The 48959-nt window shown below is 70.0% G+C and carries 32 protein-coding genes (1 of these 32 only partly in view); 23 read left to right on the top strand and 9 right to left on the bottom strand.

The window, feature by feature from the left end; all coding sequences use genetic code 11:
• Nucleotides 1–159: 159 nt before the first annotated feature.
• The 3 genes from WC326_12695 to WC326_12685 form a co-directional block, all read right to left on the bottom strand.
• The gene (locus tag WC326_12695) at nucleotides 160–2484 is read right to left on the bottom strand and encodes an acetate--CoA ligase family protein (protein ID MFA7331920.1); all 2325 of its coding nucleotides are present in this window, start codon (nucleotides 2482–2484) and stop codon (nucleotides 160–162) included.
• A gap of 87 nt (nucleotides 2485–2571) precedes the next feature.
• Nucleotides 2572–4044, bottom strand: a complete 1473-nt coding sequence (locus tag WC326_12690) for a hypothetical protein (GenBank protein ID MFA7331919.1) — start codon at nucleotides 4042–4044, stop codon at nucleotides 2572–2574.
• Entirely contained in the window at nucleotides 4041–4862 is an 822-nt protein-coding gene (locus tag WC326_12685; protein ID MFA7331918.1) for a hypothetical protein, read from the bottom strand. The genes WC326_12690 and WC326_12685 overlap by 4 nt, the downstream gene beginning before the upstream one ends.
• Before the next feature lie 10 nt (nucleotides 4863–4872).
• Between WC326_12685 and WC326_12680 the strand changes: the two genes are divergently transcribed.
• Both WC326_12680 and WC326_12675 read left to right on the top strand, forming a co-directional pair.
• On the top strand, nucleotides 4873–5712 hold the full coding sequence (locus WC326_12680; protein MFA7331917.1) for a DUF4835 family protein: 840 nt from the start codon (nucleotides 4873–4875) through the stop codon (nucleotides 5710–5712).
• Nucleotides 5713–5944: 232 nt separating this feature from the next.
• Nucleotides 5945–6376 carry a hypothetical protein gene (locus WC326_12675; GenBank protein MFA7331916.1) on the top strand — a complete coding sequence of 144 codons (432 nt, stop codon included), beginning with the start codon at nucleotides 5945–5947 and terminating at the stop codon, nucleotides 6374–6376.
• 73 nt (nucleotides 6377–6449) lie between these two features.
• On the opposite strand, the gene WC326_12670 is transcribed toward WC326_12675, so the two are convergent.
• The 3 genes from WC326_12670 to WC326_12660 form a co-directional block, all read right to left on the bottom strand.
• Nucleotides 6450–6986 (bottom strand): hypothetical protein, encoded by a 537-nt coding sequence (locus WC326_12670; protein ID MFA7331915.1) that lies wholly within the window; start codon nucleotides 6984–6986, stop codon nucleotides 6450–6452.
• A complete protein-coding gene (locus WC326_12665) occupies nucleotides 6983–7930 on the bottom strand; it encodes a hypothetical protein (GenBank protein ID MFA7331914.1) in 948 nt (315 codons plus the stop codon). Before WC326_12665 ends, WC326_12670 begins: the two co-directional genes overlap by 4 nt.
• A gap of 130 nt (nucleotides 7931–8060) precedes the next feature.
• Nucleotides 8061–9305 carry an MFS transporter gene (locus tag WC326_12660; GenBank protein MFA7331913.1) on the bottom strand — a complete coding sequence of 415 codons (1245 nt, stop codon included), beginning with the start codon at nucleotides 9303–9305 and terminating at the stop codon, nucleotides 8061–8063.
• Between the two features lie 271 nt (nucleotides 9306–9576).
• Here WC326_12660 and WC326_12655 point away from each other — a divergent pair, with 271 nt between their 5' ends.
• The 10 genes from WC326_12655 (at nucleotide 9577) to WC326_12610 (ending at nucleotide 28007) form a co-directional block, all read left to right on the top strand.
• Complete coding sequence (locus WC326_12655; protein MFA7331912.1) at nucleotides 9577–11880, top strand: CotH kinase family protein; 2304 nt, start codon at nucleotides 9577–9579, stop codon at nucleotides 11878–11880.
• A gap of 84 nt (nucleotides 11881–11964) precedes the next feature.
• Nucleotides 11965–12339 (top strand): CrcB family protein, encoded by a 375-nt coding sequence (locus WC326_12650; protein MFA7331911.1) that lies wholly within the window; start codon nucleotides 11965–11967, stop codon nucleotides 12337–12339.
• 229 nt (nucleotides 12340–12568) lie between these two features.
• A complete protein-coding gene (locus WC326_12645) occupies nucleotides 12569–12895 on the top strand; it encodes a DUF190 domain-containing protein (GenBank protein MFA7331910.1) in 327 nt (108 codons plus the stop codon).
• A 209-nt stretch (nucleotides 12896–13104) separates the two neighbouring features.
• On the top strand, nucleotides 13105–17976 hold the full coding sequence (locus WC326_12640) for a C25 family cysteine peptidase (protein ID MFA7331909.1): 4872 nt from the start codon (nucleotides 13105–13107) through the stop codon (nucleotides 17974–17976).
• A gap of 26 nt (nucleotides 17977–18002) precedes the next feature.
• Nucleotides 18003–22433 carry a C25 family cysteine peptidase gene (locus tag WC326_12635; GenBank protein ID MFA7331908.1) on the top strand — a complete coding sequence of 1477 codons (4431 nt, stop codon included), beginning with the start codon at nucleotides 18003–18005 and terminating at the stop codon, nucleotides 22431–22433.
• Nucleotides 22434–22569: 136 nt separating this feature from the next.
• Nucleotides 22570–23289 (top strand): thiamine pyrophosphokinase, encoded by a 720-nt coding sequence (locus WC326_12630; protein MFA7331907.1) that lies wholly within the window; start codon nucleotides 22570–22572, stop codon nucleotides 23287–23289.
• Nucleotides 23286–24731, top strand: coding sequence for a sodium:solute symporter family protein (locus WC326_12625; GenBank protein MFA7331906.1), 1446 nt, complete (start codon nucleotides 23286–23288; stop codon nucleotides 24729–24731). Before WC326_12630 ends, WC326_12625 begins: the two co-directional genes overlap by 4 nt.
• On the top strand, nucleotides 24728–25105 hold the full coding sequence (locus WC326_12620; protein ID MFA7331905.1) for a hypothetical protein: 378 nt from the start codon (nucleotides 24728–24730) through the stop codon (nucleotides 25103–25105). Before WC326_12625 ends, WC326_12620 begins: the two co-directional genes overlap by 4 nt.
• A gap of 129 nt (nucleotides 25106–25234) precedes the next feature.
• Complete coding sequence (locus WC326_12615) at nucleotides 25235–27151, top strand: hypothetical protein (protein MFA7331904.1); 1917 nt, start codon at nucleotides 25235–25237, stop codon at nucleotides 27149–27151.
• Between the two features lie 88 nt (nucleotides 27152–27239).
• Complete coding sequence (locus WC326_12610) at nucleotides 27240–28007, top strand: hypothetical protein (GenBank protein ID MFA7331903.1); 768 nt, start codon at nucleotides 27240–27242, stop codon at nucleotides 28005–28007.
• 81 nt (nucleotides 28008–28088) lie between these two features.
• Here the strand turns inward: WC326_12610 and WC326_12605 are convergent, their stop codons facing one another.
• Nucleotides 28089–29015 (bottom strand): T9SS type A sorting domain-containing protein, encoded by a 927-nt coding sequence (locus WC326_12605; protein MFA7331902.1) that lies wholly within the window; start codon nucleotides 29013–29015, stop codon nucleotides 28089–28091.
• 506 nt (nucleotides 29016–29521) lie between these two features.
• Here WC326_12605 and WC326_12600 point away from each other — a divergent pair.
• The 6 genes from WC326_12600 to msrA all read left to right on the top strand — a co-directional run bounded on the left by WC326_12600 (nucleotide 29522) and on the right by msrA (nucleotide 37544).
• On the top strand, nucleotides 29522–30349 hold the full coding sequence (locus tag WC326_12600) for an ABC transporter permease (GenBank protein ID MFA7331901.1): 828 nt from the start codon (nucleotides 29522–29524) through the stop codon (nucleotides 30347–30349).
• Between the two features lie 62 nt (nucleotides 30350–30411).
• The gene (locus WC326_12595) at nucleotides 30412–31143 is read left to right on the top strand and encodes an ATP-binding cassette domain-containing protein (protein MFA7331900.1); all 732 of its coding nucleotides are present in this window, start codon (nucleotides 30412–30414) and stop codon (nucleotides 31141–31143) included.
• Between the two features lie 29 nt (nucleotides 31144–31172).
• A complete protein-coding gene (locus WC326_12590; GenBank protein MFA7331899.1) occupies nucleotides 31173–31952 on the top strand; it encodes an MlaD family protein in 780 nt (259 codons plus the stop codon).
• Nucleotides 31953–32091: 139 nt separating this feature from the next.
• Nucleotides 32092–36393 carry a choice-of-anchor D domain-containing protein gene (locus tag WC326_12585; GenBank protein MFA7331898.1) on the top strand — a complete coding sequence of 1434 codons (4302 nt, stop codon included), beginning with the start codon at nucleotides 32092–32094 and terminating at the stop codon, nucleotides 36391–36393.
• A gap of 207 nt (nucleotides 36394–36600) precedes the next feature.
• Nucleotides 36601–36930, top strand: a complete 330-nt coding sequence (locus WC326_12580; protein MFA7331897.1) for a hypothetical protein — start codon at nucleotides 36601–36603, stop codon at nucleotides 36928–36930.
• Nucleotides 36927–37544: a peptide-methionine (S)-S-oxide reductase MsrA gene (gene msrA, locus WC326_12575; protein MFA7331896.1), complete on the top strand. Its 618-nt coding sequence runs from the start codon at nucleotides 36927–36929 to the stop codon at nucleotides 37542–37544. The genes WC326_12580 and msrA overlap by 4 nt, the downstream gene beginning before the upstream one ends.
• Before the next feature lie 125 nt (nucleotides 37545–37669).
• Here the strand turns inward: msrA and WC326_12570 are convergent, their stop codons facing one another.
• Together WC326_12570 and WC326_12565 are read right to left on the bottom strand one after the other, a co-directional pair.
• On the bottom strand, nucleotides 37670–39148 hold the full coding sequence (locus WC326_12570) for a hypothetical protein (GenBank protein ID MFA7331895.1): 1479 nt from the start codon (nucleotides 39146–39148) through the stop codon (nucleotides 37670–37672).
• A 41-nt stretch (nucleotides 39149–39189) separates the two neighbouring features.
• The gene (locus WC326_12565; GenBank protein MFA7331894.1) at nucleotides 39190–40809 is read right to left on the bottom strand and encodes an endonuclease; all 1620 of its coding nucleotides are present in this window, start codon (nucleotides 40807–40809) and stop codon (nucleotides 39190–39192) included.
• Nucleotides 40810–40826: 17 nt separating this feature from the next.
• Here WC326_12565 and WC326_12560 point away from each other — a divergent pair, with 17 nt between their 5' ends.
• The 5 genes from WC326_12560 to WC326_12540 form a co-directional block, all read left to right on the top strand.
• On the top strand, nucleotides 40827–43097 hold the full coding sequence (locus WC326_12560) for a patatin-like phospholipase family protein (protein ID MFA7331893.1): 2271 nt from the start codon (nucleotides 40827–40829) through the stop codon (nucleotides 43095–43097).
• A 55-nt stretch (nucleotides 43098–43152) separates the two neighbouring features.
• Nucleotides 43153–45186 (top strand): ABC transporter substrate-binding protein, encoded by a 2034-nt coding sequence (locus WC326_12555; protein ID MFA7331892.1) that lies wholly within the window; start codon nucleotides 43153–43155, stop codon nucleotides 45184–45186.
• A 106-nt stretch (nucleotides 45187–45292) separates the two neighbouring features.
• Nucleotides 45293–46840 carry a serine protease gene (locus tag WC326_12550; GenBank protein MFA7331891.1) on the top strand — a complete coding sequence of 516 codons (1548 nt, stop codon included), beginning with the start codon at nucleotides 45293–45295 and terminating at the stop codon, nucleotides 46838–46840.
• A gap of 200 nt (nucleotides 46841–47040) precedes the next feature.
• Nucleotides 47041–47727: a PTS sugar transporter subunit IIA gene (locus WC326_12545; protein ID MFA7331890.1), complete on the top strand. Its 687-nt coding sequence runs from the start codon at nucleotides 47041–47043 to the stop codon at nucleotides 47725–47727.
• A gap of 53 nt (nucleotides 47728–47780) precedes the next feature.
• On the top strand, nucleotides 47781–48959 hold the 5' portion of the coding sequence (locus WC326_12540) for a proton-conducting transporter membrane subunit (protein ID MFA7331889.1). The gene runs 834 nt beyond the window's last position; 1179 of the gene's 2013 nt are visible here — the first part of the coding sequence; its start codon is at nucleotides 47781–47783; the stop codon falls past the right edge of the window.

Genomic DNA, 48959 nt, shown 5'->3' with positions numbered 1-48959 from the left:
CCAGGTCGGTGCCAGGTCGGTGCCAGGCCGGTGCCAGGCCGGTGCCAGGCTGGTGCCAGGCCGGTGCCAGGTGTCAACGATCTTTCATGTGCACATGAACGCCGTGAGGCCAAGCAGACTCTCCGCTTGGCCTCACGACGGGTGGGGGTTGGTTGACGCTCAGCGCGAACAGAGGTGCCGGCGCAGGTAGCGCGTGGCCTCGTCGGCGTAGCGGAAGACCGGGATGCCGGCGCTCTCCAACTGGCGGACCAGGGGATCGTAGAGCACGCCGGAGTCCACGGCGCAGACGAAGGGTGTCGAACTGGCGGCCCGCAGGGCGGCCAGCCGCGCGCAGATCGCTGTGGGGGCGCTCAGATCCTCGCGGTGTCCGGGACCGGCGGGCAGGGTCTGCATGGCCGCGGTGAGCGGCACGATGGAAACAATGGCCGCGTCCACACCGGAATCCTCCAGCAGCGCTTGCACGCAGGTGGCCCAGACGGCGTCCGTGGCCATGGGCGTCAGGTCCAGCGGATTCTTCACGTCCACCAGGCTGTCCAGCCGCCCTTCCACAAAGGCCCGCTGCAGTTTCTCCCGCGTGTACTCGCTCAGCTTCGCCAGTTCCAGCCGACCCTCGGAGGCCCGGGCCAGATTGTCCGCGATGCCCACGCACTCGAAGCCCGCATTGGAGACCACCGCCACCTGGGGCGCGTGCCCGGCGGGGCCGCGCTCCGGACCCAGGGCCCGGGCCAGCCGCACGCGGTTCTCGAAGTCCTCGAAGGTCTCCGCCAGCTCCACTCCGGCCTCCGGCAGCACCTGGCGGCAGGTCTCGTAGTCGCCGGCGATGGAGGCCGTGTGGCCCGCGCTGGCGCTCTGGCCCTCCGCCGAACGGCCCGCCTTGTAGAGGATCACCCGCCGGCCGGCGCCCGTCAGCGCCCGGGCCAGCCGGGCGGTCTTCAGCCCGTCCAGGTCGGCGAAGCCCTCCACGTAACACGCCACCGTGTCCACCGAGGTGTCGCCCAGCAGGGCCTCCAGGTAGTCGCCCAGGCTCAGGTCCATCTGGTTGCCGTAGGAGACGGCGTAGACCGGATCCAGGTCCGCCAGCCGCGACATGCGGCAGATCATGAAGGCGCCCGACTGGCTGAGCAGGGCCACGCGCCCGGGGGCGTCCTGGCCTTCCCGGGCGGGCCGGGGCAGTTTGTAGTCGGGAATGAACAGCGTGTTGACGCCGGCGTCGCGGTCGTAGACGCCCAGGCAGTTGCTGCCGTTGATCACCGGGCCGCCGCCGGGCAGGGCGCGGGCACGCTCCAGCACCGCGTCGATCCGCGCCTGGATGGCCTCGCCGCCCGCCTTTTCCGCGATGCCGCCCGGGATGACGATGATTGATTCCGCGCAGTCCGCGGCGCAGATGGCCTCCAGCTCCGCCGGGACCTGCTCGGCGCTCACCGCCAGCACCAGCATGTCCACCTTCTCGGGCAGGTCGGCGGGGCGCGCGTAGCAGCGCACGCCGGCGATCTCCTCCGTGTCGGGTTTGAGGATGTGGATGCGCTCCACGGGGAAGTCCGCGTCCAGCAGGTTCTGCAGAATGATCCGTCCTACGTTCATCTTCTGGGAGACGCCCACCAGCGCCACCGAGCCCGGATGCAGCAGGCGGCTGACCTTGCCCACAGGCCGGGAGCGCGGCGCGCCCCGGCGTGGCCCGATACGCATCAGGCCGTCCAGGGGCAGCAGGCGGCCGTCCGTGGCCACCACCAGCGGATTGATCTCCAGCTCCTCCAGGTGCGCGGGGGCCGTCTCGTCCAGCGGGGAGAAGAGGTTGACCAACCGGGCGAAACCCGCCACCAGTTCCTCCAGCTGCTCGGGCTCCACCACCCGGGCCCGCCCGCGGGCCTTGCCGGTCAGGCGCTCCACCACCAGGGTCTGTTCCAGCATGTGGCGGATGCCCGCGCGGTCCAGCAGCAGCGCACTGCGGATGGCGTGTCCGCGGCCGGGCTCCAGCCGCGCGGAGAGGAACTCGGCGTCCGTGCCGCCGATGCCCACGGTGAGCACGCTGCCGAACTCCCTTGAGTGGCGCGCCCCCAGCAGGAGCTCGCGGCCGAGCTCGCCGGGGAAGGCCACGCACTCCACCAGCAGCAGGCCCTCCACTTCGGGATCCTGCGTGCCGTCGCGGCCGTGTTCGCCCTCGTAGCGGCCCCAGGCCCCGGGCACCGCGCCCAGCATCTCCTGGGCGGCCAGGCGCACGGTCGCGGCGTCCTTCTCCACGATGCGCACGCCGCCCACGTCGCTCTTGTGGAGGATCCGGCGCGAGAGAACCTTGAGCACCACCCGGCTGCCCGGCAGCCCCGCCAGCCAGCTCTCGTCCAGCTCGCCCTCCGTCGGCCAGACACGCCAGGCCGGCGTCTCCAGGCCGGCCAGCGCCAGCAGCTCATAGACTTCCGATTCCAGCAGCACCTGCTGGCCGCGCTCCAACGCGGACGTGATGAGGCGGGCGATTGCCTGACGGTCCATGCTTCCTCCGGTTGACCTGTCAGCATGATAACAAAGCGGACAGGGCGGCCGGCGCGGACCGGCCCGGCGACGCCGCCACCCCGCGGCTCAGGAACCGGGCGCGCAGACCCAGCGGACCTGCAGGAGCGGCGCGGGCCCCACGGCGCCGGACTCGTCCTCCACCTCTTTCAGCAGCCAGCCGACGCTGAGCAGGTGGGCGCCCCGGCGTCCCCACCAACCCGCCGCGCAGAGCTGGCGCGACCCCGTGAGCGCGCCGTAGCGCAGCAGGCCGGGCCCTGCGGTCAGGGGCACCAGCCGGGCGGGACCCGAACCGACGGCGGCCAGCACCTGCAGCTGGAGGCCGTGGGAATAGCGCGGACGGCGCCAGCCGCGCGCCAGGCCCAGCTGCCACCAGCGCACCACCCCGGCAGCGCCGCGGGCCTGCTGCCAACTCAGTTCCCAATCCAGGGGCCGCGCCTTGAGCGGTCGCAGGCGCAGGCGCCACTCCTCCCGCCCGGCGCCGCTGGGACGATCCTCCGCCAGACTGTGACGCACGCTCCACGCCAGTCCACTGCCCGCCGGCCCGGGCAGCCGGTCCAGTTCGAGGCTACCCCAGCAGGCGGAGCGCTCCGGTCCGCGGGCCTGGGCATCCAGCCAGCGCAGGGAGAGCGTGCCGGCCAGCTGGCGACCGCCGCGCCGCGCCTGCAGGGCCAGGCCGCCGCCCCACTCCCGCCAGCCCGCGGGTAGCGCGGGGCGCGCGAAGACGCTGGAGCCGCGCCAGCCGCGCCAGACGTCCGCCTGAAGCGTGCTACGACCTTTCAGCCAGACAGCCTGGCACTGCAGCAGCCGATTCTCGCCGGCTTCCCAGGCCAGGGCCAGCTGCCGCTCAGGGCGGCGCCGGATGGCCTGCAGTCCGAGCAGGGATCCGCCCCCGCTGACGGCCGAGCGCCGGCCGGCCAGTCCGTGCAGATCCCAACCCGCCGGTCCCTCCCACGTGCCCCAGCCCAGGACCAAGCGGTCGCGCCAGGCGCCCCAGCGGCGCCGGTTGTCCTCCGCGTGCTCCAGATCCAGCAGGAAACCCGCGCCGTCCGCCCGCAGGTCGCGGCGGTTTGAGGCCAGCAGCAGGCCGCCGCGCAGCGCTCCCCGGCACTGCTCCAGGCTGAGACCGCGCTCGCCCGGGCTCTGGGTGGAGAGGGCGCCCGGCCCCAGCCCCAGGCCGCCGCGCACCCGGCCGGGCAGACCGCCCCGCCCGCGGCCCAGGGCGGCGTGCAGATCTCCCGTCGGCTGCTGGTCGCCCAGGATCACGCGCCAGCCGCGCGGCCCCGCCCAGACCAGCCCGCCCGCCGCGTGCGGCAGCAGGCCCGGCTCGCCATCCCGCCGCCGGCCCGCGCCCTGCAGGCTCCAGGGTCCTCCCGCCAGCTGCAGGCGGCCGCGCCACTCGCCCTGACCTGGGCTGAGGGTCCGGGCGCCCAGTTCGCTCCGGACTTGCCAGACGCTGTCCGCCGGCGCATCCGCCCGGGCCGGGCCGGCCAGCGCCCCCAGCAGCAGCAGCGCGGGCAGGCTGCGCCACAGGCCGTTCATGGCTCCTCCCGCTGCCAGGTCAGGCCCCAGGCGGGCGTGGGCGGCAGCACGGGATGGCTCCACCACGAGGCGCTTAGACTGAGAGTCCGCCAGCGCAGCCGGCCGGCCAGCTCCCAGCCCCGACCGGTGCGCCACGTGGCGGCCAGGCCCTGGCCGGGGGTCTCCCAGACCAGCCCCAGCTGCTCGCTGCGCTCCGTCCCCTCTTGTTCCCAGGCCCAGGCCAGGGCCCAGGTGCGTGTGAGCCGCCAGCCCGCCGCCAGGCTGCGCGCGCTCACCCGGCACTCCGGGATCGGCTCCGAACCGGGCAGCGGCAGGGCCAGGCAGCCGCCCAGCCGCAGGGGACCTTGGCGCCAGTCCGCCAGAGCGCGCAGCCAGCCCGCCCGGGCCGACCAGTCGCCCGCGGCGACCCGGCGCAGTTCCAACCCCGCCCCGACCTGCAACGGCCGCGTGCCGGGCGGCTGCCAGTCCAGCAGGAACTGGCCCTCTTGCCACTCGCCCGCCGTCAACAGGTGCCCGCCGGCCTGCCAGCTGCCCCACTCCGTCGGCAGCACGCCGGCCAGGGCGACGCTGGACAACTCGCGCAGACCGTAGAGTCGCCGCGACCCCAGCCAGAAGCCGGCCCGGCGCGCAGCCAGCCCGCCCTCGAAGAGGACCGCCGGCCCGGGCAGGCTGTCCAGGCTCCAGGCCGCGTGCAGCCAGGGATCCCGCGCCCGGCTGGAGCGCAGGGCCGCGCCGGGGGCGGCGGGAGCGAGACCGGCCAGGCCGGCCAGCAGAATCAGCGGCCACGGCCGGCATTTGATACACTGTGCGCGGTTCACGGAGGTCCTCGTGCGTTTCTGGCTTGCCCTGCTGCTCTGGCTGCCTTCCGCGTTGGCGTTGACGGTGGTGCCGGAGCTCAACCTCAACCTCATCCAGCTCACGCCCGACCAGCGGGCCGAGCTCTTCGATCTGGAAACCCGCCTGACCGACTACCTGAACAGCGTGGACTGGGACCCGGAGGAGACCACCCTGACTCTGCGCATCCCGCTGGCCATCCAGGTCCGCAACGCCATGGAGGGCGGCTCGGCCACGGAGTACATGGGCCTGTTCGCCGGCGGCAACAAGGGCGACTTCAGCATCGACGAGGGCCTCTGGCGCTTCCGGATTCCCGAAGGCCGTTTCGAGCACGACGAAGACAACTTCGACTCCTTCCTCAGCATGCTCGACTTCCACGTCCTGCTGGTGATCGGGTACGAATACGACAAACTGGCCGAGTTCGGCGGCACGCCCATGTTCGAGCGCGCCCGGCGCCTGGGCAGCCAGGCCATGTTCAGCGAGCAGCAGGACGGCTGGGACGAGCGCAACGAGCGCCTCGAACGCCTGCTGGACATGCGCAACAAGGATTTCCGCACCCTGCGCTGGGTCACCCACACGGCCTGGTGGTTCCGTTCCAAGCAGAACAGCCCTTATGACGCCTGGAAGGCCGTGCGTCTGGCGCTGGAACTGGCGGAGCGCATCGACAACCCCACCCAGCTGGCCCCCTGGTTCAAGGCCAATTCCCGCTCCCTGGTCGAGATCCTGGTCCAGGGCCGGGACGTGGACGGCCTCCAGCGCCTGAGCCGGCTGGACAGCCTGGATCCCCAGCGCAGCGAGGCCTACCGGGACGCCCTGCTCGAACTTTCCAAGTAGTCGCCGGTCAACGCCCGTGGGCGGATCCGGGATGCGGTGGGCGGCGGGAATCGGCGGTGAGTTGCGGACGCCGTCCAGCGGAGCAGCGGGTCCACGGTGGCGGAGGCGGCCCCGGGGGGCGGCTATCCTGCAGCGAGGACGGAATCCCGAATTGCTGGCGGGGAGCGAAACAAGAGTTGCCTGACCCGCCCGGGAGCAGTAGACTCGGGTCAACCAAGTCGATAAGTGGTCCATGAAGCGTCTGTTTTCCCTCAGCCTGATTCTGCTCATGCCCCTGCTCGCGCTGGCGGCCTCCCTGCTGCAATTCAGCGGGGACGTGCTGGACGAGCAGACGGTGGAACTACGCTGGCGCGTGGACAGCGTGCAGGGCGTGGCCTCCTTCGAGGTGGAGCGCTCCACCGACGACGAGCACTACCAATTGCTGGGGGAGCGCGTGCTGGTGAACGGCGCGCTGGAGTATTCGCTGCTGGACCATCCGGGGCTGAATTCGGCGGGCGGCTCGCGGGACCGCTTCACGGACATCGAGCAGGTCTATTACTACCGGCTCTATTACGTCCTGCCCTCCGGCGGACGACTGGCCGCCCAGTCCTCGCCCCTGGCCGTGAGTTTCCAGTTCTCCACGGTGGAAGCCACCTGGGGCAGCATCAAGGCCATGTTCCGCTAGCGGGCTTCGCAGCAGACAAGACAGAGCCGGCGTCAGCCGGCTTTTTCGTGGGGGGTCGGGAAGGGGCGGATGCTCAGTCGGGCGGGGTTTCCAGCAGGACGGCCAGCCGGGCGCTGCGCCAGAGGCCCAGTTGTTCGCGGACCTTGCCCAGCAGGTCGGCGCGGGCCTGCAGGCGCTGCTGCTCCAGCAGCTGGACGGCCTCCAGTAGTCGCTCCTGCTCGAGGTTCAGGTCGCTGTGCTCGCGCGTGAGGGGCTCCAGCTTCTCCAACAAGGCGGCCCGCTCGGCGCCCTGTCGGGCCTCCTGGCGCCGCCACTGCTCCCAGAGCGGAAAGAAGCGCTGGCCCGCGGCCTCGTCCAGTTCCAGCTCGCGGCTGAGCACGGCAGGCCAATCCGTTCGACTCTCCGCGGCGCCCATCACCTGCTGCAGGCGCTCACCACGCTGGCTCAGCCCGATCACCGCGATGGCCACGGCCAGACCCAGGAAGAGCAGCTGCAGCGCGCGCAGGCGGCCGGGCGAGGGCGTCAGCTGCTGCCGGCGCCGCTCGAAACGCTCGTACCAGAGGGACGCGGCCCGCCGCCGGGCCTCCTCCTGGGGCGCCTCGGCATTCATGGCCGGTAGTGCCAGACCAGGGCCAGCCGGTTGAGGGAGCCCAGCTCGCCGTAGGAACTCCAGGACCAGCCCAGTTCGAAGCCGTGGGGCAGGCTGCCGCCCAGGCCGGCGGAGAAGCCGCGCGAGCCCTCGCCGGAGACGCCGCCCAGCCGGTCGTCGCCGCGTTCCACCTGATAGCCCAGCCCCAGCCGCCAGCGCCGGGCCACGCGGAATTCACCGCCCAGTTTGACGAAGGGATCGCGATCGCGGATGCCCTGCCAGGCCACGCTCCAGGTGAAGGGCAGGTGGGCCAGGGTCCAGGCGGCGCCCGCCTCCAGGGAGCGGGGCAGGTGGTCCTGGCTCTCGCCCAGGGAGGAGAGCACCACGCCCACGTTGCGCGCGCTGGCCCCCAGTGCGAGTTGGCCGCGCTGCCAGCCGATCCCGGCGTTGCCCAGCAGCGCGCTGGCGGAGGCGTCCTCCACCGACGTGCCGGCATAGCCCGCCTGCAGCCCCGCCTCCAGCCGGCCGCCCCACAGATCGGGCAGGCGGCGGGCCACACCGGCCAGCAGCAGCGTCGCGCCGGCGTCGAAGGAGCCCGTGGACTGGCCCTGCTCGTCCAGACCTTCCAGGTCGCCGTAGTCCAGATGCAGCAGCGACAGGCCCAGGCGCCAGTCCGGCACGCGGTCCGTGCCCCAGCTGGTGCCCAGCACCTGAAGATCCTGCAGGTGGTCCACGTAGAGCAGTCCCAGGGCCTCGCCCTCCAGACCGGCCAGGGCGGCGGGGTTCTGGTGGAAGCCCTCCAGCCCGCGGCCGTCGGCCAGCGCGCTCTCGCCCCGGGCCGCGGCCCGCGAGTCCGGCTCGAAGAGCAGCAGCGGGAAACCGGTGGCGGCACGGGCGTCCAGGGCCGCGCCCAGGGCGCCGGCCAGCAGCCAGGGAATCCAGGATCGGCGGGTGGACGGAAGCATGCGGCATTCCTCTTGGCGCTTGGGTGATGGAAGCGGCGAGACCGGCCGGGCCATTCTATCAACGGCCCCTGCAACATACAACGGGATTCCGTGCGGAACTCCCGCGGCGGCCAGGCTTCCGCAGGCGCGCTCAGGCTTCGCGGAATTCGCGGATGGACCAGCCCGCCAGTCCGCAGGCCGAGGCCAGCAGCGCGATGGCGCCGAAGATAACGGGGATCGGCACCCACTCCGCTGCCAGTCCGGTGAGGGCCACGGAGAGCGCGCTGAAGCCCGTCACGGCCACGCTGATCATGCTGAAGACGCGGCCGTGGAAATCCCGGGGCACCAGCCGCTGCACCAGCGTGGGCCGCGGGATGATGATCAGCGGAATCACCAGCGAGTGGATGGCGATGGTCCACCAGGCGCCCCAGAAGCTGGTCACCCAGAGCAGGGGCAGGAAGGTGATCCCGTCCAGCACGATGCCCCAGAGCAGCAGCCGGCTGTCCCGCAGGTGCCGGCCCAGCCAATGGAGCAGCAGGCTGCCGGCCAGCATGCCCGCGGCGAAGGCCGTCATCAGGTAGGCGTAGGTGCCCGAGTCGCCGCCCAGCACCTGGCGCACGAAGAGCGGCGTGCCCACGATGGCCGGGCCCATGATGAACAGGTTGTCCACCGCCGTGACCCAGAGCAGGGCGCGGATCCGGCGGTCCCCGTGGGCCAGGACCAGTCCGGCGCGGACCTCGGCCAGCGCGCGGGACGCCTCGTGGCGAAGGGAGCCGGCCGGCGGGCGCGGCGGTGCCTCCGGCGCGGCAAGTCGGGGGCCGGGGCGCATGCGCCAGATCAGCGCGAAGGAGGCCAGGTAGCTGAGCCCGTCGGCGCTGAACAGCTGCAGCTCGCCGGTGAGCGGGATGAGCAGCCCGGCCAGCAGGGGTCCGGCCAGCATGGCCAGCTGCCAGCCGCTCTGGATCAGCGTGTTGGCCTGGCGCAGCTCCGTGGCCGGCACCAGCTCCGGGATCAGCGCGTCGCGGGTGGGATTGAAGTGGGCCGTGAACACGGCCATCAGGAAGGTGATCAGCCCGAGCAGCGGGGCGCTCAGCAGACCGGCGGAGGCCAGCAGCGGAATGGCCAGCACCAGCACGGCCCGGGCCAGGTCGCAGCCCAGCAGCACGCGCCGCCGGTCCAGCCGGTCCGCCAGCGCGCCGGCCAGCAGCCCGAAGAGCAGCACGGGCAGGTAGCCGCTCATGGCCACCAGGCCCGTCAGGCCCGCCGAGTCGGTCAGGTCCAGCACCAGCCAAAGCAGGGCGATCTGGAACAGCGCGTCGCCGGCCTGGGAGATCACCTCCCCCAGCCAGAGGCGGGTCAGGTCCGGATGGCGGCGCAGCAGGGTGGTGAATCGCATGCCGCAAGGTAGGGAGTGAACCCGGACGACGGCCCGATCCGCCCCGCCGGACCTTATCTTGTGGCTAGCAGCCTGTCGGACTTGGTCGCTTGGCGGTCTTCATCGCCCCTATCGGCCCGGATTTTCCGCAAGTTTCTTGCGCAGACCACCAGTATGCTCAGCGAAACTTCCGAAGAACCGGTCTCGATATGGGCGTGAATCCCATCCAAGGCCCAAGCCCGACAGACTGCAAGGCGCCGCCTCGTGACGCCATCCAAACAAGGACCTCCCCATGCCCCTCTTTCTGCTGATCCTGCTGGGCCTGCTGCACGGCGGCGCCCGCGCCCAGGACGACTCCTGGATGCTCTACGACGACAGCCAGGTGGCGCGCTACGAGGTCAGCGTCGATCCCGTCGCCCTGCAGTGGATCTACGACAACGTGGACAGCGACTCCCTGCACCTGGCCCAGCTCCACCTGCAGAATCTCTACCTGGACGAACAGGTGGCGGACGTGGGCCTGCGCCTGCGCGGCAACACCAGCCGCAACGCGCAGAAGAAGTCCTTCAAGATCTCGTTCAACGACTTCGTCCCCGGCCGCGAGGTGCACGGCGTGGACAAGCTCAACCTGAACGGCGAGCACAACGACCCCTGCATCACGCGCAGCAAGCTCTGCTTCGATCTGTTCGGCCGCATCGGCCACGTGGCCTCGCGCGCCTCCCACGGCGAGCTCTGGATCAACGGCGACTACTTCGGGCTCTACGTCTCCGTGGAGCACGTGGACGACGAATTCCTCAAGAAGAACTTCCCCCATCCAGACGGCAACCTCTGGAAGTGTCTCTACCCGGCGGACCTGGCCTGGCGCGGCGACAGCCCCGAGGACTACAAGCACGAGCAGGACGGCCGGCGCGTCTACGAGCTGACCAGCAACGAGGAGGAGGACGACTACTCGGCGCTCTTCCGGTTGATCCGCATCCTGCACGACACCTCGGGCAACGCGCTGGAGGATTCCCTGCACCAATACCTGGACGTGGCCGGCGTGCTGGAGTACTTCGCCGTCAACGTGCTGACCGGCGGCTGGGACGATTACTGGTACTTGAGCAACAACTACTACTTGTATCACGACCCGGTGGACGACCGGATGACCCTGATCCCCTACGACTACGACAACACCTTCGGCGTGGACTGGTTCGGCGTGGACTGGTCCCAGCGCAACCCCTACACCTTCGGGAACAGCAACCGGCCCCTGGCGGACCGCCTGCTCTCCCGGCCGCGCTGGCGCAACCTCTACACCCACATGCTGGAGCACCACCTGACCCACTCCCTGCAGCCCGCCGCCTGGCAGCCCCGGCTGGACGAGTTGCTGACGCAGCTGACGCCTGCGGCGGCGACGGATTCCTTCCGCACGCTGGACTACGGCTTCACCATGAACGATTTCAGCCAGGGTTTCGGCGTGGACTACGAGAACGCCCACGTCAAGCGCGGCCTGCGCGAGTTCCTGGACCGGCGCGCGGCCAGCCTGCCCGGGCAGCTGGCCTGGCAGTCGGCGGGTCCGGTGGTGTATCACCTGGACGCGCAGCCGCCGCTGCCCGGCGACAGCCTGCGCGTGAGCGCCGCGGCCTTCGTCCACGACGCCTCCCTGGAGTGCTGGCTGCGCTGGCGTCAGGTCGGCGCCACCGAGTGGCAGCAGAGCGCCATGTCCTTCACGGGGGAGGCCCAGGCTCCGGTGCTGCGGCTGGCCGACCGCTACCAGGGCGGTCTGCCGCCCATGGCGCCCGGCACGCGCCTGGAACTGCAGGTGCTGGCGCTGGACGAGCTGGCCCGCCCGCACCTCTACCCGCCGCGGCCGCTGGAACTGGGCTGGCCCGCCGCGCCCCGGCTGGTGCTGAACGAGTTCCTGGCGCTGAACGAGAACGGCATCACCGATCCGGCGGGCGATCACGAGGACTGGGCCGAGCTGGTCAATCCGGGAAGCGAGCCCGTGCTGCTGGACGGCCTGCACCTGAGCGACGATCCCGACGACCCGGGCAACTGGGCCTTTCCCGCCGGCACGGGCGAACTGGCCGGCGGCGCCTATCTGCTGATCTGGTGCGACAACGAGGAAGAAGAGGCCGGCCTGCACGCGGGCTTCCGCCTGAGCGGCGACGGCGAGTCCCTGGTGCTGAGCGACGTGGACGGCCTGACGGTGCTGGACCGGGTGGACTTCGGCCCCCAGCAGGACGACGTGGCCTGGGGCCGCCTGCCCGACGTCACCGGCCCGTGGCAGGCCCTGACCCCCAGCCCTGGCCTGCCCAACGACGGCACGGGTCTGCCCGCCTTGCGGCCCCGCTCGGCCGAACTGGCGCTGGCCGCGGCGCCCAATCCTTTCAACGGCGGCCTGCGCCTGACCCTGACGGGCTTTGCCGGGCCCGCCCGGCTGGAGATCTACAACCTGGCCGGCCAGCGCCTCCATCAGGAAGAGCTGCCGGCGGGCGGGGCGGCAGACCGGACGGTCACGCTGGCCGGCGCGAACTGGGAGGCTCTGCCCTCCGGCCTGCTGCTGCTGCGGGTCAGCGGTTCCCGCGGTTCGGCCAGCCTGCGGGTGGCCCATCTCAAATAGCTTGCCCAGTGGACCTGCCGCCGCCGCGGCCCGACACGGAGACCTCGACGTCATGCCCATCCTCTGCCGATCGGACGCGCCATGCTGACGAAGCTCCTGCTGCTGGCCGGGGCCGGCGCCCTGGGCACCCTGGCCCGCTACGGCCTGGCCGGGCTGGTCCAGCAGCAGGCCGGCACGCGCTTTCCCTGGGGCACGCTCACCGTCAACCTGCTGGGCTGCCTGCTCTTCGGCTTCCTCTGGGGCCTGATGGACCAGCGCCTGCTGCTCCCGCCCGGCTGGCGCGCGCCCCTGCTGATCGGCTTCCTGGGCGCCTTCACCACTTTTTCAACCTGGATCTTCGAAAGCGGCCAGTTCCTGCAGGGCGGCCAGTGGCTGGCGGCGGGGGCCAACCTGCTGCTGCCCCCGCTGGTGGGCCTGCTCAGCCTGGCCCTGGGTCTGGGTCTGGCGCGATTGGTCTAGTGGACCGATTCTCGTGAGATGTCGGATGATGATGCGTACACTCCGTCCAGTGCAAGGCGCAGGCCCGCAGGCGTAGCGGGGCTACGCCAAGGGGCTGCAACGCAGCAATGGGCGGCGTGGACGCTTCCCGAAGGGTTTGCGTCATCGATGCACCATCTCTCGTCACACAGAATCAGCAAACAGCATCTGACAGATCACGGGAATTGGTCCACTAACCCGGGAGGCCGGAATGGAACTGCAGGACGCCTGCCTGTTGCGCCTCTACATCAGCGAGACCGACCGCCTGGACGGCCGCCCGGCCTGGGAGGCCCTGCTGGCCTTGGCCCTGGAGGCCGGGCTGGCCGGGGGCACGGTCCTGCACGGCGTGGCCGGTTTCGGGACCCGGCACCAGCTGCACGCGGCCAAAGTGCTGCGGCTGGCGGAGAAGCTGCCGCTGGTGGTGGAACTGGTGGACGAGTCCCCGCGGCTGGAGGCCTTCCTGGCCCAGGTGGGTCCCCGGTTGACGAGCGGCCTGGCCACCCTGGAGAAGGTCCGCGCCCTGCCGCTGGGCGGGTAGAGGCGGGCCTTCCACCACCCCGCCAAGTGTTTGATTTCCCCGCGGCTGGACCGTTCCGCTTTCTTTTTTAAAGCTGGAATTGTCTTGAACCTCGGGAGCGACCGCGCTATACTCTTCCGAAGCCCAACCGACTTCACACGTTTTCTCACACTACGCGACAGGTTCCACCGGAACGGAGCCGGTCCGCGTCTATGCACATGAGGTAGCACATGTCGTGGCGAACCCCCCACGCCCTGGTTCTGGCTTTGCTGATGGCCGGAGGCCTGTCCGCAGCCCCGTCCCTCTCGCTGCAGCCCGTTGGGAACGGGCAGACCTGGCAGTTGGAGATCACCTTCGACGCTCCCCAGTTCGTGGAGAGCGACCAGGGCGGCGTCAGCGGGCACGAGGTCCTGCTTGACGGCGCGGGTTGGATCGGCCGTTCCGGCGCGCCGGATCTTCCCAGCGTCCAGCGCCTGCTGGAGATTCCCGATTTCTCGGGCGTGCAGTTGACCCTGGTGGACGGCGATTTCGAACTCGTGCCGGACATCCACGTCCTGCCCTGCCAGGAGCGCCTGCACACGGATGCCGAGCTGCCGCTGGCCTGGGTGGAGGACGTAGCCCTCTACGCCACCAATGCCTTCTGGCCGGGTCAGCCCTACGAACTGGGCACGCCGGCCCTGCTGCGCAACCATCGCGTGGTGACCGCCTCCTTCCAACCTGTTCAGGTCAACCCCGTCACCGGGACGGCCAAGGTCTGGCAGCGGATGGTGTTCGACGTGCGCTTCGATGGAAGGAACCCGCTCAACGCGCGGACCTTCCAGCTCGCCAGCCAGGACTCGCCGCTGGATCGCGCCGTTCGTCAGCAGATCACCACCGTCGATTCCCCGGATGCGGCCCCCCTGGAGACGGGCTGGTTCGACACGGGCCGGCTGCCCGGGAACTACCTGGTTTTCGCCAACACCACGGCCCAGGCCAACCCGGCCTTCGTGGACCTGATGAACTGGAAGCGCAAGAAGGGCCACCGGGTGGTCCTGGTCAGCCAGAACGACCTCAGTTTCACCACGGGCAACATCCGCAACCGGATCATCGCCGAATACACCGGCGCCAACCCGGTGGACTTCGTCCTGCTGGTGGGCGACGTGGACGGAACCTTCGCCATCCCCACGGACGGCACCGCCTACGACCACTTCTACGCCACGGTGGACGGCACGGACATCCTGGGCGACGTGGCCGTGGGCCGCTTGTCGGTGGACAACGCCACCCAGTTGGCCACGGTCTGCAACAAGATCCTGCAGTACGAGTCCGCGCCCTACGTCGCCAGCACCGGCTGGTTCAACCACGCCGTCCTCCACGTGGGTAGCAGCGCGTGCTACCTGTCCATGAAGCATCTCAGCCGCAGCATCGCGGCCGAGATGGTGGAACGGCGGGGCTACAACGACATCGACACCAACTTCTGCGTGGACGCCAGCCAATTGCCCAGCTGGTTCAGCAGCGGCATCTCCTTCTACAACTACCGCGGCTACATCGGCATGGACGGGTTGTCCAACGCCACCATCATGGCGCTGGCCCAGGGCCCGCGCACCCCGGTGGCCACCATCTTCACCTGCTCCACGGGCGATTTCAACAGCGGGGACGACTTCACCGAGTCCTTCCTGATGGCGGGCGACCCCTCCAACCCGGGCGGCGCCGTGGCCTGCATGGGATTCGCCACCTCCAGCACCCACACGCGCTACAACAACGTGGTCGTGGGCGGCTACTACTCGGGATTGTTGGAGCATGACCTGCCCAGCGTGGGCGCCTGCCTGCTGCAGGGCAAGTACGAACTCTACGCCACGCTGCCCCCCAGCGAGCAGTACCAGGCGGCGAACTTCGCCAACTGGGGCAACCTGATGGGCGACCCGGGCACGGAGCAATGGGCCGGCACTCCGGCCGCCTTGGCCGTGAACACCCCCTCCACCCTGGGCCTGGGGGCCAACTACCTGACCCTGACGGTGACGAGCGGCGGCCAGCCGGTGGCGGACGCGGCGGTCTGCCTGTGGCAGGACCTGGCCACGGACATCCAGGTGAAGGGCCTGACCAACGCCGCCGGGCAGGTGACGCTGAACTTCAGCGGCCTGCAGGCCGGGACCGTGTACGTGACGACGACGGAGCACCGCCATCAGCCCCTGCTGCAGACGGTGACCGTGGGTGCCGCGACGGCCGCGCCCACGGTGGCCTCGGTGGGGGCGGGCATCGGCCTGCTGCCGGGTGGCGGAGCCCAGGCGGTGAGTCTCACGCTGCAGAATCGCGGCAGCGCCACGATGACGAACCTGGTGCTGACCCCCAGCCTGCCGCCGGCCTATGGCAGCATCAACACGCCCACGCTGAGCGTGGCCAGCTTGGCGGCCGGCGCCTCGCACACCTTCAACGGCCTGACCATCAGCCCGCTGGGCAGCCTGGGAGACGACGCGGTCCTGCCCTTGGGCCTGTCCGTGGCCAGCACCCAGGGCACGTATTCCCTCCAGGCCCTGGTGCCGCTGGCGGGTCCGGAGCTGACGCCCAACTCGGTCACCGGCACGCTCAGCCCCGGACAGACCGGCAACGTCACGCTGGGCATCCGCAACACGGGCGCCGTGTCCGGAACGGGCATCTCCCTCACGGTGACCTCCACCCTGCCGGACGTGCTGACGGTCAACAGCGGGGCCATCTCCGCGGGAACCATCGCGGCGGGGGGCACCGGCTCGGCGGTGCTCAACCTCACGGTGGCCGGCGGCGCCAATCGGGGCCAACCCGTCCCCCTGACCGTGGCCTGGACCAGCCAGGGCGGCAGCATCAGCGGCTCCTACACCTTCCTCTTCACCGTGGGCGCGGCCCTGTCTGCCACCGATCCCACCGGCCCCGACGCCTACGGCTATTGGGCCTATGAGAACGGCGACGCCTCCGGGTACGCCCCGGTCTACAGCTGGTACGCCATCAGCGCGCCGGAGGGCGGGTCCGGGACCGAAGTGTCCCTGACGGACGACGGCAACGAGCAGGACGACGGCGCCTGGGTCAACCTGCCCTTCACCTTCAACTACTACGGGCGCTCCTACTCGCAGGCCATGGTGTGTTCCAACGGCTTCATCAGCTTCGACGAGGCGGGGTTCGGGGAATTTGACTTCCGCAACCACACCTTCCCCACCAGCATGGGACCGGACGCCATGATCGCCCCCATGTGGGACGACCACCTCACCACCGGCAGCACGCGCGGCGCGTGGACCTGGTTCGACGGCACGGCCCACGCCTTCGTGATCAGCTGGTACAACCTGAGCGCCAACTCCAGCGGCGGACCCAACTCCTTCCAGCTCGTGCTCTACGATCCGGCCTACTATCCGACCAGCACGGGGGACGGTCCCTTCAAGTTCCAGTACCAGACCTTCAACGACACCCAGACCGCCGGGACGGACTTCCCCTACTGCTCCATCGGGTTCAAGGACCACACGAGCACGATGGGCCTGACCCTGCGCCACTGGACCCAGCAGCCCACCACCACCACGGCCGTCGCGGCGGGTCGGGCCATTTACATCAGCACCCTGTCCGGTGATTTCGTGGACGTCATCCCCCCGACGGTGATGGTCACGCCCGTGGGCACGATCTACGCGCCGTCCCCCGTCACGGTCCAGGCCCAGGCCTCGGACATGAGCGGGCTGGCCAGTGTCACGCTGCGCTACCGCATCAACGCCGGCGCCTGGACCCCGCTGGCCATGGCCTACGACGGCACCTGGTACACGGGGACCATCCCGGGCCAGAGCGCGGGCACGCAGGTTGAGTTCCAGATCGACGCCACGGATGCGTCCGACAACCACAACGTCACCACGACGGCGACCACGTCCTACACCGTGCAGGTGGACGCGGCCCCGCCGGTGATCGCGGTCGTCCCGCTGACCTTCGTGCAGCCCGGCGAGACCCCGTCCGTCAACTGCACGATCAGCGACGTGACGGCGATCAGCTCCGCCCTGCTCCTCCACCGCGTGGGGGCCGGAGCCTGGCAGAGCAGCGCCATGCTGCACACCAACGGCGAGAGCTGGGTCGGCGTCCTGCCGGCCTACAACCTGGGCAGCAGCGTGGAGTACTACGTCCGGGCCACGGACAGCGCGGCGGCGCCCAACTCGGCGGACAGCGGACACTTGAGCTACACGATCGTCGACGGCAATCCCCCCACCGGTCCGGACGCCGGCGGCTACCGCTGGTATGACAGCATGGATGCCGGGGAAGGCCCCGACTTCGTGTGGATGGACATCGCCGGCCAGGGCACCCCGCTGGTGGACTCCGACGACGTCTCACAGACCATCGGCCTGCCCTTCCCCGTCACCTACTACGGCACGAGCTTCACCACGCTGACCGTCTGCTCCAACGGCTGGGTCGCGCTGGGCAGCACCGGGGGAGCCTCGTACTCCAACACCGCCCTGGCCGTGGGCCAGGACGAGGCCAACATGCTCTGCGCCTTCTGGGACGACCTCCACCCCGGCAGCGCGGGCGAGGTGCGGGCGGCGGCCAGCGTCGCGGGCGACCGCTTCGTGGTCTCGTGGATCGGCGTGCCGCGCTACGGCACCAACAACCTGCAGACCTTCCAACTGGTCTTCCTCAACACCAGCGTGTACCCCACCGTCACCGGTGACACGCCGGTCCTGGCGCAGTACCTGCAGGTGACGGACGCCTCCAGCTGCACGGTGGGCCACCAGAACAGCACGCGCACCGTGGGCATCACCTACCTGAACAACGGCACCTTGGCCGCCAACGCCGCCCCCGTGGTCAGCGGGCAGGCCCTGCTGCTCACCACCGGCCAGATGCCCCTGACGCCGGTGAGCGGATTGCAGATCGCCAGCAGCGGCAGCAACGTGCAACTCAGCTGGACGGCCAACGGCTCGTCCAGTTACCGCGTGTACGGCGGCGACGCCTACGGGCCGCGTGACACGGTGGACGCCACCGTGACGAGCACCAGCGTCACGCTGCCCATTACCAGCGCCATGCGCTCCTTCGATGTGCGTGGCACGAACAACTACCAGGGCGCCGCCCTGGCCGCCGCCCGCGCGGGCTGGCTGCCCGTGACGGTGCTCGAGCGGCATGCCCCGCAAGTGAAATGATGCACACCGAGCCAAGGAGTACCTGGATGATGATGGATCGCTGGACACGCGCCGGACTGCTGGTCCTGGCGCTGGGAACAGCCGCCCAGGCCGCGCCTGTGGTGGATGTGCGCGCCACGGCGGGCGACGCGGGCGCCCGGTTGGTGGAGCTGCGCTTCGACGCGCCGGAATTCGCTCCGGTGGCGACGGGCGCGGGCTTCGAGGTCGCCCTGGACGGCGCCGGCTGGATCGGCCAGCCCGGGGCGCCGGACCTGCCCTCGGTGCAGGAGCTGTTCGAGTTGCCGGACCGCTCCGGCGTCCAGCTGCGGCTGGTGGAAGGGGACTGGGAGATCCTGCCCGGCCTGGACGTGGTGCCCTGCCAGGAGCGTCTGGCCACCGAGGCCGAGCTGCCGCTACCCTGGGTGCGGGACGAACTTCTCTACAGCACCGACCAGTTCTGGCCCGCCCAGACCTGGGAGCTGGGCGAGCCGGCCCTGATGCGCAACCGGCGCGTGGCCAAGGCCAGCTTCTTCCCCGTGCAGGTGAATCCCGTCACGGGCGAGGCCCGGGTCTGGTCGCGCATGGTCTTCGAGCTCTCCTTCGCCGGCGAGGATCCGCGCAACGCGCGGACCTACGAGCTGCCCGCGCGTGACACGTCGCTGGACCGGATGCTGGAGAGCCAGGTGGTGCGCACCGTCAGCGGGGACGGGGCATTGCGCGACCTGCTCTTCGACCGCGGCCCCCTGCCGGGCAAGTACGTGGTCTTCGTCAAGAGCGCCGGCGCGACCAATCCCGGCCTGGTGGCCCTGCTGGACTGGAAGCGCAAGAAGGGCCACCCGGTGGTGGTGGTCACGGATTCGGAGATCTCCTTCACCACGACGGCCATCCGCGCGCGGATCACCACGGAGTACCAGAGCGCCGATCCCGCGGCCTTCGTGCTGCTGGTGGGTGACGTGGACGGCGACTACGCCCTGCCCACCGACGGCGGCACTTACGACCATTTCTACGCCATGATCGAGGGCGGGGACATCCTGGGCGACGTGGCGGTGGGCCGCCTGTCCGCGGGCAACGCCACCCAGCTCAACACCATCTGCGCCAAGATCCTCCAGTACGAATCCACGCCCTACGTGGAGAACGACAGCTGGCTGCGCCGGGCGGGGCTCACCGTGGGCTCCAGCGTCTGTGGCCTCTCCATGAAGATCCTCAGCCGGAACATCGGCGCGGAACTGGTGGAGCGCCGGGGCTACACGGCCATCGACACGGCCTTCTGCAGCGGCTCCGCCCACGTGACGGACTGGTTCCAGGAAGGGCTCAGCTTCTACAGCTACCGCGGCTGGGTGGGCATGGAAGGCCTCGACATCAACCAAGTGATGGCCATGACCCAGGGTCCGCGCACGCCGGTGGCCACCATCTTCACCTGCGGCACGGGGGACTTCAACTCCGGCGACGACTTCACCGAGGCCTTCCTGCTGGCCGGAAACGCCGGCACGCCGGGCGGCGCCGTGGCCGCCATGGGCTTCGCCACGCTCAGCACCCACACGCGCTACAACAACGTGGTCGTGGGCGGCTACTACGGCGGCCTGCTGGAGTACGACGCGCCGGAAGTGGGCGCCTGCCTGCTGCAGGGCAAGTATGAGCTCTACCGCACCCTGCCGCCCAGCGAGCAGGGCAACGCGGCCAACTTCGCCTACTGGGGCAACCTGATGGGCGACCCGGGTACCGTCCAGTGGGCGGGCGCGCTGGCCCCGCTGAGCGCCACCGTGCCGGCCACCCTGACCACGGGGGCCAACCACCTGACGCTGACCCTGACCTCGGGCGGCCAGCCGGTGGCGGGCGTGGTGGTCTGCGCCTGGCAGGACCTGGCCACGGACATCCAGAGCCGCGGCCTGACGGACGAGAACGGCCAGGTCACCCTGGCCTTCACGGGCCTGCAGCCGGGGACCCTGCACGTGACGGCCTCGCATCGGCGCCACGTGCCGCTGCTGAACACCGTGACCGTGAGCACAGGCACGGCCAATCCGGCGCTGGCCGGCGTGAACGTCGGCGCGGGCCTGCTGCCCAACGCCACGGCCCAGGCGGCCTCCCTGACCATCTCCAACCAGGGCAGCGCGGCCCTGACCAACCTGAACATCGGCGCCACGCTGGACGTCCAGTACGGCGCGCTGATCAATCCGGGCCTGACCCTGGCCAGTCTGGCCGCGGGCGCCAGCCATACCTTCACGGGCCTGCAGGTGGCTCCCGCCCTGGGCCTGCCCAGCGGCACGCTGGTGCCCGTCCTGCTGCAGGTGGGCAGCAGCCAGGGGAGCTTCCCCCTGCTGGCCCGCTTGCCGGTCATCGCCCCGGACCTGGTGCCGGGTGTGCCCAGCTATCCCGCCGGCTCGCTGGAGCCCGGCTCCAGCGCCACGGTGCGAATGAGCCTGCGCAATCTGGGCACGCTGGCCGGCACGGAGCTGGAACTCACTTTCACGCCCCAGGTGGAGGACATGCTGACCACCCCGGGCGCGCCGCTGGTCGTGGGCGATCTGGCCGTGGGCGCCAGCACCAACGTGGACGTGACCATGGGCGCGCTGGCCTCGGTCAACCGGGGCCAGCCCGTGCCCGTGCGCGTGGACTGGAGCAGCCACCACGGCAGCCTGGAAGGCAGCTTCTACATCGTGGTGACGGTGGGCGGCGCGCTGAGCGCCACGGATCCCACGGGTCCCGACGCCTACGGCTACTGGGCCTACGAGAACGGCGACAACTCGCCCCTGGCCGCGGATTACGCCTGGTACGCCATCAGCACGCCCGAGGGCGGCCCGGGCAGCGAGGTCCTGCTCAACGACGACGGCAACGAGCAGGATGCTGGCCGCTGGGTGAACCTGCCCTTCGCCTTCACCTACTACGGCCAGACCTACACGAGGGCGGCGATCTGCTCCAACGGCTTCCTCAGTTTCGACGAAGGCGGTTTCGGAGAGTGGGACTTCCGCAACCACGTGCTGCCCTCCTCCATGGGGCCGGACGCCATGATCGCCCCCATGTGGGACGACCACCTGACCACGGGCACGACCCGCGGCGTCTGGACCTGGTACGACGCGGCGGCCCACGCTTTCGTGATCAGCTGGTACAACCTGACTGCCAACTCCAGCGGCGGACCAAACACCTTCCAGTTGGTGCTCTACGATCCGCTCCACTATCCGACCCAGACCGGTGACGGACCCTTCAAATTCCAATACGCCGTTTTCAACGACACCCAGAACGCCTCGACGGACTTCCCCTACTGCACTGTGGGGTTCAAGGACGAGACCAGCACGCGGGGCATGACCATCCGGCACTGGACCCAGCAGCCGGCCAGCACGAGCACGCTGGTCGCCGGGCGCGCGATCTACTTCAGCACCCCGTCCGGACCCGTGGAGGACACCAATCCGCCCAGCCTGCTGGTGACGCCCGTGGGCACGGTCTTCGCCGGCGAGGTCGTCACGGTCCAGGCCACCATCACCGACTACAGCGGCGTCGCCTCGGCCACGCTGAACTGGCGGCTGGCGGAGGGCGTGTGGAACACCCTGCCCATGACCCAGTCCGTCAACGTCTGGACGGCGCAGATTCCGGGACAGCCGAACGGCGCCGACGTCGAATTCACCATCAGCGCCGTGGACGCCTCGGAGTTCGCCAACAGCGGCACCAGCGCGCTGTTCACCTACTCCGTGCACACGCTGATCTTCGCCGAGGGCTTCAACGGCGCCAGCACCTTCACGCACGAGGGCGGCGGCGGCCTCACGGACCAGTGGCACCTGGAGAGCGCCCGGGCCTACGAAGGCAGCCAGAGCTGGAAGTTCGGCGGCACCGACACGCTGGACTACGCCAACAGCGCCGGCGGCATGCTCACTTCGCCCGTCATCACGCTGCCCGCCGACTGCGGCCAGATCCGCGCCTCGCTGCAGAGCTGGGTGCGGGGCGAGACCTCCGGCAGCTACCCGGATTCGTGCTACGACGGCGGCCTGATCCAGTGGCGCCTGAACGGCGGCGACTGGACGGATGCCGCGACCAGCCCTGTGTTGACCCACAATCTGCGCTGGACCACGGCCACGGCGGCCCTGCGCGCCTGGCTGGGCTTCCCGCGCATGCTGTTCAGCGGCAACGGCAGCGGCTGGGTTCCCATCACCCTGGCCATTCCCGACGGCACCACCAGCGTGCAGCTGCGCTGGCTCTTCGGCAGCGACACCGGCACCTCGCGCGAGGGCTGGTACGTGGACGACTTCCGTCTCACGGCCGTGCTGCCCCAGGGCGAGCTGGCCACCGTCGGCGACCTGAGCATCAGCGCGGCCAGCAACCAGGTCTTCCTGGGCTGGAGCGCGGTTCCCGGCGCGCTGGCCTATCGGGTCTACGAGAGCACGGGCGCCTACGACGGCATCCCGGTCCTGGTGGGTGAGACCAGTTCACCCGCGCTGCAGCTGCCGCAGTCCGGCGCGCGCAAGTTCTACACGGTGCGCGTGGTCTACTGAGCGACCGCCAGCCAAGCCTGACAAGGCGCCGGAATCCGCTGGGTTCCGGCGCCTTTCTCGTGGCCCGGCGCGGCGCCGCTGTTGGCATTCTGGCTGGCATGCTGTTGTTTGGGACCGTCAATCCCAGGATGCCGGAATGCCCGAATCGCCCACTCCCCTGCTGATCCTCAACGGCCGCGCCCCGACGGCGCTGCTGGCCCGACTGCGGCCCGCCGCGCAGCCCGGCTGGGTCGACCTGCCGGCTCCGCTGCCCGTGGAGATGGGGGAGGAGGGCGCCGCCTGGACGCGATCGGGTCCGCTCTGGGCCGCCGACGGCGGGGCCAACACGCTCCACGCCGCCGCGCTGCCCGCGGCCTGCGTCGTGGGGGACCTGGACAGCCTGACCGCCGAGGCCCGGCTCTGGCACGTGAGACACGGCGCTCGGCTGCTGGAGTGCCCGGAGCAGGACGACAACGATTTGGAGAAGGCCCTGCGGCACCTGGCGGCCGCCGGGTGCCCGCGCTGCTGGGTGGGCGGTTTCGAAGGAGATCGGCTGGACATGCTGCTGGGCTTGGCCGCGCTGCTGGACGTCCCGGGCGCGCCGGCGCTGCGTCTGGCGGGAGAGCAGCAGATCCTGCTGCCGCTGGGTCCGGGCGAGCACGTGTTTCCGGTCGCAGCCGAGGAAGCCTTCAGCCTGCTGGCGCCTGCGGGCTGCCGTCTGAACCTGGCGGGCGCGCGCTGGGGCGGCCCCGGCCTGGAACTGCGGCCCGGCTGCCACGGCGTCTCCAACCGCGCGCTGGGCGGCCAGCTGCGGCTCACCGTGCTGCAGGGCCGCGTGCATCTGGTGCGCCAGGCCCCCTGGGGATCGGACGCGTGATCCACGCCACCCCCCTCTCCCTGCTCATCATCGCCCTCTGCACGCTGGGCGTTCCCCTGCTGGGCTACTGGGCGGGGCGCCGGGCCGACGCGGCCCAGTTCCTGACCATGGGGCGCGGCCTCACGCTGCCGGCCTTCGTGGCCACGCTGGTCTGCACCTGGTACGGCGGCATCCTGGCGGTGGGCGAGTACACCTGGCAGTGGGGCCTGGTGAACTGGCTGGCCCTGGGCGTGTTCTACTACGTGTTCGCCGGCGTCTACGCGCTCTTCCTCTCGGACCGCCTGCGCCGCTCCCACGCGCTCAGCATTCCCGAGGAGATCGCCCGGGCGCACGGACCCGCCGCCGGGCGGCTGGCCGCGCTCTACACGCTGCTGATGGTCTCTCCGGCGCCGCACATCCTGATGACCGCCCTGCTCCTGGGCGGGCTGGCGGGGCTGCCCCTGGCCTGGAGCCTGCCGCTCACCGTGGCGCTCACCGTGGGCTACGTGTGGAAGGGCGGGTTGCGCAGCGTGGTGGTGACGGACCAGCTCCAGTTCCTGCTGATGTTCGCCGGCTTCGGGCTGGCGCTGGGCTGGCTGATGCTGGACCGGGGCGGGCTGGGCTGGCTGGCCGCCCAGTTGCCCGCCGGGCACCTGCAGATTCCCGGCGGACTCTCGTGGAGCACCGTCGTGCTCTGGGGCTTCGTGGCGCTCTGGACCCTGGTGGACCCCGGCTTCCACCAGCGCGTGGCCGTGGCCCGCGACGCCCGCACGGCGCGCCGCGGGATCTGGCTCAGCATCGGCTGCTGGTTCGTTTTCGACGCGTTGACCACCGCCTGCGGCCTCTACGCCCGGGCCCTGCTGCCCGATCTGGAGCAGCCGCTGCTGGCCTTCCCGGAGCTCTCGAACCTGCTGCCACCCGTGGTGCAGGGCCTGTTCGTGGGCGGGATGCTGGCCACCGTGCTCTCCACGTTGGACAGCCTGTGCTTTCTCTCCGGCACCACCTTCAGCCGCGACCTGCTGGGCCGGCGGGAGGAACAGGGCCTGCAGGCCCGTGTGCGTTGGGGCGTGCTGCTCACTTCCACGGCGGGCGCGCTGCTGGCCTGGAAGATGAAATCCGTGGTGCAGATGTGGATCGTCTTCGCCTCCCTGGGCGTGCCCGTGCTGCTTCCGGTCCTGCTGGACGCGCTTTGGCGGCCCGCCGCGCCGCGTCCGCAGCGGGGGCTGACGCCGGGTCTGGCCTCGATGGGCGCCGCGGCCCTGGTCAGCGGCGGCTGGATGCTGGCCGGCCTGCTGCACCGCCAGGACGGCTGGCCCGTCTACCCGCTGGGGCTGGAGCCGCTCTACCCCGGGCTGCTGGCCGGCCTGCTGGCCCTGGCGGGCGGTCGCGGGCTCTCCCGCGGGGCGGCGGCTGCGGCTGGTCACACGCCGATCAGTTGTTCTGGAGGAAGAGCCGCGCCGTGATCCGCCTGCGTTCCGGCATCCGCCTGCTGCTGTTGCTGCTGCTGGCCTTCTTCGCCACGCGCTCGGGGCTGCCCGGCGTCGCGCTGCACCACCTGGACAGCCGCGGCTTCATGCAGTGCTGCTGCGGCTGCGACTGCGCCCAGCATCCGCACTCGGCGGACTCCTGCCTGAACCCGCTCAACCATCACATCACCTGCGGCTGCGAGAAGGAGCACCGCCGCGATTACAAGGCGCCCCTGCCGCGCTTCTCCGTCTTCCTGCTCCCGGTGCCGGGTGCGGTTCCCGCGCCGGGCATAGGCCGGGAGGCGCCGGACGAACCCGTGCTGGCCGCCGAACGCCGGGGCTTCCCGTCGGGAGCTTCCCCGCCCCATTGATGTCCGGATGAAAACCTGACGGACAGCCGGCGCACGGGCGCGGGCTTCCGTTTGTCCCGGTGCCAGCCCCGCCCTGTCGGTGGCCCGCCCGGGCTGGCCGTGCATTCATCCCACATCAGGAGAAGACCCATGAAACATGGTGTGCGGGGCAGCGCCGTTCTCTGCCCAATGCTGTTGTTGACTTTCGTCGGAGGCCCGGCCCGCGCGGCCGCGCCGGCCGACCCGGACAGCCTGCGGCTCTACTTTCTCGAGCCGGTCACGGTGCGGAGCCCCGGGCTGGCCCCCGGCCAGGAGCGCGCGCCCCTTGGCGGCGCCTCGGTGGAGCAGGCGCTGCGGAGCCTGGGCCTGCAGCCCGTGAGACGCGGCGCCGCGCTCACGGGGGACGTGAGCGCCGGGACCTTCAACCGGGGCGACATCGATATCCTCATCGACGGGGAGCGCCACCCCAACGCCTGTCCCAACCGGATGGACAACCCGGCCACGCGGCTCAATCCCGCCGAAATGGCCGAGTTGGAGCTGCTGCGCAGCTGCTGCGCGGCCTCGTGCGGGCTGGGCGGCGTGCTGGATTACCACCGCAAGCGGCCCGGCCGGGCTCTGGCCTGGGACGCGGACCTGCAGAGCTCAGCGCTGGCGGCCACGGAGCATTCCCTGGCCCTGGGCCTGGAGGGGGCCGGCCTGCGGCTGAGCGTGCGGCATCTGCTGGGGGCCGGCTACCGCGACGGTGAGGGCCGCGATTTCCAGGACCTCTATCCCTACGGCGGCACGGCGGACTACCGCAGCAGCGAGGCCGCCTTCCTGACCGAGCAGGGTCCCTGGTCCGGCGGACTGTCCGCCAGCCTCAACCAGGATCTGCCCTTTCCCTATCTGCAGATGGACGAGCGGGTCACGCGCCATCTGGCCGCGCATGTGGCCTGGAAGGGCTGGAAGCTCTACGGCAACCACACCGGGCACACCATGGACGACGGACTGCGCGCCGTGAACGGAGTGCCGCTGGCGGCGCCCACGATGGTCTCCGAGGCCACCAACTCCGTCGTGGGACTGACGGGCCGCTGGCTGCACGTGTCCGCGTTCCGCTGGAGCCTGGACAACCATTTCAACACGCCCGCCGGTCGGCTGAAGAACCACATGCTGCCCGATCTGCGCCAGTACAGCGCCGAGGCCCATCACAATCTGCGGCTGCCCGGCCCCTGGTCCCTCTCCCTGCGGGCGGGCCTCAACCTGGACCAGGTCGGCGACGAGAGCGCCGTGCGCAGCGTGCTGGGGCGGCTGCGGCCCGATCCCGACCTGAGCCGCCTGTTCGTGACCCATGGCGTGGCGCTCCAATACGGCCTGCACGCGGGAGCCTGGCACGGCGCCCTGTTGCTGGAGTCCGCCAGCGACGACCCGGGCCTGGACGCGCTCTGGATGAACCTGCGCAAGCCCGCCGGCAAACCCTGGTGGCTGGGCAACCCGGAGCTGGACGCGGCGCTGCGTCACACGCTGCGTGGCCGGATCGCCCGGGGGCCCTTCGAATGCGAAGCCGCCGTATCCCGCGTGAACGGGTACGTGAGTCCGGCGCGCGCGGCCTTCGCCACTTCGGACAGCACCAGCCAGGCTGTGCAGACCTGGCGCGGCGTGGCGGCCGACATGCTGGAGGCGCAGTTGCGCTACGCGGGGGCCTGGCTGGACAGTCGGGCCAGTTTCGCCTGGGGTCGCGACGTGGAGGCCGGGGAAGCCCTGCCGGAGATGACACCCCTCCTGGTGGAGAGCACCCTGCGCCGGCCGCTGCCCGCGCTGGCGGGGGAAGTTTGGCTGCGGCACAGCTGGTCCGCCGCCCAGCGCCGCGTGAACACCATGTTGAACGAACGGCCCACCGGTGCCTGGAACCGGCTGGATCTGGGTCTGGGCGCCACCTGGAAAAGCCTGGAGCTCGCGCTGGAGCTGGACAACTTGCTGGACCACGCCTATGCGCAGCATCTGTCCTACGCCCGCAACCCCTTCAGCGCCGGCGCCACCGTGCTGGAGTCCGGCCGCGCGCTCCAGTTGCGCGTCCACTATCGACGCTGAACGCTGGCGCGGAGCGCCGCCGAATGTGATCCTGTCCCACCGGGGCCCGCGCGGGCCCCGGTTGGCTCCAACTATGGTGAGGAACGGTGTGACAGCCCGCAAAGTCGTCGTGGAATCCGCGGGAGGCCCGCCGGACGGACCCGTCCGGTCGCGCATCGGCACGCTGGGCGAGGGCCACCTCCACGCCACGCTGAAGTCCCTCTGCTGCGAACCCGGCGCCGTCTACGAAGCGCCCGTGGAGGGGCTGATCGTGGACGTGGTCAACCCCGGCGGGCTGGTGGAGGTGCAGACCAGCGGCTTCTCGCGCCTCAAACCCAAACTGCAGCGCCTGCTGCCCGGCCACGCCCTGCGCGTGGTGCTGCCCATTCCCGGCGAGAAATTCCTGGTGAAAGTGGAGGAGGGTCCGACGGGCCGGCGGGAGTTGTCCCGGCGTCGCTCACCAAAGCGCGGGAAGCTGCTGGACGCCTTCGAGGAGCTGGTCAGCATCGCCCCCTGGCTGCTGCATCCCAACCTCACCGTGGAGCTGTGGCTCACCAGCGAGGAGGAGCTGCGCGCCCATCAGCCCGGCAAGGCCTGGCGCCGCCAGGGCTGGGTGGTGGTGGAGCGCCGCCTGCTGGACGTGCTGGCGACCCGCCGCTTCCGCGGCGCGGACGACTGGGGCGCGCTGCTGCCCTTCGCCGCGGGCGAACCCTTCGACAGCGCCGAGCTGGCCCAGGCCTTGGAACTCCCGCGCCGCCTGGCCCAGCAGGCCTGCTACACGCTGCACCACGCCGGCCTGCTCGAGCGCCTGGGCAAGCGCGGCCGGGCCTGGGAGTACGCCCGGGTGGCCGATCCCGCGGTCCCCGCCGCACCCTGACATGCACGTCTCAACCAACCCGAAAGCGCCCCCCGCTCTAGCTGGAGCAGGGGGCGCCGTTTGTCCGGGAGTGCCGGGACCTTACTTCATCAGCACCATTTTGCGCGTCTGGCTCTGGCCGTCGGCCTGCAGGGTGTAGAAGTACACGCCGCTGGGCAGGGCGCCGGCGTCGAAGGTGACGGAATGGCTGCCGCGCTCCGTCAGGCCGTCCACCAGCGTGGCCACCTGCCGACCCGACAGGTCGTAGACCTTCAAGCTGGCCTGGCTGTTCTCGGCCAGGCTGAACTCCAGCGTGGTGGCCGGATTGAAGGGGTTCGGGTAGGCGTTGCCCAGCTCGAAGCGGGCGGGCTGCTCGTCGGCGCCCACGAAGTTGTCGTCGCAGATCGTGTTGATGCCGTAGACGAAGTAGTCCACCGGGCTGTTCACAGGGGTCTGGTTGAAGGTGAAGCTCAGCTGGTCCACGGCGCTGAAGTCGATGCCGGGGAAGTCGCTGTAGAAGAACTCGGCGATCACGTCGCCCTGGTCGCCGTTGCCCGCGCAGTGGACCATGCGCACGAAACTGCGCGCGATGGCGCCCGACACCACGGTCATGGTGACGGGCACGCCGTCAGGGCCGTCGCCGCTGCAGTTGTAGTCCAGCTGGCCGCCCAGACCCACCTGGATGGACGAGGCGTCGCAGTAGCCGAGGTTGAGCACGTTGTTGTCCGACGTGCTGCCGCCGTAGGTCAGGCGCCACATGGTGGTCTGGTTGAAGAAGCCGCTGTAGCTGACCACGCCGCCCTCATAGAACGAGTAGAGGGAGAGGTAGAGGCCGAAATTGCTGCCCCCGCTGTGCACGAACTCGGTGGTGCGCACGCCGCCCAGGATGCCGGGATCCGTGGTCACGTCCGTGAAATTCACGTTGGAATCGAAGCTGCCCGCGGTGAACTCGTCCACCACCACGGCCTGCGCCGCGCTGCCGAGAACGCTGCCCACCAGGGCCATGAACAGAAGCTTGCCGACCCGCATGTTGATCTCCTTCCTCAATCCGGTGGTGATGATGTTCCATGCTCCACAGCCGGCATCGACCTGCAGAGAGCTCTCCGCAAGGGGGGTTCGACAAATGCTGGTATGAAGCACAGGTTTAGAGCAATTCCGGCAGAGCAAAAATCACACCAGCTCAGGACTGTCCGTCTGAATGCGGTAACCCACTGTTTTTCTTGATCAGGATCGGATGACGTCCCTCAGGCGGGTTCGTTCTCCCGCCGGGACTTGAACAATCCGGACAGGCAGCCCCCGGCGTCCAAACTCCCAAATCCCACATCTGAAGCTGCCGGATCTCACCGGGCAACTTGGCCTATTTATTGCTGTATAAATTTTGTCGAGAAGTTGTGTTGTTAAAATCAACATCACAGCAGAAAAAATTATTCCGCATCCGGAAACGCAGTTTTCGACTTGGCCGCAGCGATGTACGCCGTGGACCGGCCGAGCGGCGAAGTCCGCGGTCGTGGCGGCAACGAAATGGCACGCTGATCATGGAAGCCTCTCCCGTCCCCGCGACGGACCCCAGCACCCCCGCTCCGGCTCCGGCCGTGTCGCGCCCGGACTCCTGGATCAAGACCTTTCTCCTGGAAACGGCCTCCCTGGCCCGCTTCACGGGGCGCTTCTTCAAGGAGGCCCTGCTGCCGCCCTATGAGTTCGAAGAGCTGCTGAAACAGGCCTTCCTCATCGGGTACAAGTCCCTGCCCCTGGTCGCCATCACGGGCTTCATCATCGGGCTGGTGCTGACCATCCAGTCCCGCCCGACGCTGGTGCGCTTCGGCGCCATCTCGTGGCTGCCGGCCATGGTGGCCGTCTCCCTGGTGCGCGAGATCGGCCCGGTGGTCACGGCGATCATTTTCGCGGGCAAGGCGGGCTCGGGCATCGGGGCCGAACTGGCCTCCATGAACGTCAGCGAGCAGATCGACGCGATGCAGGTCTCCGGCACCAATCCCTTCAACTTTCTCGTGGTCAGCCGCGTGCTGGCCGCCACCATCATGCTCCCCGTGCTGGTGGTGTTCGCGGACGCCCTGGGACTGCTCGGGACCTTCGTCGGGGTGAACCTGCAGGGCGACGTGAGCGCGCAACTCTTCGTCAGCCAGGTCTTCCAGAGCCTCGAGTTCAAGGACCTGCTGCCCGCGCTGGGGAAGACCTTCGTCTTCGGCTGGGCGGTGGGCGTGATCTCGTGTTACAAGGGATTCCACTCCCACAGCGGGACGGAGGGGGTGGGGAAGGCCGCCAATTCCGCGGTGGTCTTCTCAATTTTCATGGTGTTCATCATCGATCTGGTAGCCGTGCAGCTGACCAGCCTGTTGCAGAGCTAAGCATGACCAGCCCCCTGCCTGAGCCGACGTTGGCGGAGTCCCCGGACGCTACGGCCGCCCCGATGGGCGAGCTGGTCGTCAAGCTGGAGCACGTCAAGAAATCCTTCGGGACGAACCACGTGCTCCGGGGCCTGAGCCTGGAGCTGCACAAGGGCGAGAACCTGGTGGTGTTGGGCCGCTCGGGCAGCGGGAAATCGGTCCTGATCAAGTGTCTGGTGGGCCTGGTGGAGCTGGACGAAGGCCGGGTCCACATCCTGGGCCAGGACGTCGCCGGCCTGCCCCGGGCCGAACTGCTGCTGCTGCGCCGGCGGATCGGCTTCCTGTTCCAGAGCAGCGCGCTCTACGATTCCATGACCGTGCGGGAGAACCTGGAGTTCCCCCTGCGCCGCCAGCCGGGCAAGCGCACGGCGGCGGAGCTGGAGGCCCTGGTCGTGGAGGCCCTGCAAAACGTGGGGCTGGAGGCCGCCATGGAGCGGCTGCCCGCCGAACTCTCCGGCGGCATGCGCAAGCGGCTGGGTCTGGCCCGGACCCTGATCCTGAAACCGGAGATCATGCTCTACGACGAGCCGACCACCGGGTTGGACGCCATCACGTCCAAGGAGATCAGCAAGCTGATCCTGGACGTGCAGCGGATCTACCGCACCTCGTCCATCATCATCACCCACGACATCGACTGCGCCCGCCGGACGGCCAATCGGATCATCGTGCTCCAGGATGGGCGCTGCACGGCGCAGGGCAGCTTCGAGGAGTTGGCGAACGCGGCGGATCCGTGGACCCGGTCGTTCTTCGAGTAGCGAATCAGACAAGTGACGGGGTGGGTCAGATGAAGCAGAGCACCAACAGCCAACTCCGCCTGGGGATCTTTCTCATCCTGGGCATCGCCCTGTTCGTGGTGGGGATCTACCTCATCGGCGAGCGCCAGCAACTCTTCCGTCGCACCTTCCGCCTGGTGGGGATCTTCAGCGACGTCGGCGGGCTGCAGGCCGGCAACAACGTCCGGCTGTCCGGGGTGAACATCGGCACCATCGACAACATCAGCATCGTCAGCGACAGCCTGGTGCAGGTGGAGATGGTCATCGACGAGGAGGTCCGGCGCTTCGTCAAGCGGGACGCCGTCGCCCGCATCGGGGCGGAGGGCCTGATGGGCAACAAGGTCGTGGTCCTCGAGCCGGGGACGGGCCTGGAGCGGGCCATCGCCGACAACAGCCGGATCCGGACCCGGCAGCCGGTGGAGCTGGACGACATCCTGATCTCGCTCAAGCGCACGGCCGACAACGCGGCCCTGATCACCCTGGACCTGGCCCGGATCTCCCAACACCTCCAGGCGGGCAAAGGCACGGTGGGGCGCCTGTTGATGGACCAATCCATGGCCCGCAACTTCGACACCTCGATGGTCAACCTGAAGCACGGCACGGACAAGTTCGGCGTGCTGATCGACAACGTGAACCAGGACGTGATCCAGAACCTGGACTCCGCCATCGTCAACTTCAAGGCCGGCTCCAGCGACTTCCAACTGCTGATGGAGAAGGCCAAGCAGAGTTGGCTCCTCTGGGGCTTCGGCAAGAAGCCCTCGGACGGGGACGAACCGGACTCCAGCCGCTGACCAACCGCCCTGCGGCCAGCGTTGCCGTGCCGCCTGAATCCCCGCCGCGCTGAGGTTTGCGTGGGATTCCCAGCACGCGGGAGTTACCTTGGCCGGCACTTGTCCTACAGCATCCGCAGCCAAATTGAAGGGGGATTCCATGAGAGTCGTGAGGTGCGCTCTGTTCGTGCTCTCGTTGGCCGCGGCCCAGGCCTTCGCCAACCTGCAGCTGAACTTTCCGTCCACCAAGCTGGGAACCGGCACCCACAACGTGGTGGGCAATGTCAGCGCCGACGCCATGCTGACGGTGGACGGCACGGACGTGTCCCGCATCGAAGCCAACGTCATCTTCGAGGGTGGCAGCCCGCTCAACGTCAGCTTGGTCTGGGCCTACGACACGAATCCGGACTACAACCTCGAGTTCCTGATCGGCCAGGAGGGGGCCTTCGTGGCCATCCGGGACGTCAAGGTCTACTTGACCTGTCCCGAGGGATCCCCGCAACTGACCTACAGCCGGGGCGTCAACAACCAATACGCCTACAACCTGGGCACGCCCTTCCCCACCAACCTGCCCACCTCCATGCCGGTCTTCGCCACCCTGGAATGCGCCTCGCCGCCGCTCTGCCAGGTCAGCGTGGGCAGCCTGGACTTCGGCACGACGGCGCCCGACGCGCCCGTGGAGCGCAGCTTCACCATCAGCAACACCGGCGGCGGCACGCTTTCGGGCGAAGTGACGGAAGCCTGCGAAGCTTACAGCATCAGCAACGGCGTCTACGCCCTCGCCGGCGGCCAGAGCCAGACCGTCACCGTGACCCTGCAGTCGGCTAGCATGGGGAACTTCCCCTGCACGCTGGACACCGGCGGGAGTTGCGCGGACATCAGCCTGAGCGGAACCGTCGACCTGCCGGCGGTCTGCGAGTTCAGCGCGCCCGACCTGGATTTCGGCACGGTGCTGCCGGGCACGCCCGTGGTGCGGACCTTCAGCGTCATGAACTCGGGCGGCGGCACGCTCTCGGGCGAGGTGACGGAGGTTTGTGACACCTACAGCGTGAGCAACGGCGTCTACAGCCTGGGCGCCGGCCAGAGCCACACCGTGACCGTGACCTTCCAGAGCGCCACCGCAGGGAGTTTCCCCTGCACGCTGGACGGCGGCGGCAGCTGCCCGGACCTGAGCCTGACGGGCGCGGTGGAACTGGCTCCGGCCTGCCAGGTCAGCACGGCCAGCCTGGACTTCGGCACCGTGCTGCCGGACACTCCGGTGGAACGCAGTTTCACCATCAGCAACACCGGCGGCGGCACCCTGACGGGCACCGTGACGGAGGCGTGTGACACGTATTCCGTGACCAACGGCGCCTACAGCCTGACGGCCGGCCAGCTCCAGACGGTCACCGTGACCTTCCAGAGCGCCGTCGACGGCAGTTTCCCCTGCACGCTGGACACGGGCGGCGCCTGCGCGGACATCAGCCTGACGGGCGCCGTGGAACAGAACCCGCCGGTCTGCGCGCTGGACGTGGACAGCCTGGACTTCGGCACGACGCTGCCGGGCACGCCCGTGGAGCGCACCTTCACCATCAGCAACACCGGCGGCGGCACGCTGGCCGGCACCGTGACGGAGAGCTGCGAGGCCTACAGCGTGGGCAACGGCGTCTACAGCCTGACGGCCGGCCAGAGCCAGTTGGTCAGCGTGACTCTCGTCAGCGCGACGGCGGGCGACTTCCCCTGCACGCTGGACACGGGCGGCGCCTGCGCGGACCTGAACCTGACGGGCGTCGTGGAGCTGGCCCCTGCCTGCCAGCTGAGCACGGCCGCCGTGGACCTGGGCCTGCTGCTGCCCGACGAGATTGCCAACGGCGCCTTCACCATCACCAACGTGGGCGGCGGCACGCTGAGCGGCACGGCCAGCCTGGACTGCGAGGGCTTTGCCTTCACAGGCCCCGTGGACTTCGCCCTGACCGCCGGCCAGAGCCAGGACATCAGCTTCGACTTCTTCTCGCCGGAGCCCGGCGAGTACACCTGCCGGATCAACACCACGGGCGGCTGCGGCCAGGTCCAGGTGACGGCGGTGGTGGAGCCCGCCCCCCAGTGCGTGGTGGGCGCCTCCCTGCTGGACTTCGGCACCACGACCCCCGGCACCCCCGTGGAGCGCACCTTCACCGTCAGCAACGCCGGCGGCCACACCCTGAGCGGCGAAGTGACGGAGGCGTGTGACAATTACGCAGTGACCAACGGCGTCTACAGCCTGGGCGCCGGCCAGAGCCAGACCGTGACGGTGACCTTCCAGGGCGCCGCGGCGGGCAGTTTCCCCTGCGCGCTGGTCACGGGCGGCGACTGCGCCGGCGTCACCCTCGCGGCCGAGGTGGAGTTGGCCCCGGCCTGCCAGCTGAGCGCCGGCACCATCGAACTGGGCCTGCTGCTGCCCGGTGAGATCGCCACGGGCGACTTCAGCATCACCAACGTCGGCGGCGGCACCCTCAGCGGCACGGTGGGGATGGATTGCCCGGGCTTCGCCTTCACCGGTCCCGTGGCCTACTCACTGGGCGCCGGCCAGAGCCAGCTCATCAGCTTCGACTTCTTCTCCGACACGCCGGGTCTGTTCACGTGCGAGATCGACGCCTCCTCGTCCTGCGGTCCCGTGCAGGTGCTGGCTGAAGTGCAGCCCGCGCCCCAGTGCCAGGTGAGCGCCTCCGCGCTGGACTTCGGCACCGTGCAGCCCGACAGCCCGGCGGAACTGACCCTGACCCTTACCAACAGCGGCGGCCACACGCTCAGCGGCGCGCTCTCCGAATCCTGCCCGGCCTTCGAAGTGCTGGGCGGCAGCAGCTACAGCCTGGGCGCCGGCCAGAGCCAGGATTTCGTGCTGCGCTTCCAGGCCGCCGCGACGGACGAGTACACCTGCGTGCTGGACACGGGCGGCGACTGTGCCGACGTGACGCTGACGGCCGTGGTGGATCCGCTGCCCGCCTGCGAGGTGAGCGTGGCGGCGTTGGACTTCGGCACCGTGCTGCCCAACGCCGTGGCGACGCGCACCTTCAGCATCACCAACACGGGGGGCGGCACCCTGGCGGGCGCCGTGCTGGAATCCTGCCCGGCCTTCGCGGTCAGCAACGGAGCCTACAGCCTGGCGGCGGGACAGAGCCAGACCGTGACGGTCACCTTCCAGAGCACGAGCGCCGGTGACTACACGTGCACGCTGGACACGGGCGGCAGCTGCGCGGACATCGATCTGCAGGGCACGGTGGAGCTCTCGCCGGCCTGCCAGCTGAGCGTGGCCAGCCTGGACTTCGGCACCGCGGCGCCCGACACGCCGGTGTCGCGCACCTTCAGCATCACCAACACGGGCGGCGGCTTGCTGGAGGGGGTGGTGACGGAGGACTGCGCGGCCTACAGCGTGGCCAACGGTAGCTACTCCCTGGCCACGGGCCAGTCCCACGTGGTCACCGTGACCTTCCAGAGCGCCGACGAAGGCAGTTTCCCCTGCCAGCTGGACACGGGCAGCGACTGCGCGGCCCTGCCGCTGACGGCCCTGGTGGACAATCCGCCCATCTGCCAGCTCAGCGTGACGGGCCTGGACTTCGGCACGTTGCTGCCGGGCTCCACGGTGGAGCGCAGTTTCACGATCAGCAATGTGGGCGGCGGCGTGCTGGCCGGCGCGATGGCCGAGACCTGTCCGGCCTACAGCGTGGTTAATGGCACTTATTCCCTGGGCGCCGGGCAGAGCCAGACCGTCACGGTCACCTTCCACAGCGAGGCACCGGGCAGCTACCCCTGCGTGCTGGACACGGACAGCAGCTGTCCCGACCTGGGCCTGACGGCGGTGGCGGCCTCCCTGCAGCTCTTCACGGGCGAACAATCCGCCTGCGGCACGGTGGACGTGCTGGGCCACCTGCCCGGCTCGGAACTCGGCTTCGTGCAGGACTGGGAGAACGGCGAGATCGGCCTGGCGCTCTCCAGCATGGGCGGCGGGACGCTGACGGTCTCCGTGCTGGTGGACAACGGTTCCTCGGTCAGCGTCTGGAGCGGAGCGGTGGGCTCGGGCATCTGGGAGGCCGCGGAGTCCGGCGTGGACCTGGAGGACTGGTTCACGGAGAACGTCACCCTCTATCTGGAAGTCAGCGACGGCACCAGCACCTGGAATTCCGGGGGTGCGGAGTGCCTGTGGGACTTGAATTTCCTGGCCGTGGAGAACGACGCGCGGCCCCTGGCCTTCCTGCTGCACGAGGCGGCGCCCAATCCCTTCAACCCGGCGACCCACCTGCTGCTGGATCTGCCGGAGCCCGACCACGCGCGCGTGGTGGTGCGGGATCTCCAGGGCCGGCAGGTGGCCGTGCTGCTGGACGGCGAGCTCTCCGCGGGCCGGCACAACCTGACCTGGCAGCCTGGGCAGGTGGCCAGCGGCACCTACTTCGTCACGCTGGAGTGCCGGCAGGGCGTGCAGGTGCGCAAGGTGCTCTTCCTTAAGTAGGATCCGCAGCCGGCGATCGGCTATGCTGAACCACCCAATCCCCCGGTCGCGTCTGTGGCCGGGGGATTTTGCTTGCTCTGCGCCGCTCGACCCTTCATTGTCTCCCATCAGGGGAATTGCCATCGTGGAAGCGCAACGCTCCACCCAAGCGGAAGGATGAGCATGGACGCGCAGCAGACGGGACGTGTGACACCTAGGAGATGGCGGATGTGGCCGGCCCTGGCGGGGCTGCTGGTGCTGCTCTCCTGTTCCCTGGGCTCCCGGGACCAGGTGCTTGGCGTCTGGGTGAATCGCAACCCTCACAGCAAGATCAGCCGGCTGGAGTTCCGCGCGGACAACAGCCTGCTCGTCCAGCTGGAAGGCCTGGCCCTCAGCGGCCGCTGGAAGGTGATCAACAAGTACCGGGTCAAGGTCCAGCTGGCGGCCGTGCCCAACCAGATGGCGGCGTTGGAGACCCTGATCGCCATTGATGACAGCCTGCTGGCCTGGACCATGCCTGACAACGCCGGCACGCAGGAGTTCAGGCGGGGGAAATGATCGTGCGTCGAGCCCTCTTGCTACTTGTCCCGGCCCTGCTGCTGGGCTGCGCCAAACCCGGAGACCCCACCATGTCTGAGACCCCCAACCCCACCCTGGCCACTTTCGCCGGCGGCTGCTTCTGGTGCATGGAACCGCCTTTCGAGCGGCTGGAGGGCGTGCTGGCGGTGGAGAGCGGCTACAGCGGCGGGCAGGTGGAGAATCCGAGCTACGACGAGGTCTGCGCCGGCGGGACCGGCCACCTGGAAGTCGTGCAGGTGCGCTTCGACTCCAGCAAAGTAAGCTACGGGCAGCTGCTGGAGGTCTTCTGGCAGAACATCGATCCCACCGACGCCTGGGGCCAGTTCGCCGACAAGGGCAGCCAGTATCGCACGGCGATCTTTTGTCACACGCCCGAGCAGCGGCGGGAGGCCCAGGCCAGCAAGGAAGCCCTGGCGGCCGCGGGCACTTTCGAGCGCCCCATCGTCACGGAGATCCGCGACGCGGCGCCCTTCTACCCCGCCGAGGACCACCACCAGGACTACTACCGCAAGGAGCCCGAACGCTACCAGGGCTATAAGGAAGGTTCGGGCCGCGCAGGCTTCCTGCGCCGCTTCTGGGGCGACCGGCACTAAGCGTCCGTCGGAGCTGGCCGTTTCACGATCTGCATCGCCCACATCGGCCCGGGTCTTTCAGACGTGGGGCTGGAACACGGGCCACGGGGAGCCCTCGGGGAGCCCACGGGCCCGGCGCTCTCGTCTCAGCGGGGCGGCAGTCTCAGCACGCTGAATCTTCCTTCCCACTCCGGCGTGTCCGTCACCGCGCAGGCGCCGCCCACCGGGTTGCCTTGGAAATCCACTCCCACCGCCTGCAGATCGGACTCGGCGAACACGCCGGCGCCTGTCGAATGGACCAGCAGCAGGCCCGTCCCTTGTGCGATGAACCGGGGATCCTTGTCCCGCCAACCGGAGCGGGTGGGCAGGACCCGTCCGCCCAGACCGTTCCAGGCCGGCGTGCCGTCGGGCAGGATGTGCTGCAGGTGCAGGCGGCTTTCGCCCTCCCAGGAGCTGTCCGCCTCGGCCACCAGATAGGCGCCGCCGGCCCCGTCGGGCAGCAGGCGCGGCCGCGCGATCTGCCAGTCGGTGTGAAAAGCTTCCACGATCCCGGTGGGCCAGAGCGGCGTTCCCGCGGAGTCCAGGCGCAGGACCTCGATCCAGGATTCTCCGTCCTCGCTGGAACCCAGCCCGGTGGCCCAGGCCAGCAGGACGCCGCCGCTGTAGTCCGCCACGCCGGCCGGAGTGGCGCAAGCCTCCGCACTGCTGGAGATCTTCAGGGGCGCGCCGTCTTCCCCCCAGCGCAGCGTGCCGTCGACTGTGAGGTGTTGGGCGACGAGATGGGAGCTTCCCTCAAAGGGACCCCCGTCGACGCTTTCCCGGCCGACGGCGAAGCAGCCGCCCCGGCCGTCCGGCACGGCGGCCAGCTCGCTCAAGCTGGAGGAATAGCCAAATGGATAGAGAATGGCGGACTCCGCGTCGTGCCAGAGCGGCTGGCCCGCGGGAGAGAACCGCTGCGCGCCGGCCATGCCCGATTGGTAGCCGAACAGGGCGATCAGTCCCTCCGAACCGTCGGACAACAGGCAGACCTCGGACTCGCCGGACGAACTCGGGTCCACCAACAGCGGCGCGCAGAGGGGCTGCCCCGCCCCATTGAGGTGCTGAACGCGCAGCGTGGCCCCGAAGTCGGGACTCTCGCGCTGCCAGGCCGCCCAGACGCCGCCGACCCCGTCCTCCTGCAGGGCTGGCCGGTCCAGAAAGGCGGTGGAGTCGCCGAGCACCTTTGGAGCCGGCCACTCCGGCCGACCCTCGCCGTCGAGGTGCTGCAAGCGCGTGCTTCTGCGGGCGACCTGCGCCTCGCCGGTCGTCACCACCGCGATGGACTCGCCCATCGGCGCCTCGGACCAGATCGCAAAGGCGCCTCCTTGGCCGTCGCCACAGAGGGCGGGCGCCGTGCAGCGCACGCCCTGGGTGCGCGCCAACGGACGGGGCGCATTCCACAGGGGTTGTCCCACGGGCGAGAGACGCTGGAGCAGGATGTCGCTCTCCAGGCTGTCCAGCAGGGTCCTGGCGGACTCGAAGACCACCAGCACGTCCGCCTGCGGCACGGGGGCGGGCGCCGCCGCCCCGGCGCTCAGGGTCGACCCAAGCGCCAGTCCGATCCAAACGAAATCGCCGAAACGCATCCTGCCTCCTTTGCCGGGTCGGTCGCGCGACCCGGAACGGGTTACTTAAGCAGGGTAAGCGGCAGCGTCTCCGCGTGCCCCCCCACTTCCAGCCGCAGCCAGTAGCGGCCGCTGGGCTGGCCGGACAAGTCCAGCGGCAGGCTGGTGTGGCCCGCCGGCAGCTGTCGATGCCACTCCAGGACGCGGGCGCCGCGGCTGTCGTAGACGCTCAGCGCCAGTTCCGCCGGCTGGTCCAGCTCCAGCGTGAGGCGGGTGGCGGGGTTGAAGGGATTCGGCGCCGCGCCCACCAGGCGCCAGGCGGCGGGACGCGGGGCGGCGGGCTCCAGCGCCGTGTCGAAGCGGCCGCCCGTCACGGCCACTTGGCGCAGGGCGCCGTTCTGCGCGTTGGTGCTCACCGTGATCTCCACCGGGGCCACGGCCGTGCCGGGGTGGTAGGAGAATTCGGCCCAGCCCAGCTGGCCGGCCGCCAGGGAGGTGGGCGCGGACAGCACGTGGAGGTCCGCCGGCTGCGAGGATTGCACGTAACCCACCAGCAGCGTGGCGTTGCCCGTGTTGAGCAGCGGCAGCTGGAAGCGCACGCTGTCGCCCGCGGCCACCTCGCCCAGTGCCAGGCTGTCCACGGCCAGGGAGAGCAGGCGGGTGGGCGCGGGGTCGGCGCTGCCGGCCAGCGAGGCGATGCGCCCCAGCCAGCCGTTGTGGTCGATGAAGGGGTTGCGGTTGTGCTGCAGCGCGTCGATGGCCGCGTTGCGGTCCAGCTCCTTCTGGCTCACCGTGTCCGCGAAGGCCCACTGGCGCAGCACGGGCTCCTGGTAGGTCAGGAAACTGGAGAGGTTGCCGTAGCGCAGCGCGAAGTAGAAGCAGGCGCGGGCGCAATCGCCCTTGTGCGGGTCGCGGGGTTCGAAGACCGTCACGCCGCCGGCGTCCGTGCCGCGCAGGCTGCCGCCCTGGGCCCAGTTCTGTGTCACCACGTCACCGAAGGGCAGGTTGCCGCGCACGCTGTTGGGCGAGCTCAGAGTGGGGAAGAGGTGGTGCATGTCGCTGCGCGCGTCACCCTCGGCGCCCAGACTCTGGGGCCAGGTGTGTTCGCAGTTCATCACGCTGCCGTCGGGAATGCCGTCCGTGGTCACCCAGCTGGCCGTGTAGACGCACTGCACCTGGCCGTTCACGTTGTCATACTCGCCGAACATGTGCTCCCGGGCGCTGGTGTAGCTATAGACCGTGTGGCCCGTCACGCGGCTGCCCAGGAAGGACTTGAGCGCCGTGCCCCAGAGGTTGGCGGCGCCCGCCCAGTCGGGATCCGGGTGGCGGGGTTGGGCCGTGATGCTCAGGCCGGGCAGTCCGGCGAGCTGGGGCGAGCGCAGTTGCAGGACCTCGCGCAGGTCCAGGTCGTCGCGCAGGTCCAGCCGCAGGGGCAGGCGCAGGGAGTCTCCCGCCGGCAGCTCGGCCAGGTCGCCCACCTGCAGGCGCCCGCTGAGGGTCAGCAGCTCGGACACCTGGACGGGCTGCGCGGACTGGTTGACCACCCAGACCGCCGTGTCCAGCGAGGCCAGGGTGCGCACGCCCAGCTCCAGGGCGGCGGGTTGGAAGCGCAGGGCCGTGGCGGGCAGCAGCACGGTGGCCTGGGCCGCGGCGGCAAGGACAAGCAGGGCGGGAAGTCGCATGGTTCGTACCTTTTCACATGAACAGGGGGCCTAACATAGCGCTTGCGCTGCTGCTGGTTGTCTGCACGCTGCGGCTGGCGCCGGCTGCGCTCCCGGCGCCGCCGGACTCGGCGGAGGCGCCGCGCGTGGCCCTGGTGCTGGCGGGCGGCGGCGCGCGCGGCCTGACCCACATCGGTGTGATCCGTCGGCTGGAGGAGCTGGGCCTGCCCGTGGATCTGGTCTGCGGCACCAGCATGGGCGCGCTGGTGGGCGGCCTCTGGAGCATGGGCTGGAGCGGGCGCGAGCTGGACAGCCTGGCCCGGCACATCGACTGGCTGGGAAGTTTCGTGGATCAGCCCGCCCATCACCGGCTGATCGGCAACGCGCGCTTCCTGGACCGGCCCGACGGCCTGCGGCTGGAGTTGGAGCGCGGCCAGATCCGGCCGCCCGGGCAGATCTTCCACGGCAACAAGGTGGAGCTGCTGCTCAGCGACCTCACCCAGGGCGCCCACGGCGAACAGGACTTCCTCGCCCTGCCGCGCGCCTTCGCCTGCGCCGCCACCGACCTGGAGCGTGGCCAGGCCGTCTACCTGGACCACGGTTCCCTCAGCCGGGCGCTGCGGGCCAGCATGAGCATGCCCTCGCTCTTCCAGCCGGTGGAGATCGACGGCCGCGTGCTGGTGGACGGCGGCCTGGTGCAGAACCTGCCCACGGATCTGGCCCTGCGGCTGGGCGCGGACCTGATCATCGCCGTGGACCTGCCCGTCCACCTGCGGCCGCTGGACGAGCTGGGCAATCTGGTGGCTGTGGCCGAGCAGTCCCGGCAGATCCTCTCCCTGGCCCAGGAGACCCAGGCCGGCCGGCTGGCCGACCTGCTGGTGCGGCCGGCGGTCTCACGCTACGGGTTGATGGATTTCGAGGCCGTGGATTCGCTGATCCTGCGCGGCTACGAGGCCATGCGGGAGGCCGAGCCCCGGCTGCTGGCCCTCCTGGCCGAGCGCGGCGTGCCGCTGGGGCGCCGTCCGCCCCCCGCGCGACCGGGCCTGCCCGACACGCTCTGGCTGGCCTCGCTCTCCGTGGAGGGCCGCTCCACCATCAGCCTGGAGCGCGCGGAACGTCTGCTGGGGCTGAAGCGCGGCGACCTGTTCAGCCCGCGCGACGTCTCACGGCGCGTGCGCACCTTTATCTCGTCCGGGCTGGCCCAGAAAGCCGGCTACCAGATCATCCTGGTCGACCCCGACGAACCCTGCCAGCCCGGCCGCCACCCCGCCGCCGGCCTGCTGCTGGAAGTGGACGGTCCCGGCCAGGCCTGGCTGGACGTGACCCCCAGCTACACGGAGCACGATCAGGTGCGGCTGGGCGTCACCCTGGACTGGGACCGCGTGCTGGGGCCCGGTTCGCGCATCCGCTGGGACGGCCGCTTCGGCACGGATCTGCGACTGGCCCTGGAAGCCTGGCGCAGCAGTTTCCACAGTTCCGGTTTCTACGTCCACCCCTTCAGCCACTTCAGCAGCGAGGACGTGGAAGTGGGCGGCAGCGGGCGCCGCAGCCTGGCGGTCTACGGGCTGAACCGCGCCGACCTGGGGCTGGGCGCGGGCCTGGTGTTGCGCCGCGGCGCGCGGCTGGAGGTCCTGGCCGCCACGGAGTGGACCAAGGCCCGGCCGCAGGTGGCGGACAGCACGTGGACGCTGATCCGCGAACGGGCCCACGCGGCGGCCCTTCGGCTGGACGTGGACACGCGCAATGCGCTGGACTTTCCCACCCACGGGTTCGAACTGGGCGCCGAGGCGCGCCTGCTGGATCCCATCGGGCGCACCAGCCGGACCTTCACCCGCGGCTGGCTGCACACCCGGGTCTGGCACTCCTTCGACGGCTGGTTCCGTGAGGCGGGCGGCGCGCGCTCCACGGCGGCCCGGGACGGCGGCAGCCTGCCGCGCTGGCCGGGCCTGCTCACCGTAGAACTGGGCGGACTGGCGGGGCGCGGCTTCCGCGGCGAGCTGTCGACGCCCTACTTCTTCCCCTTCGGCGGCTGGCCGGAAATGCCCGGCTTCGAGTTCCGCGAACTCTGGGTGCCGGAAGTGGCGGCGGGCTGGCTGGGGCTGCGGCTCTGGCTGGGGAGGAACCTCAGCCTGCTGCCCGTGGCGGCGCTGAGTCACACGCGCGGCGGTCTGCTGGAGCAGGAGGACCGCAGCGACCTGGGCCTGGGCCTCGAACTGGCCACCCGCACCTATCTGGGACCGCTCAAGCTGGCCGTCGGCAGCCAGCCCGGCGAACCCGCCTTCGTCTACCTGCGCTTCGGCTGGGAATGACCCGGCCGGCCGCGTGGACGAAGCACCACCGATTTCAGACAACCGGGGGCACGACATGCCGACCACCAGACTGCACCAGTCCCTGATTCCCGGGGCCGCGCGCCGGAGCCTCCGGCTGCCGCTCCTGGGGCTGACCCAGCTGGGGCTGGGCCTGCTGCTGGCGGGCTGCGGCGCCCCGGGCGAACGCTTCGACACCGGGGCGATCCTGCCGCTGCTGGAGGGCGTGGACGCCCGCCAGGTCTGGAGCGAGGCGGGTTACGAGACCGTCGAGACGCCGGCGGGCGCGTTGCCCGAGGTGCCGGCCTGGCTGGGCGGGGCGGGCTTCGAGGCGCTGGCGGACAGCCTGGGGTGGCAGACCCGCACGGACTACCCGCTGGACACGGACTCCACGGCCCTGGCGGGCGGGCGCATCCGCATCAGCATCTCCGAGTACCCCGCCACCCTGCGCAGCGAGGGCAAGGACGCCCACACGGCCTTCCAACAGATGATGATCGAGGCGTGTTACGAGACCCTGCTGCGCGTGAACAGCACGGACCTGGAGTACCAGCCGGCGCTGGCCACGCACTGGCGAGTGGTCTTCACGGAGGACGGCGGCCAGGAGCTGTGGTTCCGGATCAACCCCGCGGCGCGCTGGCAGACCGGGCAGCGCCTCACGGCGCGGGACGTGGCGGCGTCGTGGAAGCTCAAGGTGGACGAGGGCCTGCTGCGGCTTAGCGACGCCATCATCTACCGCGAGTTCAGCGAGCCGGAGGTCCTCAGCCCCTATCTGCTGCGCACGCGCACGGCCAAACGCAGCTGGCGCATGATGTCCGAGTTCGCCACCGAGCTGCGGATCTATCCCGCGCACATCATCGGCGGGCTGACGGGCAAGGAGTACATGGATCGCTGGCAGAATCGTCCGCTGCCGGGCTCCGGACGCTACCTGATCCGCGAGCGGGACGTCAGCCAGGGCAACAGCCTGACGCTGACCCGGGTGGCCGACTACTGGGACCGCGCCAATCCGCGCCGCCGGGGCGAGTGGAATTTCCACCAGATCAAGTTCGTGGCCATCGGCGAGGACAACCTGGCCCGCGAGCGCACCAAGAAGGGCGAGCTGGACCTGCTGCTGGTGACGGAGGCCAAGTACTGGGTGCGCGAGCTGACGCCCGAGCGTGTGACACAATTGCGGCAAGGCTGGCTGGTGAAGCAGAAGGTGCACAACGACCAGCCCAATGGCCTGCAGGGCTTCGTCTTCAACACGCGCGAGGCGCCCTTCAACGACCTGCGGCTGCGGCGCGCCTTCGCCCTGCTGATGGACCGCCAGACCCTGATCGACAAGCTGTTCTACAACCAGTACCTGCACAACGACAGCTACTACCCGGGCGGGATCTACGAGAATCCCGGCAATCCCAAGATCCGCCACGATCCCCGGACCGCCATCCGGCTGCTGGAGGAGGCGGGCTACGACCGGCTGGACAGCGACGGCGTGCGCATGAACGGCGAGGGGGAGCGGCTGGAATTCGAAGTGATGACGCCGGAGAATCCGGCCAGCGAGCGGCTGCTGACCGTGATCCAGGAACAGCTGGCCCGGGGCGGGATCCAGCTCAGCCTCAAGCCCACCACCTTCTCCACCCGGGTGAAGATGCTCAACGACCGCAAGTTCCAGCTCTACTACGGCGCCTGGACGGGCAGCCTGTTCCCGGATCCGCGCTCCAGCTGGCACAGCGAGTTCGCCTACGGCCCCGACACGGGCAACCACCCGGGCGTGGCGGATCCGGTGATCGACTCCCTCTGCGCGGCCTACGACGTCACCTATGACCAGGCCGAGCGCGTGAGACAGATCCAGGCCATCGACAAGCGGCTGATGGACGGCTACTACGTGGCCCATGCCTGGTACGGGCCCTACGAGCGCCTGCTCTACTGGAACAAGTTCGGCATGCCGGAGCGCGTGCTCTCCCGCACCTACGACTATCGCGACTTGATCCGCCTGTGGTGGTACGACCCGGCCCGGCACCAGGCGCTCAAGGACGCCATCCGGGACAACCGGGCCCTGCCCCTGCAGCCGGAGGCGGTGGGCTGGGCGGCGGCTGCGGCGCCGCCCCGGCCCTGAAGCTCGGAACCCGCCGGCCGGGCGCGCCTCTTCTGCAAGACTGGATTTGGTAAGCTGGGATAGGGCCTCCAGCCGGGCCCGCGACCCGCATCATTTGGAGAATTCCATGTCCAAGCACGCCCTGACGGCCCTGTTCCTGCTGGCCCTGCCGCTGACCTGCCGGGCCCAGCTGAGCGCCGGCGGCACCCCGCCGTCCTTCGATCTCGACCTGCGCGGCACGCCGCCCACCGTGGCGCTGCCCGCCGTGGATCACGCGGCGCTGCTGGCCGAGGACGCCGGGGCCGACAAGGACCAGCCCTTCCGCTTCGGCGCCCCCCAGGATCTGCGCCTGGATCTGCTTGGCCTGGGTGTTTGTGACACGCTGGCCGACGGCACGCGCCTCTGGCGCCTGCGCCTGAGCAGCCCGGGCGCCCACTCCCTCAACCTGCTCTACGACGAGTTCGACCTGCCGCCGGGCGCGCGGCTCTTCCTCTACGGCGACGACCGCAGCCAGGTGCTGGGCGCGTTCACGGACTTCAACCACAACCCCGACGGACAATTTGCCACCCAGCCCTTGGCGGGCGATGCCCTCACCCTGGAGTACGCCGAGCCCGCGGACGCGGCTTTCCCCGGCCGGGTGGGCATCAGCCGCGTGGTGCACGCCTACCGCAACGTGTTCGGGCTGGCCGCCGAGCGCGACTACGGCGATTCCGGCGCCTGCAACAACAACGTGGCCTGCCCGGAGGGCGACCCCTGGCGGACGGAGATCCGCAGCGTGGTGATGATCCTCACCGGGGGCGGCTTCCGGATCTGCACGGGCGCGCTGGTGAACAACACGGCCCAGGACATGCGCCGCTATTTGCTGACGGCCAACCACTGCCTGGGCGGCGAGACCAGCTGGATCTTCATGTTCAACTACCAGAGCGTCGGCTGCAGCAACCAGAACGGCCCCACCAACCACTCGGTGCAGGGCTGCGTGCGGCGCGCCACCCTGGCGGACTCCGACTTCGCGCTGCTGGAGCTGAACAACGCCATTCCCGCCAGCTACCAGCCGGTCTGGGCGGGCTGGAGCGCCGTGGACGAGGCGGCCACCCAGGGCGTCTGCATCCATCACCCCTCCGGCGACATCAAGAAGATCAGCTTCGAGAACCAGGCGCTGATCTCGGACCGCTACCTGGGCAACTCGGGCGTGACGGGATCGCACTGGAAGGTGGCCGACTGGGACGACGGCACCACCGAGGGCGGCAGCTCGGGTTCGCCGATCTTCGACCAGAACCACCGCGTGGTGGGCCAGCTGCACGGCGGCTACGCCAGCTGCTCCAGCCAGACCTCGGACTGGTACGGCAAGTTTTCCATGAGCTGGAACCGCGGCTCGACGGCGGCCACGCGGCTGCGCGACTGGCTGGATCCCGGCAACACGGGCCTGCTGACCCTGGACGCGCTGGATCCGGAGGCCGTGCCCCTGCCCGCCAGTGCCACGCTGAGCTATCTGCCGGGAACGAACCGCCTGCAGTTGGATTGGACGGCCACGCTCAACACCACCTCGTGGCGCGTTGAGGGGGCTGCTGCGGTGGGTGGCCCCTGGACGCCGCTGCTGGAGGTGACGGAACCGGGGGTGACCTTGGTCGCCGATACGGCGCCGGCTTTTCTCCGGGTGATCAGCATCCGGCAATAACTCGCCCACTCTAGTTTTCAACACAGAGTCACAGAGACACGGAGACATGATTTGGCAGGAAGAGGGACGCCACGAGTCCCTCTTTTCTATTTGTCTTACTGTGTCTCTGTGCCTCTGTGGTTCTTCCTGCCAGCTGGCAAAGAACCGTTGTGATGTCCTAGGTTGTCCAGAGACGGGATCATTTCAGGGATGGCCTTCGCATGCAACTCTCCGTTCGCGACACCGCGCGCCTGCTGAACGTCACCGAAAAGACGGTCTACCGCTGGATCAAACTGCAGACCATTCCCGCCTACCGCGTGGGCGACCAGTACCGTTTCAGCCGCGCCGAGCTGCTGGAGTGGGCCACGGCCCGGCGGATCCCGCTCTCGCCGGAGATCTTCCAGGAGGACCACGACGCCTCCGCCGAATTGCCCAGCGTCTCGCTGGCGCTGAAGGCCGGCGGACTGGCCTACCGGGTGGGCGGCCGGGACCGCGCGGAGGTGCTCCGGGCCGTGGTGGACGTCCTGCACGTGCCCGACGAGGTGGACCGCAACTTTCTCTACCAGGTCCTGCTGGCCCGTGAACTGCTGGGCACGACGGCTATCGGCGACGGCATCGCCATTCCCCACGTGCGCAATCCCATCGTGCTGCAGATCGTCCGCCCGCAGATCACCCTCTGTTTCCTGGACCATCCGGTGGACTTCGGCGCGCTGGACGGTCAGCCTGTCTCGATCCTGTTCACGTTGATCAGCCCGACGGTGCGCGCCCATCTGCACCTGCTGTCCCATCTGGCGCACGTGCTGCAGCACCCGGGCCTGCGCCAGGCCCTGCGCGCCCAGGGCCCGCGGGAGGAGATCCTGGCGCTGGTGGCCGCGGCGGAAGCCGGCATCCCGCCACGCGTCGCCTGACGGACTCCCGCGAGTCGCGTTCGCCTTGAACCAATCAGGAAGCACGCCGCCCGATGAATCCGCTGACCCTGGTACTGCTGGCCGGACTGCTGGTCGCTCTGAGCGGCCTGCCCGCGCTGCTGGACGGCCGGCCGGGCAGCCGTCGGCTCTCCGCGGGCCTGGCGCTGCTGGCGGGAGGGCTGGGTCTGGTGGGCGTGGGGGGCAGTCTGGCGGGCGCCGCTCCGCTGGGCCTGCGGCTGGACTGGCCGACGCTGGGCGATCCCAGCCTGGGTCTGGATGCGCTGAGCGCCTTTTTTCTCGCGCCCGTCTTCCTGGTGGGCGGCCTGGGCGCCCTCTACGGGCTGGGCTACGCGCGGGAATCCGCTGGCCGGGAGCCCGCCCCGCTGTACTGGGGCCTGCTCTTGGCCGGCATGATCCTGCTGCTGGTGGCCCGCCATGCCGCCGCCTTCCTCCTGGGTTGGGAGCTGATGGCCCTGGCGGCTTTCTTCCTGGTGTCCACGCACCACGAGCTGCCCGAGACCCGCCACGCCAGCTGGCTCTACCTGGCCGCCACCCACGTGGCCACCCTGGCCCTGCTGGCCCTGTTCGCGATCTGGCAGGCCAGCCTGGGCACGCTGGAACTGCGGCCCGTCGTCGCCGGCGGCATCGGGCCCGGAGCCGCGCTGGCGGTCTTTTTGCTGGCCCTGCTGGCCTTCGGCATCAAGGCCGGCCTGGCGCCCCTGCAGGTCTGGTTGCCGCCGGCCCACGCCGCCGCGCCCACCCACGTCTCCGCCATCCTGTCCGGCGTCGTGCTGAAGATGGGCATCTACGGACTGCTGCGCTTCCTCTCCCTCTTGCCCGCGCCGCCCCCCGCCTGGGGCGGACTGGTCCTGCTGCTGGGCGTGATCAGTGGCCTGCTGGGGGTGATCCAGGCCCTGGGCCAGCACGACTTGAAGCGCCTGCTGGCCTGGCACAGCGTGGAGAACATCGGCATCATCCTGCTGGGACTGGGGCTGGCCCTGCTGGGGCGCTCGGGCGGCCATCCCCTGCTGGTGACGCTGGGCTTGGGCGGCTGTCTGCTGCACGTCTGGAATCACGCCCTCTTCAAGGCCCTGCTCTTCCTCGGCGCGGGCGCCGTGCTTCGGCAGACGGGGACGCGCAACCTCGACCGCCTGGGCGGCCTGGCGCGCCGCATGCCCTGGACGGCGGCCCTCTTCCTGATCGGCGCCGTGGCCATCTGCGGACTGCCGCCC

It is taken from the genome of Candidatus Delongbacteria bacterium (assembly GCA_041675285.1).
GTDB lineage: Bacteria > CAIWAD01 > CAIWAD01 > CAIWAD01 > CAIWAD01 > CAIWAD01.
This window is presented reverse-complemented; position numbering and strand designations above follow the sequence as displayed.

Excerpts from the sequence above, each read along its gene's own strand:
- WC326_12570 (MFA7331895.1), bottom strand. The coding sequence starts at position 39,148 with ATGCGTTTCGGCGATTTCGTTTGGATCGGACTGGCGCTTGGGTCGACC.
- WC326_12565 (MFA7331894.1), bottom strand. The coding sequence starts at position 40,809 with ATGCGACTTCCCGCCCTGCTTGTCCTTGCCGCCGCGGCCCAGGCCACC.
- WC326_12615 (MFA7331904.1), top strand. The coding sequence starts at position 25,235 with ATGAAACATGGTGTGCGGGGCAGCGCCGTTCTCTGCCCAATGCTGTTG.
- WC326_12555 (MFA7331892.1), top strand. The coding sequence starts at position 43,153 with ATGCCGACCACCAGACTGCACCAGTCCCTGATTCCCGGGGCCGCGCGC.
- WC326_12640 (MFA7331909.1), top strand. The coding sequence starts at position 13,105 with ATGTCGTGGCGAACCCCCCACGCCCTGGTTCTGGCTTTGCTGATGGCC.
- WC326_12655 (MFA7331912.1), top strand. The coding sequence starts at position 9,577 with ATGCCCCTCTTTCTGCTGATCCTGCTGGGCCTGCTGCACGGCGGCGCC.
- WC326_12635 (MFA7331908.1), top strand. The coding sequence starts at position 18,003 with ATGATGATGGATCGCTGGACACGCGCCGGACTGCTGGTCCTGGCGCTG.
- WC326_12605 (MFA7331902.1), bottom strand. The coding sequence starts at position 29,015 with ATGCGGGTCGGCAAGCTTCTGTTCATGGCCCTGGTGGGCAGCGTTCTC.
- WC326_12560 (MFA7331893.1), top strand. The coding sequence starts at position 40,827 with ATGAACAGGGGGCCTAACATAGCGCTTGCGCTGCTGCTGGTTGTCTGC.
- WC326_12585 (MFA7331898.1), top strand. The coding sequence starts at position 32,092 with ATGAGAGTCGTGAGGTGCGCTCTGTTCGTGCTCTCGTTGGCCGCGGCC.
- WC326_12660 (MFA7331913.1), bottom strand. The coding sequence starts at position 9,305 with ATGCGATTCACCACCCTGCTGCGCCGCCATCCGGACCTGACCCGCCTC.
- WC326_12665 (MFA7331914.1), bottom strand. The coding sequence starts at position 7,930 with ATGCTTCCGTCCACCCGCCGATCCTGGATTCCCTGGCTGCTGGCCGGC.
- msrA (MFA7331896.1), top strand. The coding sequence starts at position 36,927 with ATGATCGTGCGTCGAGCCCTCTTGCTACTTGTCCCGGCCCTGCTGCTG.
- WC326_12630 (MFA7331907.1), top strand. The coding sequence starts at position 22,570 with ATGCCCGAATCGCCCACTCCCCTGCTGATCCTCAACGGCCGCGCCCCG.
- WC326_12695 (MFA7331920.1), bottom strand. The coding sequence starts at position 2,484 with ATGGACCGTCAGGCAATCGCCCGCCTCATCACGTCCGCGTTGGAGCGC.
- WC326_12690 (MFA7331919.1), bottom strand. The coding sequence starts at position 4,044 with ATGAACGGCCTGTGGCGCAGCCTGCCCGCGCTGCTGCTGCTGGGGGCG.
- WC326_12550 (MFA7331891.1), top strand. The coding sequence starts at position 45,293 with ATGTCCAAGCACGCCCTGACGGCCCTGTTCCTGCTGGCCCTGCCGCTG.
- WC326_12600 (MFA7331901.1), top strand. The coding sequence starts at position 29,522 with ATGGAAGCCTCTCCCGTCCCCGCGACGGACCCCAGCACCCCCGCTCCG.
- WC326_12545 (MFA7331890.1), top strand. The coding sequence starts at position 47,041 with ATGCAACTCTCCGTTCGCGACACCGCGCGCCTGCTGAACGTCACCGAA.
- WC326_12590 (MFA7331899.1), top strand. The coding sequence starts at position 31,173 with ATGAAGCAGAGCACCAACAGCCAACTCCGCCTGGGGATCTTTCTCATC.
- WC326_12595 (MFA7331900.1), top strand. The coding sequence starts at position 30,412 with ATGGGCGAGCTGGTCGTCAAGCTGGAGCACGTCAAGAAATCCTTCGGG.
- WC326_12580 (MFA7331897.1), top strand. The coding sequence starts at position 36,601 with ATGTGGCCGGCCCTGGCGGGGCTGCTGGTGCTGCTCTCCTGTTCCCTG.
- WC326_12670 (MFA7331915.1), bottom strand. The coding sequence starts at position 6,986 with ATGAATGCCGAGGCGCCCCAGGAGGAGGCCCGGCGGCGGGCCGCGTCC.
- WC326_12645 (MFA7331910.1), top strand. The coding sequence starts at position 12,569 with ATGGAACTGCAGGACGCCTGCCTGTTGCGCCTCTACATCAGCGAGACC.
- WC326_12675 (MFA7331916.1), top strand. The coding sequence starts at position 5,945 with ATGAAGCGTCTGTTTTCCCTCAGCCTGATTCTGCTCATGCCCCTGCTC.